A 44,728-nucleotide genomic window follows, 5' to 3' on the forward strand; every position below is an offset into this window, starting at 1 on the left:
ACGGATTTTGATTCCGTCATGCGTTGGTTCGAATCCAGCTAGCCCAGCCATAGAGAGCCATTAGCTCAGTTGGTAGAGCATCTGACTTTTAATCAGAGGGTCGAAGGTTCGAGTCCTTCATGGCTCATTTTAATAAGCGGAAGTAGTTCAGTGGTAGAACACCACCTTGCCAAGGTGGGGGTCGCGAGTTCGAACCTCGTCTTCCGCTCCATTTCTATATAAAAAAAACATATTGGGGCCTTAGCTCAGCTGGGAGAGCGCCTGCCTTGCACGCAGGAGGTCAGCGGTTCGATCCCGCTAGGCTCCACCATACATCTAAACGTACAACCTTTAAGCAATTTGTTTAAAGGTTTTTTTGTGCTGTTTCTACAAAAATAGAATTGTATATATATTCAAAAAAGTGTCGAGTTGAGCCATCGCTCATTTAGCCGTTACAATAAGAGGGTAGCAACATTTGTGATGGGGGGACATATTATGAATAAGCTTTCAATTATTGGAGTACCAATGGATTTAGGTCAAACTCGCCGAGGGGTCGATATGGGACCAAGTGCGATACGATATGCAGGTGTTATTGAACGCATTGAGAATATTGGATATAGTGTAGAAGATAAAGGGAATATTGAAATTGCCTTAGCTGAACGAGTACATAGTGATGAAAATACAAATTTAAAGAATTTAAAAGCTGTAGCGGATGCTAGCGAGAGACTTGCTCAGACCGTAAGTGATGTTATTACAAATAAAAGATTTCCTTTAGTGCTAGGGGGAGATCACAGCATCGCTATCGGAACACTAGCAGGAGTAAGTCGTCATTATAAAAATTTGGGCGTGATTTGGTATGATGCACACGGAGATTTAAATACAGCAGATACGTCTCCTTCAGGAAATATTCACGGTATGCCATTGGCAGCAAGTATAGGTATAGGAGACGAAGCATTGACTCGAATTGGTGGTTATACCCCTAAAGTCAAGCCTGAAAATATTGTGATTATTGGAGCACGTTCTTTAGATGAAGGGGAAAAAGAGCTAATAAAGGAAAAAGGGATTAAAGTGTATACGATGCATGAGATAGATCGAATGGGTATGACAAAAGTAATGGAAGAAATAATTTTATATTTGCGTGATAAAACAGATGGCGTTCATCTATCACTCGATTTAGATGGACTGGATCCACATGATGCACCTGGAGTAGGAACGCCAGTTATCGGTGGAATAAGCTACAGAGAAAGTCATTTAGCTATGGAGATGTTGGCAGAATCTCAGCTAATCACTTCTGCCGAGTTTGTGGAAGTTAATCCTATTTTAGATGAACGGAATAAAACAGCTACCGTAGCTGTTGCATTAATGGGCTCACTTTTAGGAGAAAAATTAGTATAAAACATTAGTACCTACAAAAAGGTACATGAAATATATGTAAAGATAAAAAAAGAAGCTCTTAGTTCGGATTCGAGAGCTTCTTTATATGGAGAAAAACTTTTCATATTCATTTAATAAACCATCTAGCTCTGAGCTTACTCTCACCACTGTTAGTGATGATAAAGGATTTTCTGCTGCGAGAGTGACCATGTTATTTCTACATTCTTCAATTTGATTCAAAAGGTTTTCTTTTGTATGAGTCAAGCTTTCCACTCCTCTTCTTTTCATCTATACTAATTACATAACCTACGTACGATCTTTTTAAACGTATTTGACAAATTTTTGTTAAAATAATTAAGCATAAGTGAAACTTTATGATAAAGTACACGTATATATACTATCCCGCAATGGGCGGAGGTAACCGTTACATGGATTTATTATTAAAAAGAAAAATAAAAAAAGTAAAAAAAGGTGACCAAGATGCGTTTGCTGACATAGTAGAATATCACAAGGATAAACTTTTTCATCTATGTTATCGAATGCTGGGAAACCGGGAAGAAGCGCAAGACGCTGCACAAGAAGCGTTTATTCGAGCCTATGTAAATATTCATAGTTATGACACAAGTAAAAAGTTTTCCACCTGGTTATATCGAATTGCTACAAATCTTTGTATTGATCGAATTCGTAAAAAAAAGCCAGACTATTATTTAGATGCAGAAGTAGCCGGGACCGACGGGTTAAATATGTACTCTCAAATAGCTGCCGATCAGGCCTTACCAGAGGAAGAGCTAGAGCAAGTAGAATTGCAAGAATTCATTCAGTCGGAAATATTAAAGCTACCTGAGAAATATCGAACTGTCATTGTCCTAAAATATATAGATGAGCTGTCGTTAAAAGAAATCAGCGATATTTTAGACCTGCCTCTTGGTACGGTAAAGACTAGAATTCACAGAGGACGTGAAGCTTTAAGAAATCGACTTCGCCACTTGTAAGGAGTGAACTAAGAATGAAATGTCCAAAAATGTATGTAAACCTCATTCATGAGCATTTAGATGGAGATATTACAAAAGAAAATGAACTGTTATTAAAAGAGCATTTGCATCAATGCAAAGGTTGTCAGCAGCATATGCATCAGTTAAAGAGAACCATTGCATTTGTGCAAAGCACTTCTCATATAGAATTACCTATGAACTTTACTGCAGGTGTTATGGCCGGTTTACCACGTGAGAAGAATCGAATTCGAATGAATAGATGGTTTACAAACCATCCGATTCTTAGTGCAGCTGCTGTATTTGTGCTGTTAATGTCCGGCACGGTGTTTTCAGCTTGGGAAACGGATGAAGACTTTTCTGTTTCAAAGCAGCCGAACCTGGTCATTCACGATAAAACAGTCGTTGTACCAAAAGGTGAGACCGTCAAAGGTGATATTACTGTGAGAAATGGCGATATTAAAATTGAAGGAAAAGTAGATGGAAACGTTACTGTTATACATGGTGATAAGTACCTAGCTTCTGCAGGAGAAGTGACAGGCAATATTGAAGAGTTAGACAAGATTTTTGACTGGGTATGGTATAACGTCAAAACTCATGCCAAACAAGCTGTTGACTTTTAATAGTTGAAACATAAAACCGTCCGCTTATCTTGTTAGAGAGGAGCAGTGGGCGGTTTTATTTATAAAAAGAAGGCTACATTGTATATAGGAACAAGGATTTAAAAATAAGATGTAATTTACAGTGTAATTTTGTTTTATGGTATAATAAAACGGTTATGTTATCTTTATTACATATATAGAGGAAGTGAGAAGATGCCTATTGGAGACCTGCCAATCCTCTCATATTTAGGAAAAATTGTTGATGTTCTCCTGGTATGGTTCGTCATATATAAATTAATTATGGTCATAAGAGGTACAAAAGCAGTACAGCTTTTAAAAGGAATCACGGTGATTTTAGTTGTCCGCTTTATAAGTAACTTCCTTGGACTAAATACGCTGCAATGGTTAATGGACCAAGCGTTAACGTATGGGTTTTTAGCTATCATTATTATCTTCCAGCCAGAGCTGCGCCGAGCGCTTGAACAGCTTGGGAGAGGACGTTTGTTTTCACGCAGTAATTTGCCTGAAGAAGATGAACGTACCGTTACGATTGAGGCTATTATAAAAGCAACGCATTATATGGCTAAAAGACGCATAGGTGCATTGATCTCAATCGAAAGAGAGACGGGTATGGGTGATTATATTGAAACCGGTATACCGCTCAACTCTAATGTTTCTTCTGAATTATTAATCAACTTATTTATACCGAATACACCCCTTCATGATGGAGCGGTTATTTTACAGCGGAATCAAGTAGCCGCTGCAGCATGTTACTTACCTTTATCTGAAAGTCCTTTTATTTCAAAAGAATTAGGTACTCGCCATCGTGCTGCTGTAGGAATAAGTGAAGTAACAGATAGTGTGACTGTCATTGTATCTGAAGAAACTGGAGGCATTTCCGTTACCAAAAATGGTGAATTGTATCGTGAATTGACAATTGATACATTGAGAGAAATGCTAGAAAAAGAATTAGTCACAACTTCTAAAGCAACTTCTTCCACTCGTTGGCAATGGAGGTCGAAGAAGAATGGATAAATTGATGAATCGATCGTGGGTTATGAAAATTATCGCGTTGCTGTTAGCTTTCATGTTATATTTATCTGTTAATTTAGATGATGGTGCCAGTTCATCAAATAAGATTCTGAACCGAAGCAGTTCTGCCAACACTGGAGTAGAAACATTAACAGATGTTCCGGTTCAAGTATCCTACAATGAGAAGAACAGAATTGTAAGAGGTGTTCCGGATACGGTTATTATGACACTGGAAGGTCCTAAAAATATTTTGGCTCAAACAAAGCTACAAAAAGATTATCAAGCTTATATTGACCTTGATAATTTAAGCTTAGGCCAGCATAGAGTCAAGGTTCAGTATCGAAATATCTCTGATAATTTAAACGTAGTGGTTAAGCCTGATATTGTAAACGTAACAATTGAAGAACGCGATTCAAAACAGTTTTCAGTAGAGGCAAGTTATGATAAAAACAAAGTCAAGAATGGATATGAAGCAGGGGAAGCAACCGTTAGTCCAAGAGCTGTCACGGTAACGGGCGCATCAAGTCAATTAGATCAAGTTGCTTATGTGAAAGCCATTATTGATCTAGATAATGCTTCAAAAACAGTGACGAAACAAGCAACTGTTGTCGCACTAGATAAGAATTTAAATAAATTGAATGTAACAGTTCAACCAGAAACGGTCAATGTAACGATCCCAGTGAAAAATATTAGTAAAAAAGTGCCGATCGATGTGATTCAAGAAGGCACGCCAGGTGACGGTGTCAACATTACGAAGCTAGAGCCTAAAACAGATGCAGTGAAAATTATCGGTCCATCTGATTCTTTAGAAAAAATCAATAAAATTGATAATATTCCAGTCGATGTTACCGGTATTACAAAATCTAAAGATATTAAGGTGAACGTCCCTGTCCCAGACGGAATAGATAGTGTAAGTCCTAAACAAATTACCGTTCATGTGGAAGTAGACGAACAAGGTGATGAGAAAGACGCAGAAGAAGCGGACGCAAGTGCAGCTGAGACTAAGTCATTTAAGAATTTACCGGTTTCTTTAACTGGTCAATCCTCAAAGTACACGTATGAACTGCTTTCTCCTACTTCAGTAGATGCAGATGTAAAAGGACCAAAACCTGATTTAGATAAGTTGACGAAAGGCGGCATTAGCTTGTCAGCGAATGTAGGGAATTTATCTGCAGGGGAGCACACGGTTCCTATTATAATAAATAGTCCCGACTCTGTTACATCAACCCTATCGACTAAACAGGCAAAAGTTCGTGTAACAGCGAAAAAACAATCAGGGACAAATGATGAGCAAACAGATAAAGAAACAAGTGGAAGCACGAGCGATAAAGAAACAAAGCCAGACACGGGAACTGGATCAGGAACAAATCCTGAGACGGGAAATTCAGGTGATTCAACTGATAAACCAAACGAAGAGACTGACACACCTGAAGACAATACAGATACACCAACAGATAGTACAGAAACTGGTGACGACAGTAGTAATCAAAGTGATGAAAATTCTACACCCGTAGATGGACAGACAGATAATACATCAGGAAACTAAATGTTTTGACATGAAGGAGAGAAAATTAATGGGTAAGTATTTTGGAACAGACGGAGTACGAGGAGTTGCCAATAGTGAATTAACTCCTGAGCTTGCTTTTAAAATTGGACGCTTAGGTGGTTACGTTCTAACAAAAGATGCAGAGCGACCAAAAGTATTAATCGGACGCGATACACGCGTTTCTGGTCATATGTTAGAAGGAGCGCTTGTTGCAGGCTTGCTTTCAATTGGTGCAGAAGTTATGCGATTAGGCGTTATTTCAACTCCAGGGGTAGCGTATTTAACAAAAGCACTTGGCGCACAAGCAGGAGTCATGATCTCTGCTTCACATAACCCGGTTCAGGATAACGGAATTAAATTCTTTGGTCCAGATGGATTTAAACTGTCAGATGCACAAGAGAATGAAATTGAAGCGTTAATGGATAGTGAAACAGATCAATTACCAAGACCTGTTGGAGGAGATTTAGGTCAGGTAAATGACTACTTCGAAGGTGGACAAAAATATCTTCAATACTTAAAACAAACGGTTGATGAAGACTTCTCAGGTATTCATGTTGCATTAGACTGTGCGCACGGGGCAACGTCATCTTTAGCAGCACATTTATTTGCAGATTTAGATGCGGATATCTCTACAATGGGGGCATCACCAAACGGATTAAACATCAATGACGGTGTAGGATCTACACATCCGGAAGCATTAAGTGCCTTCTTAAAAGAAAAAGGAGCGGATGTTGGGTTAGCATTTGATGGAGACGGAGATCGTTTAATCGCAATCGATGAAAAAGGCGAGATTGTAGACGGTGATCAAATCATGTTCATTTGTGCAAAATACTTGTATGAACAAGGACGTTTAAAGAAAAACACGCTTGTTTCTACCGTTATGAGTAACTTAGGCTTCTATAAAGCACTAGAAGCTAGCGGGATTGAAAGTGCACAAACTGGTGTAGGCGACCGTTATGTAGTAGAAGAAATGAAAGCTAATCAATATAACCTAGGTGGAGAACAGTCAGGTCATATTATTTTCTTAGATTACAACACAACAGGTGACGGTATGCTTTCAGCTATTCAGCTTGTAAACATTATGCAAGCAACGAAAAAGCCTTTATCAGAATTAGCAGCTGAAATGAAGAAATATCCTCAGCTTCTTGTAAATGTAAAAGTAACGGATAAGCATCATGTTACAGATAATGAGAAGGTAAAAGTGGTTATTGAAGAAGTGGAAAAAGAAATGAACGGTAATGGTCGAGTACTTGTACGTCCTTCAGGAACAGAGCCGTTAGTACGTGTTATGGTTGAAGCACAAACACAAGAAGAATGTGAGACTTATGTAACGCGTATCGTAGAAGTAGTAAAAGAAGAAATGGGCTTAGAGTAATTCATTAATTATATGCATAAGCGGTGACGTTTCAAGCTGCTTATGCATATTTTTATATTGTTGAGAAAAATTCTTGGAAATTATCTGATGCCAAAGGCTGTTTTTACAGATAATAAAGAAGATAATTGACGTTTTCTCACTTCTTATTGTAATATTAAATCTGTTCGTCTCTTAATTTATGTAAAGGAGTGAACAATCTATTTTAAAAGTGAATACAAAGCGCCTGAACTAAGTAAAGGGACGGAAACGACTTAGTTGACGAGGAGGAGGTTTATCGAAGTATCGGCGGATGCCTCCCGGTTGTTGATTATCACGGCCGAAAACTTGATGTGAAAAACAATGAGGTGACTTATTGGACAAAAACATTGAGATGATAATCATTGATGATGAAAAGAGTCTCTCTTTTCATACATGAAGGAGGATTTTATCTATGTGCGGAATTGTAGGATATATTGGAACAGAAGATTCGAAAGAAATTTTATTACGTGGTCTTGAAAAGTTAGAATATCGTGGCTATGACTCAGCAGGTATTGCAGTTGTTAACAATGAAGGCGTACACGTATTCAAAGAAAAAGGCCGTATTGCAGAATTGCGTCAAGCAGTAGATAACAGTATTGTAGCACCAGCAGGTATCGGTCATACGCGTTGGGCAACTCATGGTGTACCAAGCCAAGAAAATGCTCACCCGCATCAAAGTACATCTGGACGCTTCACACTTGTGCATAACGGTGTAATTGAAAACTACGCTATTTTGAAACGTGAATATTTACAAGATGTAACGTTCAAAAGCGAAACAGATACAGAAGTAATCGTTCAGTTAATTGAAAAAATCGCAGCAGAAGGCTTAGATGTAGAAGAAGCGTTCCGTAAGACAGTAAGCTTGCTTCACGGTTCTTATGCACTAGCTCTTGTTGATAACGAAGATAAAAACACAATCTACGTAGCTAAAAATAAAAGCCCGCTTCTTGTAGGTGTTGGCGAAGGATTTAACGTTGTAGCGAGCGATGCTATGGCAATGCTTCAAGTAACAGATCAATACGTAGAATTAATGGATAAAGAAACAGTAATTGTTACAAAAGCAGGCGTAACAATTAAAACGCTTGATGGTGAAGTGGTAGAAAGAGCACCTTATACAGCAGAGCTTGATGCAAGTGATATTGAAAAAGGTACGTACCCTCACTATATGTTAAAAGAAATTGACGAGCAGCCTTTAGTTGTTCGTAAAATCATTCAAGAATATCAAAATGAGAACAATGAACTGCACATTGATGCAGACATTTTAGGAGCAATGGATGAAGCAGACCGCATCTATATCGTAGCATGTGGAACAAGCTATCATGCAGGCTTAGTAGGTAAACAATTCATTGAAACGTGGGCGAAGGTTCCAGTAGAAGTGCACGTAGCAAGTGAATTCTCTTACAACATGCCGCTTTTATCTGAAAAGCCATTGTTTATCTTTATCTCTCAAAGTGGAGAAACAGCTGACAGCCGTGCAGTATTAGTTCAGATCAAAGAACTAGGTTACAAAGCGTTAACAATCACAAACGTTCCGGGGTCAACATTATCTCGTGAATCTGATTATACGTTATTACTTCATGCAGGTCCGGAAATTGCTGTAGCATCAACAAAAGCTTATACAGCTCAATTAGCAGTACTATCAATTCTAGCGGCTGTAACAGCAAAGGCGCGCGGAATTGAATTAGAATTTGATTTAGTTCAAGAGTTAGCAATCGTAGCAAACACCATGGAAGTACTTTGCGACGACAAAGAGGAAATGGAAAGCATTGCTCTTCAATTCTTAGCAACAACTCGCAACGCATTCTTTATTGGACGTTCTGTAGATTATTATGTAGGTTTAGAAGGTGCGTTAAAACTAAAAGAAATCTCTTACATCCAAGCAGAAGGATTTGCTGGAGGAGAGCTTAAGCACGGAACAATTGCTTTAATTGAAAACAATACGCCAATTATTGCATTAGCAACACAAGAGCATGTAAACTTAAGCATCCGTGGTAACGTAAAAGAAGTAGTAGCACGTGGAGCTAATCCTTGTATCATCTCAATGAAAGGATTAGAAACGGAAGAAGATCGCTATGTGATTCCGAAAGTTCACGAAACACTTTCACCACTAGCAGCGGTTATTCCTTTACAATTAATCTCTTACTACGCTGCATTGCACCGCGATTGCGATGTAGATAAACCACGTAACTTAGCAAAATCGGTTACTGTAGAATAATAAGGTTCTAGACACCCTTCTATTACAGAAGGGTGTTTTTGTATGTCCAAGAAAAAGAATAAATCGCTGTTTTTGTACATACGTCTTATTGAGCTAAAAATGTGTTTGCTTGTTCCATTTATTTTATATAATAGAATAGGTGAATGAACGAACTTTGGCTAGTTTAAAAAGGATGTGAAAAACATTAGTGGAGTGGCTCAAAGTATAAAGTACGCGTTGCGAGGCATCTTTTTTGTCTTGTATTTTCCCTTTTATTTTGTATTTCAAGTTTTGTGTAAAATATGGATATATTTAATCGCTAAGCCCCTCATATGGATAGGAAAAAGAATCATTCAACCTGTCATTTATTTCATTTGGATATACATTATACGTTTTCTGTTCGTTTATCCTATTTCTTGGCTATGGAATACCATAATACCTTTTATTCTCTTCGTTTGGAAACGATTCTTTTTGCCTATAACTAGATTTATATGGAGGTATGTTGTATACCCTATTTTGTATCTAGTTTGTTACCCTTGTTATCTGTTTTGGAAATACCTTGTGCTGCCTTCTTACAATGAAATTGTTCTCCCTGTGATTTTATTCTGTCAGCGTATCTTTCTCTGGTTCTGGAAGGGAGTTAAGTGGATCGCAATTCATATGATCTACTATCCTTTACGCTGGTTTTGGATGACATTTATATATAAACCGCTTAAAAAAGTGTATACAAAAATAATTCGGCCTGTTATCAAATGGTTTTCTCATTTATTTAGTTAATGAAATATACCAAAAGATTGCTTTTCTTTTTTAGGTATTAAACTCGAAAGATAAGAGGGAATTGATGTATAATAAAAACGGATATATCATTGCCTATTTATTTTATTAGATTCAATTTTGAAAGAGAGTGAAACAATATGGGCCGTAAGTGGAACAATATTAAAGAAAAGAAAGCGTCAAAAGATGCTAATACAAGTCGTATATATGCCAAGTTTGGCCGTGAGATTTATGTGGCTGCGAAACAAGGCGAGCCAGATCCAGAATCAAACCAAGCGTTAAAAGTTGTATTAGAACGCGCGAAAACATACAATGTGCCAAAAGCAATTATTGACCGTGCGATTGAAAAAGCAAAAGGCGGATCAGAAGAAAATTACGATAATCTTCGTTACGAAGGTTTTGGACCAAACGGATCAATGGTTATCGTGGATGCTCTTACGAATAACGTAAACAGAACGGCTTCAGACGTGCGTGCTGCTTTTGGTAAAAACGGCGGTAATATGGGAGTAAGCGGATCAGTAGCGTACATGTTTGATCCAACAGCTGTTATTGGTGTAGAAGGTAAGAATGAAGAAGAAGCACTTGAATTGTTAATGGAAGCAGATGTAGACGTGCGTGACATTTTAGAAGAAGAAGATTCTGTTATTGTTTATGCTGATCCAGATCAATTCCATGCGGTACAAAAAGCGTTCAACGATGCTGGTATCACGGAATTTACAGTAGCTGAACAAACGATGCTTGCTCAAAATGATGTAACTCTTCCTGAAGATGCACAAACTCAGTTTGAAAAAATGATTGATGCATTAGAGGACTTAGAAGATGTGCAGCAAGTATATCACAACGTTGATTTAGGATAATAGTGAACGAGGCAGGCCTATCAAAAGGGTCTGTCTTTTTTTATAGGACCTGCGAAAAGCATCTATTGACCCTTTCCCTTCGATTGGAATATGGTAAGATAATGAATTAAGTATAGAAAATATTAGAATTTTATAAGAAATAAATGGAGGGAAAGCAGTTGAAAAAATTAATGGTGGGGATGGCATTAACAGCTACTCTTGCAACGGCTATAACGCCTGGCTTTAGCTCAATTGGGGAAAATCAAGGTAAGGCATATGCAGCGACAGTTACATATAAAGTAACGGCAAGCAAGCTAAATGTGAGAAGCGGAGCGGGAACGACTTACGGGATTATCGGCAGCGTAGTGAAAGATCAAACGCTATCTGTGGTGAGCAAAAACGGAAGCTGGTACAAAATTAACTACAACGGCCGCACAGGCTACGTAAGCAGCGATTATGTACAAGCATCAGGAGCAACTCCACCAGCAGAAAGCACAACCTACATAGTAACGGCAAGCAAGCTGAACGTAAGAAGCGGAGCAGGTACCAACTATGCAGCTATTGGAAGTGTGACCAAAGGCCAGAAGCTGTCCGTGGTGAGCAAAAGCGGAAGCTGGTACAAAATTAACTACAACGGCCGCACAGGCTATGTAAGCAGTGACTATGTACAGGCTTCAGCTACAGCATCTCCAAAGCTCGTAGTCGATTCTTTTAAAACGTTAGGTAACGCTCAGCAAGTTATCTTGGTTACAGCAGATAACTACGATACGAAGTCTGCTAAAATTCAAACGTTTGAAAAAGTTGATGGAAACTGGAAGCAAGTTTTAACCGCGAACGGTGTACTTGGACAAAAAGGATTCGCTTTATCGAAAAAAGAAGGCGACATGGAGTCTCCGACTGGTAAATACACAATTGGCACAGCATTCGGACGCTATGAAAATCCTGGAACTAAGCTTCCATATCGAAAGATTACATCAAATGATGTGTGGGTAGACGATTCAAAAAGCTCTCTATATAATACGTGGCAGCAAAAGCCAGCTAATGGTCGCTGGACGAGCGCTGAGAATATGGACATTCCCGCTTACGATTATGGGTTTGTCATTAATTATAATGAATCTAGAACTCCAGGAAAGGGAAGTGCAATCTTCTTCCATGTAGGAACAAATTATACAGCAGGATGTACGGCTACTTCTAAAGAACAAGTTGTCTCTATATTAAAATGGTTAAATCCAGAGAAAAATCCAGTTATTATTCAATCTCCTGTAAGTGAATTAGATAAATATTAAGTTAGAAAGCAGCTGAACTCATACCATTCAGCTGCTTTTTTATGTAATTAAAAGCTTTGTCTGTCTTTGGTACGACAAAGTTAGTTTTCCTAATCATTGAATGAAAGCGTTTAATCTCTTACGATTAAAGTATCATCTTGTAGAGAAAGGAAGAGAGCAAATGGCTCAATCTAATATAAAAGTAGCTGTACAAAAGTTTGGGAACTTTCTAAGTTCAATGGTTATGCCAAATATCGGAGCATTTATTGCATGGGGACTTATTACTGCTTTATTTATTCCAACAGGCTTTTTCCCAAATGAAAGCCTTGCCAAACTAGTTGATCCAATGGTCAAGTATTTGCTGCCACTGCTAATCGGTTACACAGGAGGAAAGCTTGTACACGATCAGCGCGGAGGCGTTGTAGGCGCTATCGCGACCATGGGAGTCATCGTTGGATCTGGTATTCCGATGTTTCTTGGCGCTATGATTATGGGACCGCTTGGCGGTTATATCATCAAGAAGTTTGATCAGTTTATTGAAGGTAAAGTCAAAACAGGATTCGAGATGTTAATTAATAATTTCTCAGCAGGTATTCTTGGAGGAATTCTAGCAATTCTAGCCTTTTTAGGGGTTAGTCCAGCTGTGGACGGATTTACAGGTGCACTTGTAGTGGGTGTAGATTGGATGGTCGCACATGGTCTTCTTCCTCTTACAAGTATTCTAATTGAGCCGGCTAAAATTTTATTCTTAAACAATGCTATTAATCACGGTATCTTATCTCCGATTGGAGCAGAACAAATTCGAACAAATGGACAATCTATTCTATTGTTATTAGAAACAAATCCTGGCCCGGGATTAGGAATTCTGTTAGCGTATTGCTTCTTTGGGAAAGGAACAGCAAAACAGTCAGCGCCGGGAGCAGCCATCATTCATTTTATTGGTGGAATTCATGAAATTTACTTCCCTTACGTTTTAATGCGTCCACTTCTAATCATTGCGGCTATTTTAGGAGGAATGAGCGGCGTATTTACATTTGTTCTTTTAGGTGGAGGCTTACAAGCGGTTGCATCACCCGGAAGTATTTTGGCCATTTTAGCTGCTACACCAGGTAATGCAGGCAGCTATGTTGCAAATATCTCCGGTGTCCTTGTTGCAGCTGTCGTATCGTTTATTGTAGGGTCACTAATTTTAAAAACAGGTAAGCAAACAGAAGATTTAGACGAAGCAGCTCGCAAAATGCAAGAGATGAAAGGCAAGAAGAGTTCTGTAGCAGGAAGCTTTACAAAACAGCAAGGAGAAGTACCAGTAAACGTTCAAAAAATTGTTTTTGCCTGTGACGCAGGCATGGGATCGAGTGCAATGGGCGCCTCTCTTCTTCGCAAGAAAGTTAAACAAGCAGATTTAAATATTTCGGTGACGAATACAGCCATTAGTAATATTCCAAATGATGCTCAAATCGTTATTACACAGGAAGAGCTAACGCCAAGAGCCCAAAACAAGGTTCCAGATGCGTATCATATCTCTGTTGATAATTTTCTATCTAGTCCGGAATATGACAAACTAATTGATCAACTAAAAAATGATCATACTACTTCTAACGCGGAAGAAGAAAAGAAAGTATCTGCAGAAAATAATACAGATAGTAATGATGGTTTACTACTAGAAGAAAACGTTTTCTTGAATCAGCACTTTTCTTCTAAGGAAGAAGCCATTCGATTTGCAGGGAGTGTGTTAGTAAAAGGCGGATATGTAGAAGAAAACTACGTTGAAGCGATGATTGAGCGCGATAATATGACTTCTACTTATATGGGAAATGACGTAGCGATTCCGCACGGTACGGAAGAAGCGAAAAAGAACGTTTTAAGATCGGGTTTTACAGTGATTCAAGTGCCAGAAGGCGTTGATTTTGATGGCGAGAAAGTTCGTTTGATCTTTGGAATTGCTGGAAAAGACGGCACTCATTTAGAAATTTTATCTGGTATCGCGATTACATGTTCCGATATGGGCAATATTGAAAAGATGGTTCATGCCAAATCAGCTAAAGAATTAATGGCTATTATTCAAAGTAACTAACGGGATAGAAAGGCATGAAGATGCCTTTTTATCCTTTGTTTATAAATAAGAAAAGAGTTGATGTTCTTGTTTATTACTTCAAGAGAAAAATCAATCATTGAGTTAATTATTAAAACGGCAGGAAAGCATACAGCACTTTCGATTGCTACTTTTTTGAATGTAAGTGTAAGAACCGTTCACCGAGATTTGAAGGCAATTGAATCAATACTTGAAAAATTTGATTTGAGGCTGATTCGTACACAAGATGAAGGACTAATGATTGAAGGTAAAAATGAACAAATTTTTCGTCTTATCCAAGAGCTGATGAAGATTAAAACGACGGATCAGTCTCCACAGGAGAGAAAATTAATTCTTTTAATTCTTCTTCTAGAAGAAGGAGATTCCTTTAAATTACAAACACTGGCTAAAGACTTAGGAGTAAGTATTACTACACTAACTGCTTATTTAGATGAATTAACAGAGTGGTTAAAAACATTTGACGTTTTCCTTCATCGAAAGAGAGGGGTGGGAGTAGAGGTTCAAGCCACTGAAGCCAATAAACGAAACGCATTAGCTAATTATTTTCTTGTTCACTTTAACGAAGAGTTAATTGAGTGCTTGTTTCTAGTAGAAAATCAGCAGCATACAAATGAAACGATTTTGCATTATTTTTATCCAGATTATTTAACAGAAGTAGACCGAATTGTACATCAAGCGATTAATCAGCATCATTCTAAGCTGGCTGACAGCGATTATATAGGGCTCATTGTTCATATTTGCATTATGATGCAGCGAACGAAAAAGCAAATGTTTCTAGAAGACGACGGCGGCCAAACGGAAGAGCTGGCGAGTGAAATGTTCTTAATGAAGGATATTTGCCGCGAAATTGAACGGGTATTTTCTCTTTCTTTTACAGAAAAAGATATTCATTTCTTAGCAGTACGGCTGCGTGCAGCGAAGTTCCAAACTACAAGAGACGTATATTACGACAGCGTAGTGGTTGGGCAGATTATCAAAAATATGATTGCTCATGTTTCTGTTCAGCTCAACATCGACTTAACCGGTGATTTTTCCCTTTACCAAGGGCTGCTTGCTCATATGGAACCAGCAATCTTTCGTCTCAAGCAGAAAATGGAGCTTTTTAATCCATTAACAGAAGAGATTAAGAAAAAGTACCCTGTTTTATTTATGGCTGTAAGAAACAGTATCGATCAAGAGTTGCCGGATTTAGTTTTTCCAGATGATGAAGTGGCATATCTTGTTTTGCATTTTGGTTCAACGCTAGTACTAAAAGAAGAAATCATGGAAATTCAGGCACTGATTGTCTGTCCAACTGGAATCGGCACCTCAAAAATGTTAGCTAGCCGTATTCGTAAAGAGATTCCGGAGATTAATTCAGTTGTTATTAAATCGGTAAAAGAAATCAAAGCAGCTGCGCTTGAAGGGTATGACGTAGTGATTTCAACAGTAAGACTTCCTTTTTTTAATGTAGATTACATTTTAGTCAATCCACTCTTAACCGAAGAGGACATTCAATCCGTTCAGAATTTTTTACAGAAAAATATTCAAAAGTTAACCAAAGATAAAGACTATCGTTCTTTTCAATATACAAATAAGACCACTTCTATAGAAAAACCGTCTTTTGAGGAAACGATGAAGCAAATTAAAGATGTGCATGGAAGTATCGAATCAATTCTTCAAAACCTTAGAATGTATCGATTTTCGGATAGAGTGAGTCACGATCAGGTGATTTTGCACGTAGTAAACGCCGTTGAAAAAGAACGTTTGATAACCAATGCCAGCTGCGTTATTCATCAGCTTAAGGAACGGGAAAACAAAGGTGGTTTAGGAATTCCACAGACGAGTATGGCACTGTTCCATTGCCGTGAACATCACGTGAAAGAGCTGATTTTTCAAGTTTCACATTTAGAACAGCCTTGCACAGTTAAAGGTATGGACGGAACAAACATGCAGGCGCGTAACCTTCTATTAATGCTCGCACCTGAGGAGTTAAGTGAAGCACAGCAAGAAATCTTAAGTTTAATTAGTACCAGTTTAATTGAGGACCATGAAGCAATGATGATTTTTTCGTCTTCGAACGAAGAGGTAATTCGCAAAAAGTTAGAAGATACGTTTCATGAGTACCTTCGAAATAATTTGATAAAGGAATGATTTTTGTGAAACAAGCAGTTCATTTTGGAGCAGGCAATATTGGTCGAGGATTCATTGGGGCATTGTTTTCTCAAAGTAATTATCACGTCACATTTGTAGATATTGCTGAAAATATTATCAATCAGTTAAACACGGATAAAAGGTATAACGTAGTAACAGCTGCAGAGCACCCGGAGACATTAGCTATTCAAAACGTATCTGGTTTAAATAATCTTACACAAGAACAAGAAGTCATTGAAGCGATTAAAGAAGCAACGTACATTACAACGGCCATCGGACCCAACATCCTGCCACGCATTGCTCCTTTAATTGCTAAAGGTTTGGATGAGCGCGTGAAAACAAGTGACGAAAATGTATATGTTATTGCATGTGAAAATCAAATCTCTGCGACAGATTTATTAAAAGGCTATATTTTTGACGTGCTTGATGAAGAGACAAAAGCGCGTATGATAAATAAGGTCTTTTTCTTCAATTCAGCTGTAGATCGTATCGTACCTATTCAACACAACCAAGGTTCGCTAGATGTTTTAGTAGAATCCTATTATGAATGGGTAGTAGAAGCAACTGAAGACATTCCTTTTGTAGAAGGAATGTCGATTGTGTCTGACCTTGCTCCTTTTATTGAAAGAAAGTTATTTACAGTGAATACGGGACATGCGGTTATTGCATATTTTGGTTATTTAAAAGGAAAAGAAACGATTGATCAAACGTTAAGAGATTCAAATATTTACGAACAAGTGCAGCAAACGCTTCAAGAAACAGGAAACTATCTAATCAAGAGATATGCCTTGGACAGAGAGGAACACGAAGCCTATATTGTTAAAATTATTGAACGCTTTAAGAATCCTCATTTAAATGATTCAGTTAAAAGGGTAGGAAGAGCGCCAATTCGCAAGCTTGGGCCTCAAGATCGTTTGATTCGTCCAGCGTTAGAAGCAAAAAAAGCGGACCTTTCTTATACCTACTTAGCGAAGGCTATTGCCGCTGCGCTTCTGTTTGACGCGCAAGAAGATGAAGAAGCTATGAAGATTCAAGCCAATATTAATGAGTATGGTATTGAGTATGTATTAAAAGAAGTTAGTGGATTAGAAGCAAGTGATGACTTAACAAAAGAAATCATTACTCAATACAATACTTTAAAGTTGTGAAAGAATTTGGTGCGTGTAAACAGTCCATTTTAGGTGGACTGTTTTTCTTTTTGTAGAAAGGGAATGTTTGTGTATAGGAGGGTGATAAAATGGTAGCTATTACGCACGTTGGGTTAGCTGTACCTGATGTAGAAGAAGCCGTGCAGTGGTATGAACAAGTTTTAGGCTTTAAGCTGATTGCTGGCCCCTATAGGTTTAATGCTGAGGAAGAAAAAGCTGAAAATATGACTCAAGATTTACTGGGGTCTCATATCAAAAAAATGAAAAATGCTCACATGACAGCTGACAACCAGGTAGGCATTGAACTGTTTGAATTTAATAAGCCGCAAATGCCTCTTGTATTAAAAGGCAATGATGAGCGGTATCAAAGTTATTTTCACATGTGTTTAATAGCCGATGACGTGGAAAAATTAGCGGATGAAATTGAACAATCAGGCGGTAAAAAGCGTAGCCAAGTATGGAATACAAGACCAGGCAAACCTTATTACTTAATTTACTGCGAAGATCCGTTTGGGAATATTATTGAGCTATATTCACATAGTACGGAGCTCATGTATGGGAATAGAGAAGAATAAAAGCTTATCCAAATTCTTTGGATAAGCTTTTATTTTTTCACGGCTGCCCGTAGCCGTATACCTTTGCCAGCTCCTCGAAGGTTTTTGATGAATAAGTAATATTTACAGGTGTTCCTACTTCCACTTTATCGAATAATTCCGCAACATCTGCATTATGCATTCGTACGCAGCCGTGGCTCACATATTTGCCAATGCTAGATTCTGAGTTATTGCCGTGAATACCGTATGTGTCCCCGGTTGTTCCGTTTGCATTAAGCCCTAGCCAGTGGGAGCCAAGAGGATTATTAGAGGCACCTCCTGCAATATGCCCTGTATAGTAAGGGCGATTTTTAATTTTGTTAACAATTTTAAAAAAACCTACCGGCGTATCGCTCCATGTTTTTCCCGTAGCTACTGAATACACCTTCTCTAACTTTCCATTATGAAAATAAGCAAGCTGATTTGTTTTTTTATTAATAATAATTAAATCTTCACTTGCTGCGTTTTCACTTGCATTCACCGTGCTTGTTGTATAAGAAATGCTGATAATAGCTGCGAGGCATAAAGCAACTGCTCGCAGTAGAATTTTTCTCACGTTCTAGCCATCTCCTCTATTGTTAGATTACATATTTGATGAATTACATGCTATTAGTGTATAAAAGGAAAATGGACTGAACATGAACCTTTCCTGAATGAAAACTGAAAGTGCATTTTATTTACACGCGAATATAAAGTAAAAATCTGGGCAGAAATACAACTAAAGGTCTGGTACATATCTCATAAAAAAGAGAAAAATGAAAATGCACCTTGTATGTTTAATTTAGGATGTATTATCATGAAAGTTTGAAATAAAGGGCAGGAGGTGGAAGAAACAGATGCTTAAAGAATTTAAAGAGTTTGCTTTGCGAGGAAACGTATTAGATTTAGCGGTTGGTGTTATTATTGGAGCGGCATTTGGAAAAATTGTGACATCTCTTGTAAATGATATTATTATGCCGCTGATTGGTTTGTTGTTAGCAGGGATAGACTTTAAAGATTTATCCTTTACAGTTGGAGATGCTACGGTATTATATGGATCTTTTATTCAAACGATTGTTGATTTCTTAATTGTCGCATTCTCGATTTTCTTATTTATTCGTTTCTTTAATCGTTTTAAGAGAAAAGAAGAAGAGAAAGTAGAGGAAGAAGTGGCTGTTCTGACAAAAGAAGAAGAGATTTTAACAGAAATTCGTGATTTACTAAAAGCAGAAGCAGTGAAAGAGCGTTCATAACAGCGATCTTTACATACGTATAGAACGGCTAAAAGTCCCGTCTTTTCATAAGAAAAGCGGGCTTTTTTCGTGTGAAATTTCTCGGGAAATGTTATTGGTATGAGCATGGGAAAATTAGGCGTGAAAGCGAGAGAGATAGGAATTTTAAAAATGTTAAGATTTTGTAGATAAGAAGCTTAAAGATGTGTGCAAATATTTCTCTAGCAAAATGCGGGATGTTTAGCGTTTTTATACAGTGTCGTTACGTCTAAAAGGAGTTTTGTTTTGTTTTTTTAGTTTTAAGGTTGTACTAAAAAATAATTCATGTATAATATTTTAAGGTTAAAAGTAAACTTTAAGTTAAGTAAAACAAAACTTGAGTTTGGAACAGCATGAACAATCATTCATGCTGTTTGCTAATTTTAAATACAGTTGAGGATCGAGAGTATGGAAATAGGAAAGAAAATTAAAAATTTACGATTAAAAAAAGGTTTAACACAAGAAGAGCTAGGAGAACGTACTGATTTAAGCAAAGGCTATATTTCGCAGCTAGAGCGTGATTTAAGTTCACCTTCTTTAGAAACATTTTTTAGTATTTTGGAAGTGCTAGGTTGCGAACCGAAAGAATTCTTCGAAATTGATACGCATGTTCAAAAGGTTGTGTACAGAGAGGAAGACTACACGAGTTATTGCGAAGATGAAAAAGGTTATCATATTCAGTGGCTTGTGCATGAATCAAACGAAAAAGAAATGGAGCCAATTCGTCTTATTCTTCATGAAAAAGGTGCATTTAAGAGGTTTGAGCCTTCTCTTTCAGAAACATTTGGCTACATTTTGCGCGGGTGTGTGAGGGTGAAGCTTGGAGGAAGAATATATGAAGCCAAACAGGGAGAGACCATCTATTTTCAAGCTTCTGAAGAACATCAGATTTTAAATGCTCATGATGGGATAACAGAGTTAATTATTGTGGCGACAGAGTCTTATTTATAGAACAAAAGAGGTGAAGTGAAATGGCATCTACGAATACAATTATTCAATTTAAAAATGTGACCAAGCAATATGATAATGATTCAGTTGTATTGGATCATGTAAGCTTTGAAATTGAAAAAGGGAAGTTTTATACTCTCTTAGGTCCATCGGGATGTGGAAAGACAACTATTTTACGATTAATTGCAGGCTTTACGGAAGCTTCGAGCGGAACGATTTATTTTAATGGGAAAAGAATTAATGATGTCCCGGCTAACAAACGTCAGGTTAATACGGTTTTTCAAGACTACGCGCTTTTCCCGCATTTGAATGTATTTGAAAATGTAGCATTTGGTCTTCGAATCAAGAAGATGAAAAATGCTGATATTGCGATAAAAGTTAAAGAAGCCCTTCGTTTTGTTAACCTAGAAGGATATGAAAATAGAGAAATAAAGGAAATGTCAGGCGGTCAAAGACAGCGTGTAGCAATTGCACGAGCAATTGTAAATCAGCCTGAAGTCATATTACTGGACGAGCCGCTTTCAGCTCTTGATCTAAAATTGCGTACGGAGATGCAATACGAGTTAAGAGAATTACAGCGCCGTCTAGGTATTACGTTCATTTTTGTTACGCACGATCAAGAAGAAGCGCTTGCGATGTCCGATGAAATCTTTGTTTTGAATAAAGGAAGAATTCAGCAAAGCGGGGAACCTACAGATATTTATGATGAGCCAATCAATCGTTTTGTTGCCGATTTTATTGGTGAATCAAATATTGTGCCAGGTAAAATGATTGCGGACTTCTTAGTGGAGTTTGGCGGCCAACAATTTGAATGTGTCGATCAAGGATTAAACCAAAATGAGCAGGTTGAAATTGTGATTCGACCTGAAGATTTAGCAATTACAAGCTCCGATCAAGGAAAGCTGCAGGTTCGTGTAGATTCACAGCTGTTTAGGGGAGTCCATTATGAAATTTTAGGCTATGACCATGCAGGGAATGAGTGGCTCGTTCACTCTACGAAAAAGGCAACGGTTGGCGAAGAAATTGGTTTATATTTTGAACCTGAAGCTATTCATGTTATGCGATTTAATGAAACGGAAGAAGAATTTGATAAGCGACTCGAAGGTTATGAAGAGGATCACCATGCAAACTAAATCAAGAAATATTTACTTAGTCCCGTATGTGTTATGGATTTTGCTTTTTGTAGTTGCTCCCATTGTATTAGTTGTCTATTATTCTTTTTTCAGCATCGATAATGAGCTGACGCTTGAAAACTATAAGAAATTTTTTACCCCTGTTTATTTACAGATGACTGTGAGCTCATTTTGGTATGCCTTTTTAATTACGTTATTTTCCTTGGTTTTTTCTTATCCTACAGCTTATTTACTAACGAAGCTTAAGCATAAGCAGCTTTGGCTTCTACTAATTATTTTACCCACGTGGATTAACCTATTATTAAAAGCCTATGCTTTTTTAGGTATATTTGGCACGTACGGTACGGTTAATAAATTTACTGAATTTCTGGGACTTGGTACTCATCAAATTTTATTTACTGACTTTAGTTTTGTATTTGTATCGGTGTATATTTTTATCCCCTTTATGATTTTGCCGATCTTTAACTCTTTAGAAGAACTTAATCCCTCGCTTATCTACGCTTCGCGAGACTTAGGGGCATCTTCATGGGTGACATTTAAGCGTGTGGTATTTCCGCTAACGCTAGAAGGGGTAAAATCAGGTTGTCAGGCTGTTTTTATTCCAGCACTGTCCCTCTTTATGATTACGCGTTTAATTGCTGGAAACCGCGTCATTACATTGGGGACAGCCATTGAACAGCATTTTTTAGTGACGCAGGATTGGGGCATGGGAGCCACAATTGCCGTCTTTTTAATTATTGCGATGGCCGTTATGATGCTCATAACAGGCACTGGAAAGAGAGGTGTGTAAAATGAAGAGAAAGTGGAAGTTCAGCCACCTTTATTTATTTTTTGTATTTTTCATTTTATACGCTCCCATTTTTTATTTAATGTATTACTCTTTTAACAGCGGAGGAAACATGCGTGAATTTGAAGGATTCACGTTAGATTGGTACAAAGAAGTGTTTCAAGACACACGTTTGCTCATTATTGTATTGAATACCTTAATTATTGCACTATTGTCTTCGGTTATTTCAACTATTATTGGCGTGATAGGAGCACTTGCTATCGTATACGTGAAGCGCAGACGTATTCAAAATACGCTGTTAACATTTAATAATGTGTTAATTGTTAGTCCAGATGTTATTATTGGCGCATCTTTTTTAATTCTATTTACCATTATCGGTGTAAAGCTTGGGTTTATATCGGTATTATTAGCGCATATTGCATTCAGTGTACCGATTGTGGTCATCATGGTTCTGCCTAAGCTGCAGGAAATGAGTCCGACACTGCTCGATGCAGCCCGCGATTTGGGCGCAAGCCGCTTCGAAGTACTTTCGAAAGTGGTATTGCCGTTTATTCGTCCGGGTATCTTTGCAGGCTTTTTTATGGCTTTAACTTACTCTTTGGATGACTTTGCGGTTACGTTCTTTGTGACCGGGAATGGTTTTTCTACGCTTTCAGTAGAAATTTATTCGTTAGCAAGAAGAGGGGTATCGCTGAAAATCAATGCTCTTTCTACTCTTATTTTCATGTTTACCGTGCTGATTGTGATTGGTTATTACTTTATTAGTCAGCGAAATAGCAATAAAGTGAAAGGGGTGGCGACTGGAAAATGAAGCAATTAGCAAAGCCGTTTATCTTCATCGTCATCCTTTCTTTAGTTCTTATGTATGTGGTTCATCATTTGAACAATGCCGAAGGATACTCTGGAGGAGATACGCTGACTGTCTATAATTGGGGAGATTATATTGATCCTGACTTAGTGAATCAGTTTGAAAAAGAAACCGGGATTAAAGTCATTTATCAGACCTTTGATTCGAATGAAGCAATGATGACCAAAATTGAACAAGGCGGTACTACATTTGATATTGCTGTGCCGTCTGAGTACGCGATTAGCAAGATGCGTGAAGAAAATTTACTATTGCCAATCGACCATTCGAAGCTGTCTAATTTAAAATACATTAATCCGCGTTTTTTAGACCTATCTTTTGATCCTGGCAACAAGTACTCCATCCCTTATTTTTGGGGAACTGTAGGTATTGTTTATAACTCTGATATGATTCATGGTAAGAAGATAAAGAGTTGGAATGATTTATGGGATCCTAAGCTAAAAAATCAAATTTTACTTGCAGACGGTGCTAGAGAAGTGATGGGAATGGGACTAAATAGCTTAAACTATTCATTAAATGATACGAATAAAGCCCATCTTCAAGAAGCAAAAAGAAAGCTTGATACACTAACACCAAATGTCAAAGCCATTGTAGGAGACGAGATTAAGATGCTCCTCGCAAATGAAGAAGCGGCAATTGGCGTTGTTTGGTCAGGTGATGCTTCTGAAATTATGAGTGAGAATGATAAGCTGAATTACGTTGTTCCAGAAGAAGGCTCGAATTTATGGTTTGATAACATGGTTATTCCAAAAACGGCTAAAAACGTAGAAGGTGCGCATAAATTCATGAATTTTATGCTAGATCCTAAACACGCTGCTCAAAATGCGGAATATGTAGGGTACTCTACGCCTAATAAAAAAGCGTTAGATTATTTGCCGAAAGAAGTAGCGGAGGATGAACGTTTTTATCCGGATGAAGAACTAACCAATAAGCTTGAAGTATATAAAAACTTAGGCAAACGAATGCTTGCTTATTACAATGAATTATTTTTAGAATTTAAAATGCACCGTAAATAAAAGGAACTTAATTAGGTCTTTATACGTGAGTTCTTTATTGTTTTTGTAAATTCAGTTGCGTGATAGCAAGAGGAAAGATAAAATACAAACGAGTAAAGCTAATAACATTTATTTTATGTTATTAGCTTTTTTATTTGTAAAACGGGAAAGATAAGAAAAAATTGAATGTTCTATTATTCATCTAGAGTTTATATTTCACATTATATAGGAGAGAAAAAGTGAAGCAAAAACAAAAGCAGCATATTCAATCCATTTATTTTTTACGATTATTCGCCATGATGATGGTTGTGCTCGTACATGTAACAGCAGCGTATGCAACCGTACTGCCATTTGCAAGCGAAGCTTATCAAAAATATCATTTTCTTAACCGAATTGTTCGAATTGAAGCAGGGATCTTCATTGTTATCACAGGTTTGGTTTTCTTTTATAGTTATATTAACAAGCCATTAACAAAGACTTTATGGAAAACGTATTATGCTCGAAGAGTGACGTATATTTTGGTTCCCTATGTTATTTGGGCACTTATTTATGAATTTTATTCGTACTATGTGGGAGCAACAGAATTAAATGCAGCTGACATTGTGAAACGTATTTTACGCGGAGAGTCTTACTATCAGCTTCATTTTATCTTTTTAATTGTACAAGTGTATCTCGTGCTGCCGATTTTTGTATGGCTAGCACAGAAAGTAACCATTTTTAAAAAATACATGTGGCTGTTTGGCATTATCATTCAGCTTGGTTATTTAATGTTTAACAATACGTATCATATCACCTCGTTTAATTTATTTTTAAATACAATGGCTACATTTTTACTTGGCGGTTGGATTGGCATTTATTATCGCGAACAAGTGGATAAAAAGTATAGTCGTTCAAATATTGTATTATTTCTGGTGACGCTCGGATCGGGAATAGCTATTTCACTGTTAAATTATCATCTATACACAATGAAGACAATTCAAATTTCAGGCTTTACGTATGAGGCTGTCAATACGCTTTATTTGGTCGTGGGAAGTTATTTCTTCTTCCGAATTGCAGAGATATTAGCTGAAAAGCTTTCTGTGAAGTCCGTGACGATTGTTAAAAATATTGCCATGTACTCTTTTGGATTTTACTTGATTCACCCAATGGTTTTAAACTTTGTGGCAAAAGCAGTACCAATACAAGGCAACTATATGTTTCACTTTGAAATCTTGGCACGCTATATTTTAACGCTAGCGGGCTGTTACCTAATCATTTGGGTATGTCATCGTCTTTTACCGTTCGCTAGCTTTTTGTTTGGTAAACTGCCAAAAGAAGCGGTATTCATTTACCGACGTCCTGATCATAAATAGAGTTTAGTTAAAAGTTATGTCTGCTTGCAGGCATAACTTTTTTTATAAAATATAAGAGATGATCGCACGGTAGTTTTAAAATATTTTTAAAAGTGACATGGTAAGATAATGATTATTTAGGTAATCACAAAAAGGGGAATTTGATATGCGTGTACTTGGGGTAGAAGATGATGCTTCATTATTAAACGGTATCGTAGAAGGATGAAGTTGACTGTAAGTCTGAAGGGGCTGATGGTTATCTTTAGCATAAATAAACTTTTAAAAAAGATTTAAAATCAAGAAAGTTTTTTCAAAAACAAATGAGCCAAAGGAAAAGGTGATTCTAAATAATAAAGGTAGGCGATGGAATTTCTTTCACAAGCCTAGCTATTTTGACATACGTAATAATAGTTAATATTTCTGTTTACTATCTAAACGTGCATGATAAAATAGAAAAGATGAATATGTGTTAGGAGGAACATCAGTGAAAATTAAGCTTGGCCTTTTATACGGAGGAAAATCCGCTGAACATAAAGTATCTTTACAAACAGCTCTAGCAGTTTCAAAAGCAATTAATCACGATAAATATGAAGTGCATCCAATTTATATTACAGAAACAGGAAAGTGGATTCGCGGCACACAGCTGACTGGTCCGCTTGAAACAGTTGCTCAATTAGAAATTCAAGATAACGGAACTGCTATTTCACCAGTTTCATTGAATACGGAAATGTTTGCATTAACAGATTCAAAAACAGATGATCAGCTAGATGTTATTTTCCCACTTCTTCATGGTCCAAATGGAGAAGATGGTACTGTACAAGGATTATTAGAATTATTGAATATTCCTTATGTTGGAAACGGTGTATTAGCTTCAGCAGCTGGTATGGATAAAGTTGTAATGAAGCAGCTGTTTGCTCAGGCAGGTCTGCCTCAAGTAGAGTACGTATCATTTATCCGCCGCGAATGGGAAGCAGATCGAACGGCTGCTTATGAAAAAGTAGAAACACTTGGATACCCTTGCTTTGTTAAACCAGCAAACTTAGGTTCAAGCGTTGGGATTAGCAAATGTGATAACCGCGAAGAGTTAGAAGCGGCATTTGTTGAAGCCTTCTTATTCGATCGAAAAATTATTGTGGAAGCAGCAGCAGTTGGTCGTGAAGTTGAAATTGGTGTGTTAGGGAATGATGAAGCAGCTTGTTCAGTAGTTGGAGAAATCTTACCTAAAAAAGCGTTTTACGATTACAAAGCAAAATATGAAGACGGTGATACAGGTCTTATTATTCCAGCTGAAATTACAGAAGAACAGCATCAAGAAATGTCAGCACTAGCAATCAAAGCATTTAAAGCAATTGATGGATCTGGTCTTGTACGTGCAGATTTCTTCTTAACATCAGAAGGTAAATTCATTATTAATGAAGTTAATACGATGCCTGGTTTTACACCTTTCAGTATGTTCCCGTTATTGTGGAAACACGCAGGTGTTGAATATCCAGATTTAATCGAAAAACTTGTGTCATTAGCAATTGAACGTCATACCGAAAAGCAGCAAATTAAACACACAATGTAACTAACACAACACTATTCATCATGAATAGTGTTTCTGTGTTTAGTTTCAATTAATATTATCCATAGTTTACTTTAGGTCGAGAGGAGCAAACCAACAATGATTAAACGTACGCTTACACAGCTAGCTACAATGGTTCCAGGAAGTGTATTTCATAGCGGGAACGAAGCAGCTGTAATTGAGGGAGTCTCAATTGATACGAGAACAATTCAGCAAGGTAATTTATATATCCCAATTAAAGGGGAACGTTTTAACGGGCATACATTTGTCGATAAAGCAATTGAAAACGGAGCGGTCGCTACTCTATGGAACAAAGACGAAGAAAACCCACCGACAGACATTAGTGTTATTTTAGTCGATGATACACTAGAGGCCCTTCAGCAATTAGCAAAGTCCTATCGTCACGAGTTAGATATTAAAGTAGTGGGCATTACAGGAAGTAACGGAAAAACAACGGCAAAAGACATGGTGAAAGCTGTGCTCGATACAACTTACCGTGTTCTGAAAACAGATGGAAACTTTAATAATCATATTGGCATGCCGCTTACTATTTTGCGTTTAGATGAAACTCATGATATTGCAGTTTTAGAAATGGGCATGAGCAGCCGAGGAGAGATTGAGTTTCTTTCTAATTTAGCGGAGCCTGATGTAGCCATTATTACAAATATCGGAGAATCGCATCTTCAAGACTTAGGAAGTCGTGATGGAATTGCGGAGGCAAAATTAGAAATTACAAGCGGCTTAGCGCCAACAGGTCAGCTTGTCTATAATGGTGATGAGCCACTTTTAACGTCGCGCGTAGTTAATCCAGTATTTGAAACGGTGACATTTGGTAGCTCAGAACAAAACGATTTGTATCCAAGTGCTATTTCAGCTGAAGAGTTAGGAACAACATTCACTGTTTCACGTGAAACAACATATTCATTCTTTATCCCGGTATTAGGTAAACATAATGTTCACAATGCGCTTTCTGCTATTGCGGTAGGTCATTATTTTGGACTAGACAATGAAACAATCGCTAAGGGATTAAAAGAATTAAAGCTAACAAATATGCGTATGGAACTAGTGAAACGAACAGATGGACTGACATTCATTAATGACGCATACAACGCAAGTCCAACGTCCGTTAAGGCTGCTATCACGTTGATGCATGATTTAGAAGGCTATAAGCAAAAAATTCTTGTTCTCGGGGATATGCTTGAATTAGGCGATCAGGAAAAAGAGTTCCACAAAGAAGTGGGAGAGTTTATTCAAGCAGAAAAAATTGATTATGTTCTAACATACGGCCCCTTATCTGTTGAAATTGAGCACGGAGCAAAAAATAATTTTGTAGAAGATAAGGTAATGCACTTTGAGGAGAAAGATGAGCTTGTTAAAAAATTAACAGCGATTACAACAAGAGAAGATGTGGTTTTAGTGAAAGCATCTCGAGGAATGAAGCTTGAGGAAGTTATCTCAAAAATGATGCATAAATTACCGTGATATTAAAAAGAGTATAAGTAAGCTCTATTGCAAACGGAAAGCCATAGTGTTATGATGTAGTCTGAGTGTCTTGAGGCGCTTATACTCTAAACGTTGAATTTATTGAAGTAGTCGTTTAGAGCATTTTCCGTTTCCTCGGAGAATGCTTTTTTTTGTAAAATATAGATAGTCTAAATATAAAAGGAGTTTGAAAAACTTGGCATTATTTCAAGATTTAGGATTAAGTCAACAGCTTAATAACGCTGTGAGTAAAATGGGTTTTGAAGAAGCAACACCAATTCAAGCAGAAACTATCCCATTAGCACTAGAAGGTCACGATTTGATCGGACAAGCACAAACAGGAACAGGGAAAACAGCTGCATTTGGTATTCCTCTTATTGAAAAAGTTGATGTAAACGTAGATGCAATTCAAGGGTTAATTATTGCTCCTACTCGTGAACTTGCTGTACAGGTATCTGAAGAACTTTACAAAATTGGTCAAACAAAGCGCGTACGCGTGCTATCAATTTACGGTGGTCAAGATATCAGTCGTCAAATTCGTGCATTGAAAAAGCACCCTCATATCATCGTAGGGACACCAGGACGTATGCTAGATCATATTAATCGTCGTACACTTCGTCTACAAGACGTTCATACAGTTATATTAGATGAAGCAGATGAAATGTTAAACATGGGATTCATCGAAGACATTGAAAAAATCTTATCAAACGTACCTGAGAACCACCAAACACTTTTATTCTCAGCAACAATGCCTACTCCAATCCGTCGCATTGCTGAAAAATTCATGAACGAACCAAAAGTGGTAAAAGTAAAAGCAAAAGAAGTAACGATGCCAAACATTACGCAGTATTATTTAGAAGTACAAGAAAAGCGTAAATTTGATATCCTTACTCGTCTTTTAGATATGCAATCACCTGAATTAGCTATCATCTTTGGTCGTACAAAGCGCCGTGTTGATGAGTTATCAGAAGCATTAAATATGCGTGGTTATTCTGCACAAGGTATCCATGGTGACTTGACGCAATCGAAACGTCTATCTGTACTACGTCAATTTAAAGAAGGTTCTATTGACGTATTAGTTGCGACGGACGTAGCTGCACGCGGACTTGATATTTCTGGTGTTACTCATGTATACAACTTTGATATCCCTCAAGATCCGGAAAGCTATGTACACCGTATCGGACGTACAGGACGTGCTGGTAAAATGGGCGCTGCTATGACATTTGTAACGCCAAGAGAAACTGGACAGTTACACAATATTGAGCGTACAACAAAACGTAAAATGGAGCGTATGACTCCTCCAACGCTTGATGAAGCAATGGAAGGTCAACAGCGTATTGCAGCTGACAAATTAACAGAGTCTGTGACACAAGGCAACTTATCTTACTACAAACAGTTGGCAGAAGAGTTACTTGAAGAGCACGATTCAGTTTCATTAGTGGCAGCGGCAATCAAATTATTTACAAAAGAACCAAACGAATCACCAATTCAATTAACTGCTGAACCACCGGTAATTGCAAAAGGTGATAAAAACAAACGTGGAAATGGCGGAGGTCGTTCACGTTCTAACTCTAAAAACTACTCGCAGCAAAATCGTCGTGGAAACTCAAAGCGTTTTGGTGACAAGCGTCGCGGTGGAAGCAACGGTAGTGATAATAGAAATCGCAATAGCAGCAGCAATCGTAAAGATTCTCGCAGCAAAGCGTAAAACAAAAACGAGCCTTAACAGGCTCGTTTTTTTATGTGTTAATTGCTATTTTATTGGTGCACACTATGAGTAAAATAAAATGGGGTGTTCACTGATGTCGACCATTGTTCGGTTAGGTTATGTGGCGATGAGCGTTCATTTGGAAAATAGTTCTCCTTCTCAAACAATGACTTTTGCACAATTTCAGCGTGTGAAAGACCATGAAGCGGCCATTCGCAAGCTCGAACGTATCGCAATATCCAACTTAGAAAACTGCTTACGGTTATTAAAACATAATGCGTGGAGTGAAATTGAGTTTTTTCGATTCAGTTCTAAGTTAATTCCATTAGCTAATCATGACGTGCTAAAAGAGTGGAACTACATAGCTCCTTTAAAAGATGCTCTTCAGCGTATTTCTGTATTTTTGAAGAAACATCCAATGCGAGTAGATTTTCACCCGGATTATTTTGTTGTTTTAAACTCAACGGATAAAGAGGTTTTTAAGCATTCTATTCAAACTCTTCGCATGCATCAAAAGTTGCTAAAAGGAATGGAGATTCCGCTTCGGAATCGCTGTGTTTTACATGTTGGAGGAGCCTATAATGACAAAGAAAAAGCACTGGAGCAGTTTATTCATAATTGGGGGCTTGTACCTCAATCTATTCAGCAAATGATTATGTTAGAAAACGACGATACAACCTTTCATATAAAGGACGTCTTGTATTTATGTGAAAAACTAAATGTCCCAATCATTTTTGATCTTCATCATCATCAGGCAAACAGCGATGAAACTTCGTGGCAAGAGCATTGGGACCGTATCATTAGAACATGGGAATATGAAACACTTCCTCTAAAAATGCATATATCTAGTCCTAAAAGTGATAAAGAATTTAGAGCCCATGCAGATTATATCGATGTTAATGGGTTTTACAGCTTTTTAAAAGAAGTAAATGGAACGATACCGCAAATTGATTGCATGATTGAAGCTAAGAAAAAAGATGAAGCGCTCTTTCAGTTAGTAAAAGATTTGAAGTCTTATGAAGATGTGGAATTTATTAACTCATCCACTTTTTATATTAAATCCTAAAGCAGGCCTCATATCTGTGTCTTGTTTTTCTGTTTGAACGCAAGAAAAGCGAGAAGAAATCCAGCAATACCTCCACCAAAATGAGCTGTATTGTTGGTTCCTGGCGTTAGCAGACCTGAAAGTAATCCAATAATTAAAAAGACTACAATGATTTGCTGGTTACTTTTAGAAAGCATATGCTTTTGTTTTATTACAAGATAGAGGTAAAACCCAAGCAGCCCGAAAATGGCACCTGATGCACCCACATGGCTGTAAAAAGAAGATTGGATTAGAAATGTAACGATATTTCCAAGCAATCCACACGTAAGGTAGAATAGAAGAAACTTATAAGAAGAAAGAATACGCTCAGCACCTGGTCCTAACAAGAACAATGAAAATGAGTTAAAAAGAAGGTGTGAAAAGCTTAGATGCAAAAAGATAGGTGTGAAAAGTCGCCAGTAGTCTCCTTGAGAAATTAAGCTATTCACACCAATAAGCTGATGTATAAAAGATTCTGCAAGGTGTGAGGGAAGAGCGGCAAGTAACCATAGCGCAATGTGGATGCAGATAAGCGTGAAGGTAACAGGATAAAAACGTTTAAATTCAGCTGCATTTTCTGTGCGTACGAACATATTTGTCACTCCTTTTTATAAAGGCATTTTTATATACTATTCTGTAAGAGAGGATTAAATGAAAATGATTATAGGAACTGGAATTGATATTACAGAGTTAGAGCGGATTGAAAAAATGGTGCAGCGTCAAAGCGCTTTTATTACTCGGATTTTAACAAAAAATGAAAGAGAACGCTATGAAAAGCTATCAAGCCGACGCAAGGTCGAATTTTTAGCAGGAAGATTTGCTGTGAAAGAAGCATATTCGAAAGCTCTTGGAACAGGAATAGGAAAAGATTTCAGCTTCCAAGATATCGAAATCGTGAATGATGAAAGAGGAAAGCCCTACATTGTTACAAAACAACCACTTGATGCGTCTGTACACGTATCTATTTCGCACAGTGCGCACTATGCAATTGCTCAAGTAATTATTGAACGCTTGTCAAGCTAGTCTGCATATTCACTATTTCTTGTTCATATATTCATAGTGTGGATAGGGGAGACAAGATATGTTCTTGCTTCTCCGTTTAGCTGTGAATATACGAAATAAAGGAGTTGGGGAAATGCATAAAAAATGGATTGGCTTATTTGTTTGCGCCTTTTTTCTCTTAGCCTTATCAGCATGCGGTGAAAAAAGTCAGCAGGATGTAACAGATGCATTGGATGCCAAGGTACAAGAAATGGCGGGGTATAAATCAGATGCTAAGATGACATTGAATACAGGGAAAGATGCTCAAGTATACGATGTAGAGATTTGGCATAGTAAGCCTATGTATTATCGAGTGAATTTGAAAAATACAAAGAAAGATCAAAGCCAAATGATTTTGCGTAATGATGAAGGGGTTTTTGTCTTAACACCTGCCTTAAATAAAAGCTTTCGTTTTCAGAGCGACTGGCCGCAAAATAGCAGTCAAGCTTATTTGTATGAATCCCTTGTCCAAGACATTGTGAAGGATGAAAAAGCAAGTTTTAAATCAACGGATAAGCATTATATTTTTGAAACAAAAACCAACTATCAAAATAGCACAATGCTTCCTAAACAAGAAATTACGCTGAACAAAAGTGACTTAGCGCCTGTTTCGGTTAAAATTATGGATACGGATAATAAAGTGTTAATAAAAGTTGATTTCTCTAAGGTGAAATTCGATTCTAAGTTTGATAAAGGAGCTTTTGACACAAAAAGAAATATGACAAGTGCAAAGATTGACGTTCCGACACTAGCTCAGCAAAAATCATTTAGCGTCCTTTATCCTAAGGATGTTCCAAAAGGTACAAAGCTGTCCAAAGAAAAGAAAATTGAGACGGAAAATGGCGAGAGAGTCGTTTTAATGTACAAAGGAGAAAAGCCGTTTACTCTTGTACAAGAAAAAGCTCAAGTAGCTAAAACAGCAACATCTACAGTTACTGCCGGAGAGCCATTTGATTTAGGTTTTACTGTGGGAGCTTTAACGGATAAAAGTCTATCTTGGACATATAATGGAGTAGACTTTATGCTGGCTTCTGATCAGCTAACACCAGATGAATTGAGTACAGTTGCTAGGTCTGTGCAAAGTCAGATGGGAAAATAAGAGAAGCTTACAAGCCTGCATATATGTAGGCTTGTTCTTGCTTAATTTGAATAAAGATCGAGATGAAGTTTGGTTATAAATGTATTATACTAACAGAGGAAAGTACGTTTAGAATGGTTCTGAAAAAAGGAAGTGTCGTAGTAATGGATGCATTTTATAGAGAAACATGGGCAGAAATTGATGTAGAAGCCATTTTTCAAAATGTGAATCATGTAAGAGAACTGATACCGGGGCATAAAACGCTAATGGCCGTAGTAAAGGCGAATGCTTACGGGCATGGAGATAAAGAAGTAGCAGAGATTGCGCTTCAAGCTGGTGCTGATATGCTAGCTGTAGCTTTTTTGGATGAAGCTATTGCTCTTCGAAAAAAAGGAATAAAGGAAGCCATTTTAGTATTAGGAGCCGTGCCTACCCCATACATTCAAACAGCATTGAAGTGGGATGTAACGGTCACTGCTTATAGCAAAGCTTGGATTGAAGAAGCAGCGTCCATTCTAGGTGCAAACAGTCAGTTGCATATGCATTTAAAAATAGATACAGGCATGGGTCGCTTGGGAATTAGAACGAAAGAAGAATTACACGAAACGATGAATATCATCACTTCTCATTCAGGATTCGTGCTGGATGGAGTGTTTACACACTTTGCAACAGCAGACGAGCTAAACTCGCCTTATTTTGAAGAACAATACACATTCTTTGAAGAAATGGTTCGAATTGTGAAAGAACATAATTTTACACCTCCGATGATTCACTGTGCAAATAGCGCAGCCTTGCTTCGTCGTCCGAAAGATATCTTTAATGGCGTACGCTTAGGTATCTCTATGTATGGCTTGAGTCCTTCTGAGGAATTAAAAGAAGTCTTGCCAATTCCGTTAAAACAAGCGTTTTCGCTGCACAGCCGTATTGTGCATGTTAAAAAAGTCAAAAAAGGGAGTCATATCAGTTACGGAGCTACTTATGAAGCCGAAGAAGATGAATGGATTGCTACTATTCCAGTAGGATACGCAGACGGCTGGATTCGTAAATTAAGTAATTTTGAAGTATTAGTAGACGGAGTTAAAGTGCCAATTGTTGGTAGAATATGCATGGATCAATTGATGATTAAATTACCTAAAATGTATAAAATGGGTACAAAAGTCACATTTATTGGAAAACAAAAAGGTGCTGAAATTACAATTGATGAAGTAGCGAAGCATCTTGAAACAATTAATTATGAAATCCCTTGCATGATTGCAGCAAGGGTTCCGAGGGTTTATACAAGAGATTCGCAGCATATTGATGTTAATAATTATATCTTGCGCTGAATATACATCTTCCTGAGTCAACATAAAAAGTCTGCGAACAAAAGACAATAAAATAATAACTTCCATGCATAAAAGAGGGTATCAATTGACGATAATAGTGTAGAAATTGACAGAATTAACTTTCCATTAAAGCTAATCAATGTTATGATAAGGAAAGATGAGACTATTGGTGTGTGTATTGATGTTGGAGGTGTATGTTTGTGTCTGAAGCGAGCGCAACTACAGAAATCCTAGTAAGATTACCGAAAAATTTAGTATCGGAGCTCGATCTTATGGTTAAACAAGAAAATGGCAACCGAAGTGATTTTATTCACCAAGCAACAAAATTGTACCTTCGTGAGCGAAAAAAACGCCATATTCGCGAATCAATGAGACGTGGATATATGGAGATGGCAAAGATAAACTTAAATATTGCTTCCGAGGCTTTTCTAGCAGAGTATGAAGCTGATCATACTGTGGATCGTTTAGTAAGCGGGGGGTAATGACTTGGTAGTCAAACGTGGCGACGTTTATTTTGCTGACCTATCTCCTGTTGTTGGCTCAGAACAAGGAGGCGTTCGCCCTGTACTTGTCATTCAAAATGATATAGGCAATCGTTTTAGCCCAACTGTTATTGTAGCTGCGATCACTGCTCAAATTCAAAAGGCAAAGTTACCTACGCATGTTGAAATTGATGCAAAGCGCTATGGATTTGAGCGAGATTCAGTTATTTTACTAGAACAAATTCGTACTATTGATAAACAGAGGCTAACAGACAAGATTACCCATTTAGATGATGAAATGATGGACAGAGTGGATGAAGCCTTGCAAATCAGTGTAGGACTTATCGACTTTTAGAATTATACTTCCATTTATGCTAAGTTGCTCCTTTATGAGCAACTTTTTTAATTTGACTAGGAATAATTAGTAAACGTATATTGTAACAAGAAACGTTTTAAAAATGATAATATATATATAGATATAAATGAGTGTATTGACTCACAAGGAGGCCCTCATGAATCAAGATTTATTCAATTATATACAAAATCATAAATCAGAAATTTTTGATCGATGGCTAGTGTTAATGAATGATGTGGAAACAGAGCGGATTAAAAACATTGTGTCCGAGCAAGTGTACGTAAATGTGAGCTCTGATTTTGTAAATTTACTTTTGGCAAAAGCATTCCGTGATCAGGAAAATTTTGCAGAGGAACTAGAGGAAGTAGTAGGACGAGTTGTGAGTTTAGGGTGGCCCCTTGCTTATTTGACACAGGGTGTACGTAACTTGGGTCATGTAGTTGTTGAAGGGTATGTAAACAGTGAACATGTAAAAGCTGACCAAACTCATCCTGAATTATTCTATCGGTTTGACAAGTGGTTAAGCCCTATTTATAACAAAATAGTAGAACAATACTCCAACTCGTGGGAAAATACAGTTATGTTGCAAAAAGTTGCACTTCAAGAATTGTCTGCTCCATTAATACCGGTATTTGATAAAATTACAGTAATGCCGCTTGTGGGAACAATTGACACCGATCGCGCAAAGAAAATTATGGAAAACTTACTGCAAGGTGTCGTAAAGCACCGATCAGAGGTCGTATTAATAGATATTACCGGAGTACCAGTAGTGGATACGATGGTTGCCCATCATATCATTCAAGCTGCTGAAGCCGTACGTTTGGTTGGAGCCAAGTGTTTGTTAGTAGGAATTCGTCCGGAAATTGCTCAGACTATTGTGAACTTAGGTATTAACTTAAACGAAATTATTACGAAAAACTCATTAAAAAAAGGTGTAGAGTTTGCGTTAGAAATGACTGAGCGGAAAATAGTTGATATAGAATCGGAGGAATAAACGTGAGAATACCCATTTTGAAATTGTACGACTATTTATTGGTATCCATTCAATGGGAGCTGGATGATCAAACGGCTATTCAATTCCAAGAAGATTTGCTAAGTAAAATTCACCAAACTGGAGCAAAAGGAGTGGTAATCGATTTAACTTCAATTGATATGATCGATTCATTCATCGCAAAAGTGTTAGGTGACGTGGTTAGCATGTCTAATTTGATGGGGGCCAGAGTAGTATTAACAGGTATCCAGCCTGCAGTAGCTATTACACTTGTTGAGTTAGGGATTGGCCTAAACGATGTTCTTACTGCACTCGATTTAGAAAAAGGTCTTGAGAAACTCCAATCGGAATTGGGGGATTAGTATATGGAATTCCAATCCAGCGTAAAAATCGTAACAGAATGGGACATCGTAGCGGCACGCCAATTAGGTAGAAATGTGTCGAAAGAGCTAGGGTTTGGAACAGTTGACCAAGCTCGTATTACAACCGCCATTTCTGAATTAGCTCGTAATATTTACCTATATGCGGGTAAGGGTCAAATCTATATTGAAAAATTAAATCGTGGAGGAAAAAACGGTCTTCTTGTCGTAGCAACAGATGAAGGGCCAGGTATCCCCGACGTTCGCAAAGTAATGGAAGATGGATATTCAACATCGGGTGGACTAGGAGCTGGGCTTCCTGGGGTAAAGCGATTGATGGATGAGTTTGACATCGAAACAAATGTCGGAGAAGGTACTGAGATTAAAGCAGTTAAGTGGCTCCGGTAGGAGGAAATAGATAATGTCTTTTGATAAAGAGATGAGAGATTTATACAAAGATATTTTGGGGAACTATATCCAAACACAAAATGAACAAATTTTGTATCAAGGACAAAAACTAAGTAGAAAATCTTTAGAGAATGAAATATCGCCAGAAGATATTGTGAGCATTCATAAAGAAGTGATTGAAGAAATTTATTCTGATATTCCAGAAAAAGTGCTGCATTCTCTGGACTTTTTACTTGAGGTAATGATTAGCTACGGTCTTGCTCTTCGTGAGCATCAAACATTAAAAAATAAGCAGCGGGAGCTTCGTTCTGAAATCGAAGTTGCCGCTAACGTCCAGCAGACGCTGTTAGGGACAAAGGTTCCGGCTAGTTCAACTTTAGAAATTGGCGCAATTAGCGTACCGGCTAAACAGATGAACGGAGATTATTTTCACTTTGTAGAAGAAGAGCACGGTGGATTAAGTATTGCCATTGCCGATGTGATCGGAAAAGGAATTCCAGCTGCAATGTGTATGTCTATGATCAAGTATGCAATGGATAGCTTACCGGACTCAAGAAAAAATCCAAGTTACGTATTAGAGAATTTGAATAATATTGTAGAGCGAAACGTAGATCCAAGTATGTTTATTACGATGTTCTACGGAAGCTATAATCCCGAGACGAACTTATTTGATTATGCATCTGCAGGGCATGAGCCAGGTTTTTATTATGATGCCAAAGCTGATTCATTTGAAGATTTGGAAGCAAAAGGACTCGTACTAGGAGTCGATCGCCATGTGAAATATCTTCAGTACGAGCAGCAACTTTCAAAAGGCGATATGATTGTTCTGTTAACAGATGGTGTAACAGAATGCAGAACTGAAGAAGGATTTATTGAAAGATTGGACATCATAAAATTAATTCGAAAATACATGCATTTGTCTCCTCAAGAAATTGTAGAATCTGTATACAAAGAGCTGGAAAAATTACAGCATTTTCAATTGAGGGATGATTTTACATTGATTATTTTGAAGAGTTTAGTTTAAGTATTCTAAATAAGGGTACAGAAAAGATAGCACAAAATTAGAGGGGGTCTACTAATACGATGAATTTAAAAATAGATATACAAAAGGACGGTCAAGCATATCGTGTTAAGCTGGCTGGAGAGATTGACGCATATACAGCACCTAAGCTAAAAGAAAAGTTCATGGAAATTACTGAACATACTGAACCGGAAATTATAGTCGATTTAACCGATGTATCATATATGGATAGTACAGGACTAGGTGTATTTATTGCATTGTTAAAAGCCAATAAGAAAAATAACGGCTCTTTGAAATTTGTTGGTGTATCAGAGCGCATCAAGCGCTTATTTGACATTACGGGCCTCACAGACATTTTAAACGTGAATTCACAAGTAGAAGGTGGCGTAAAATGAAACAGCCTTATGACTTTGTTGAGATGAAGATTCCTGCTAAGCCAGACTACGTAGCGATTATTCGACTGACGCTATCTGGTGTAGCGAACCGGATGGGTTTTTCTTATGATGAAATTGAAGATATGAAAATTGCTGTCAGTGAGGCATGTACAAATGCCGTGCAGCATGCTTATAAGAGTGAAGAAAATGGTGAAGTGAGAGTAGGTTTTGGTTTATTTGATGACCGTTTAGAAATCATGGTGGTCGATAAAGGTGAAAGCTTTAATTTTGAAGAGCTTAAGGAACATATAGGACCTTATGAAACATCAAAAGAAGTTGAATTTCTTCCTGAAGGTGGACTTGGTTTATATTTAATTGAAACGCTAATGGACGAAGTGAAAATGGTCAATTCAAAAGGTGTAACGCTAATGATGACTAAGTATGTGCAAAGAGAGCAGGTGGAGAGTGATGAAAACACAGTCTCAACCTATGAAATTAACTAAAGAACAGGTTCAGGAACGAATTGAGCGCTTTCAAAAAACGCAGGATGAAGAAGCACAAAGTGATCTAGTAGTACATTACAAGAACCTTGTTGAATCTATTGCACGTCGTTATTCAAAAGGCAGAAGCTTACATGAAGATATTGTGCAGGTAGGGATGCTAGGACTGTTAGGAGCTATTAGAAGGTATGATGCTTCATTTGGAAGAAGCTTTGAATCGTTTGCTGTTCCTACAATCATTGGAGAGATTAAGCGATTTTTACGCGATAAAACGTGGAGTGTTCACGTACCGCGCCGCATCAAAGAATTAGGTCCTAAAATTAAAGCAGCTGTCGAAGAGCTAACAACCCGTTTACAGCGATCTCCTCAAGTGAAAGAAATTGCTGATCATATCGGAGTGACAGAAGAAGAAATTTTAGAAACGATGGAGATGGGGCAAAGTTATCAAGCGTTGTCTGTTGATCATTCCATTGAAGCAGACTCTGATGGAAGTACTGTTACAATCCTTGATTTAGTAGGTGAACAAGAGTCGGGTTATGAGAAAACTGATCAACGCTTAGTGTTAGAAAAAATTCTTCATGTATTAAGCGATAGAGAAAAAGAAGTGATTCGCTATACATTTATTGAAAATCTGAGTCAAAAAGATGCCGGTGAGAAGTTAGGGATTTCTCAAATGCATGTATCTCGACTGCAAAGAAGAGCTCTTGATAAGCTAAGGACTGCAGCTCGCTCAGATTCTAACGATTCGGAGTATATGTCGTGATGACAGTAGACCCTAATACAAAGTCGATTCAAACTCATATATACCAAGAGCCAAAGCAAGGGAACGTTTGTTGTGGAGATAGTTACTATGTCAAAGAAACAGATGACTATTTTCTATGTGCAGTGGCAGATGGATTAGGAAGCGGTGAACAAGCCAGAACCGCTTCTGTGGCTGTTACTGATGTAGCAAAAGCTCATCACCATCTAGATGTGGATGAGATCATTTCTAAGTGCAACAAAGCTACTCGACATACAAGAGGTGCGGCAGTAGCTATTTTGAAAATTGATAAAAAAAATAACGAATTTCATTATACAAATGTAGGTAATATCCGCTTTTATCTATATTCTCCGGCGGGAAAATTAACGTACCCTCTGCCAATTCAAGGTTTTTTATCAGGGAAAATTCAAAAGTTCCGCACACAAACCTTCCCATATGACTCGGGTTCTAAATTTTTGATTCATACAGATGGCTTAGAATTAAAAGAGATTAAATCTGTTTTTGCTAACTCGATGAATGTCGATCAATTGTCGACTCGGCTACAGGCAGCAATTCGATCTCATAATGATGATATTACGTATATCGCTGGTCACCTTCCAACTGCATAGCCTTTCTTTTTAGCTCACATGTGTTATTGCATGTGAGTTTTGTTACAATAGAGACAAAGTTTCATTTAGGTAGGAGGATATGCTGTGTCTGTTGCAACGAAATTAGATAATCAAATTGTTCAACGTGTAAGTAAAGAGGTAGAGATTTCACAAAAGCAAGTACAAAACGTAATTGCTTTAGTAGAAGATGGTAATACAGTTCCCTTTATTGCTCGATATAGAAAAGAACAAACTGGTGCTTTGGATGAAGTCCAAATCCGGAATATTTTAGATTCTTGGAACTACTTAATGAATTTAGAGGAGCGTAAAGAGGAAGTTCTTCGATTAATTGAAGAGCAAGGGAAATTAACTGAGGAACTGGCTGCTCAAATTCATCAAGCGAAGAAGTTGCAGCAAGTAGAAGATTTATACCGCCCTTTTAAGCAAAAACGACGTACAAAAGCAACTGTAGCAAAAGAAAAAGGTCTTGAACCATTAGCACAGTGGCTACTAAGTTTCCCACGTTCTGACGTGAAGAAGGAAGCGCAAATATACATAAATGAAGAAGCGGGAGTTCAATCTTCTGACGAAGCTATTCAAGGAGCCCTAGACATTGTAGCGGAACAAATTTCTGACGAAGCATCTTACCGTCAATGGATTCGTACGACCACTGTAAAAGATGGCATAATTGTTACTTCAGTCAAGGATCCGGAAAAAGATGAAAAAAACATCTATGAAATGTACTATGAATATACAGAAGCGGTAAAGCGCATCGTGCCTCATCGTATTTTAGCTATGAATAGAGGAGAAAAAGACGGTATTTTAAAAGTGAGTATTGATGCGCCTACAGATCGGATTCTTTCATATTTACATAAACAAGTAATCAAGAAAAGGGATTCTTCAGCTGAAGGTTATATCATCTCAGCCATAGAAGATGCCTATAAACGATTAATAGAACCATCTATTGAACGCGAAATCCGTAAAGAGCTATCAGAAAAAGCGGAAGAAAGAGCCATTCACATCTTTTCTGAAAACTTACGAAAACTTCTTCTTCAACCTCCATTGAAAGGAAAAGTGGTATTAGGAGTAGATCCAGCTTTTCGAACAGGCTGCAAATTAGCTGTAGTAGATGAAACAGGTAAGGTCTTGAAAATTGATGTTATTTATCCACATCCTCCTGTGAGAAAAGCAGCTGAAGCGCAAAGTAAATTAAAGAAAATGTTCGCTGAATACCCTATTGAAGTAGTGGCAATTGGAAACGGAACGGCATCTCGCGAAACGGAACAATTTGTGGCGGATGTTCTTAAAGAAATTGAAAATCCAGTTTATTATTTGATTGTGAATGAAGCGGGAGCAAGCGTATATTCGGCTTCTGATGTTGCTAGAGAGGAATTTCCTGATTTTCAAGTAGAAGAGCGAAGCGCTGTATCGATTGCTAGAAGGCTGCAAGATCCGCTGGCTGAACTTGTGAAAATTGATCCCAAGTCGGTAGGAGTAGGGCAGTATCAGCATGATGTGTCTCAAAAGCAATTAAATGATTCACTGACTTTTATTGTAGAGACAGTAGTAAACCAGGTGGGAGTAAATGCAAACACGGCTTCTGCTTCGCTTCTACAATACGTTGCGGGTCTAAATAAGACAGTTGCTCAAAACATTGTAAAGTATCGGGATGAAAACGGAAAATTCTCTAACCGAAAACAGTTAAAGAAAATTCCACGTCTAGGTGCTAAAACGTATGAGCAGTGTATTGGATTTTTACGTATTATAGAAGGTGAGGAACCTTTAGACAGAACGGGTATCCATCCTGAAACATATGGGGACGTTAACAAGCTTTTAAAGAAGGCGGAAGTGAAAGAGACTGAGCTGGGAACGGAGAAAGTAAAAGAAGCATTAAAACATATTTCTTTATCCGAAATATCAGAAGAATTAAGTATAGGGGAGCTTACTTTAAAAGACATTATAGAAGCGCTCGTAAGACCGGAAAGAGATCCGCGTGATGAACTGCCAAAACCTTTGCTCCGTCAGGATATTTTGAGGCTAGAAGATTTAGCAAAAGGTATTCAGCTTGAAGGTACGGTGCGAAATGTAGTAGACTTCGGAGCGTTTATCGATATCGGAGTCAAGCAAGACGGTCTAGTCCATATTTCTAAATTAACGAATCAGTATGTTAAGCATCCTCTCGATGTTGTTTCAGTAGGGGATTTGGTTCATGTGTGGGTAGAAGATGTAGACATGAAAAAAGGAAGAGTCGCACTCACGATGATTCCGCCTCATCAATAATAAAATTGCCTTTTCAGATTTTCTGAAAAGGCAATTTTATTTGTGAAAAGAAGTGATTTAAGAAGCGGAATTATTTTTTTGATAAAAAAACCAACATTGATTGAGCAATTTTATTTGTGCACGGTCTTTTTCAGAATAAGCGCGCCTCATTTGTTTTTGTAGCCACATTGGCATAAGGACAATCACTCCTTTTCATTTATGATAAGGTGAATAGTGAGTATGTAATGAAGTGTATGCCCAAAGAGCTAGTCAGGTGATTTTCATACAGTAGAGGAGTATATAAGATGAATGATAAGGATTTACAACTACTTGTAGAAGAAATTTCGTTGAAGCTGTTTCACAAACCATTTCGTCATGAAGCAACTTTTAATTCTCGTTTACGTACGACAGGTGGAAGGTATTTATTACGTACATCTAATATAGAAGTAAACTATAAATACTTTGAACAATATGGCAGACAAGAAATAGTAGAAATTATTAAACATGAGCTCTGTCACTATCATTTGCATATTGAGGGGAAAGGGTATAAGCATGGAGATCAAGACTTTAAACAGCTAATGAAAGAAGTAGGCGCCCCCCGGTTTTGTCAGGCATTGAAAAAAGAAAGTGATGGAAAGAAAAAAGAGCACATATATGTATGTATGCAGTGTGATCAAAAATATGTGCGAAAAAGAAAAGTGAACACGGTTAAATATGTTTGTGGAAAGTGTAGAGGTAAATTAAAAAAAATTTAGAAGAGGCTTGACTAAAATAGATTGATTATGATAAATTTATAAAGCCGTCTCAAATAAACGGTAAATAAATTGCAAAAACTTATTGACATTATATATAATGTCGATTACAATGTAAGAAGTCTGATGAATATTATTCCACAGTAGCTCAGTGGTAGAGCTATCGGCTGTTAACCGATCGGTCGTAGGTTCGAGTCCTACCTGTGGAGCCATATGGAGAAGTACTCAAGTGGCTGAAGAGGCGCCCCTGCTAAGGGTGTAGGTCGTGTAAGCGGCGCGAGGGTTCAAATCCCTCCTTCTCCGCCATTTTATAATGGCCCGTTGGTCAAGCGGTTAAGACACCGCCCTTTCACGGCGGTAACACGGGTTCGAATCCCGTACGGGTCACCATTGATTTTCATTTACATATTCTGTGGAGGATTAGCTCAGCTGGGAGAGCACCTGCCTTACAAGCAGGGGGTCGGCGGTTCGATCCCGTCATCCTCCACCATTTGACTGTTTTATATATAATTTTGGATGGTCCCGTGGTGTAGCGGTTAACATGCCTGCCTGTCACGCAGGAGATCGCGGGTTCGATTCCCGTCGGGACCGCCATTTTAAATTATTGGGCTATCGCCAAGCGGTAAGGCAACGGATTTTGATTCCGTCATGCGTTGGTTCGAATCCAGCTAGCCCAGCCATAAAGAGCCATTAGCTCAGTTGGTAGAGCATCTGACTTTTAATCAGAGGGTCGAAGGTTCGAGTCCTTCATGGCTCATTTTCATTTCTTGCGGGTGTGGCGGAATTGGCAGACGCGCTAGACTTAGGATCTAGTGTCTTTACGACGTGGGGGTTCAAGTCCCTTCACCCGCATCTTATTCATTTTATGTATTTAGCGGTCGTGGCGGAATGGCAGACGCGCTAGGTTGAGGGCCTAGTGGGGGCGACCCCGTGGAGGTTCAAGTCCTCTCGGCCGCACCAAAAAAACTTTTTAAAAAAAGTGTTGACATAGGAAATTAGAAATGATATTATAATAAAGTCGCCAAAACAACAGCGGTGAAAATCATAAGAAGCGCCCGTAGCTCAATTGGATAGAGCGTTTGACTACGGATCAAAAGGTTAGGGGTTCGACTCCTCTCGGGCGCGCCATATTGCGGGTGTAGTTTAGTGGTAAAACCTCAGCCTTCCAAGCTGATGTCGTGAGTTCGATTCTCATCACCCGCTCCAAATATATTGAACTTTGAAAACTGAACAAAGCGACAAACGTCAACGTTAAATTTTATTTTTTAATTGAGCAAGTCAAACATTTCTTCGGAGAGTTTGATCCTGGCTCAGGATGAACGCTGGCGGCGTGCCTAAT

General features: G+C 37.8%; 43 protein-coding genes and 14 tRNA genes. 53 read left to right on the forward strand and 4 right to left on the reverse strand.

Going from position 1 to position 44,728, the window contains the following annotated elements; genetic code table 11:
* Nucleotides 1-54 precede the first annotated feature (54 nt).
* The 4 genes from M3225_RS27480 to rocF all read left to right on the forward strand — a co-directional run bounded on the left by M3225_RS27480 (nt 55) and on the right by rocF (nt 1,374).
* Nucleotides 55-127: transfer RNA gene (locus M3225_RS27480), tRNA-Lys, on the forward strand.
* 9 nt (nt 128-136) lie between these two features.
* Nucleotides 137-211 (forward strand) — tRNA-Gly (locus tag M3225_RS27485).
* Nucleotides 212-234: 23 nt separating this feature from the next.
* Nucleotides 235-310, forward strand: a tRNA-Ala gene (locus M3225_RS27490).
* Nucleotides 311-474: 164 nt separating this feature from the next.
* The gene (rocF, locus tag M3225_RS27495) at nt 475-1,374 is read left to right on the forward strand and encodes an arginase (RefSeq protein ID WP_251400400.1); all 900 of its coding nucleotides are present in this window, start codon (nt 475-477) and stop codon (nt 1,372-1,374) included.
* An 81-nt stretch (nt 1,375-1,455) separates the two neighbouring features.
* Here the strand turns inward: rocF and M3225_RS27500 are convergent, their stop codons facing one another.
* Nucleotides 1,456-1,617, reverse strand: a complete 162-nt coding sequence (locus M3225_RS27500) for an aspartyl-phosphate phosphatase Spo0E family protein (protein WP_013054968.1) — start codon at nt 1,615-1,617, stop codon at nt 1,456-1,458.
* Nucleotides 1,618-1,781: 164 nt separating this feature from the next.
* Here M3225_RS27500 and sigW point away from each other — a divergent pair, with 164 nt between their 5' ends.
* From sigW to M3225_RS27560, 12 genes are all read left to right on the forward strand, one after another.
* On the forward strand, nt 1,782-2,345 hold the full coding sequence (gene sigW / locus M3225_RS27505; RefSeq protein WP_013054969.1) for an RNA polymerase sigma factor SigW: 564 nt from the start codon (nt 1,782-1,784) through the stop codon (nt 2,343-2,345).
* 14 nt (nt 2,346-2,359) lie between these two features.
* Complete coding sequence (locus M3225_RS27510; protein WP_013081391.1) at nt 2,360-2,965, forward strand: anti-sigma factor family protein; 606 nt, start codon at nt 2,360-2,362, stop codon at nt 2,963-2,965.
* A 192-nt stretch (nt 2,966-3,157) separates the two neighbouring features.
* Complete coding sequence (cdaA, locus tag M3225_RS27515; RefSeq protein ID WP_251400402.1) at nt 3,158-3,979, forward strand: diadenylate cyclase CdaA; 822 nt, start codon at nt 3,158-3,160, stop codon at nt 3,977-3,979.
* Entirely contained in the window at nt 3,972-5,522 is a 1,551-nt protein-coding gene (locus M3225_RS27520; RefSeq protein WP_251400411.1) for a CdaR family protein, read from the forward strand. The genes cdaA and M3225_RS27520 overlap by 8 nt, the downstream gene beginning before the upstream one ends.
* A gap of 28 nt (nt 5,523-5,550) precedes the next feature.
* Complete coding sequence (glmM, locus tag M3225_RS27525) at nt 5,551-6,897, forward strand: phosphoglucosamine mutase (RefSeq protein ID WP_028411905.1); 1,347 nt, start codon at nt 5,551-5,553, stop codon at nt 6,895-6,897.
* Nucleotides 6,898-7,327: 430 nt separating this feature from the next.
* The gene (gene glmS, locus M3225_RS27530; protein WP_251400413.1) at nt 7,328-9,130 is read left to right on the forward strand and encodes a glutamine--fructose-6-phosphate transaminase (isomerizing); all 1,803 of its coding nucleotides are present in this window, start codon (nt 7,328-7,330) and stop codon (nt 9,128-9,130) included.
* A gap of 893 nt (nt 9,131-10,023) precedes the next feature.
* Complete coding sequence (locus M3225_RS27535) at nt 10,024-10,740, forward strand: YebC/PmpR family DNA-binding transcriptional regulator (RefSeq protein WP_251400415.1); 717 nt, start codon at nt 10,024-10,026, stop codon at nt 10,738-10,740.
* Nucleotides 10,741-10,898: 158 nt separating this feature from the next.
* Nucleotides 10,899-12,005, forward strand: coding sequence for an SH3 domain-containing protein (locus M3225_RS27540; protein ID WP_251400417.1), 1,107 nt, complete (start codon nt 10,899-10,901; stop codon nt 12,003-12,005).
* A 160-nt stretch (nt 12,006-12,165) separates the two neighbouring features.
* Nucleotides 12,166-14,058, forward strand: coding sequence for a PTS mannitol transporter subunit IICBA (locus M3225_RS27545; RefSeq protein WP_251400419.1), 1,893 nt, complete (start codon nt 12,166-12,168; stop codon nt 14,056-14,058).
* A gap of 60 nt (nt 14,059-14,118) precedes the next feature.
* Nucleotides 14,119-16,209, forward strand: a complete 2,091-nt coding sequence (locus M3225_RS27550; RefSeq protein ID WP_251400421.1) for a BglG family transcription antiterminator — start codon at nt 14,119-14,121, stop codon at nt 16,207-16,209.
* Nucleotides 16,210-16,214: 5 nt separating this feature from the next.
* Entirely contained in the window at nt 16,215-17,357 is a 1,143-nt protein-coding gene (locus M3225_RS27555; RefSeq protein WP_251400422.1) for a mannitol-1-phosphate 5-dehydrogenase, read from the forward strand.
* Nucleotides 17,358-17,446: 89 nt separating this feature from the next.
* Nucleotides 17,447-17,932 (forward strand): VOC family protein, encoded by a 486-nt coding sequence (locus tag M3225_RS27560; RefSeq protein ID WP_251400424.1) that lies wholly within the window; start codon nt 17,447-17,449, stop codon nt 17,930-17,932.
* A gap of 37 nt (nt 17,933-17,969) precedes the next feature.
* Here the strand turns inward: M3225_RS27560 and M3225_RS27565 are convergent, their stop codons facing one another.
* Nucleotides 17,970-18,506 (reverse strand): L,D-transpeptidase, encoded by a 537-nt coding sequence (locus M3225_RS27565; RefSeq protein ID WP_251400426.1) that lies wholly within the window; start codon nt 18,504-18,506, stop codon nt 17,970-17,972.
* 280 nt (nt 18,507-18,786) lie between these two features.
* On the opposite strand from M3225_RS27565, the gene mscL reads away from it, so the two are divergent.
* From mscL to uvsE, 11 genes are all read left to right on the forward strand, one after another.
* Nucleotides 18,787-19,182 carry a large conductance mechanosensitive channel protein MscL gene (mscL, locus tag M3225_RS27570; RefSeq protein WP_251400428.1) on the forward strand — a complete coding sequence of 132 codons (396 nt, stop codon included), beginning with the start codon at nt 18,787-18,789 and terminating at the stop codon, nt 19,180-19,182.
* 426 nt (nt 19,183-19,608) lie between these two features.
* The gene (locus tag M3225_RS27575; RefSeq protein ID WP_251400429.1) at nt 19,609-20,151 is read left to right on the forward strand and encodes a helix-turn-helix domain-containing protein; all 543 of its coding nucleotides are present in this window, start codon (nt 19,609-19,611) and stop codon (nt 20,149-20,151) included.
* 20 nt (nt 20,152-20,171) lie between these two features.
* Nucleotides 20,172-21,281, forward strand: a complete 1,110-nt coding sequence (locus M3225_RS27580) for an ABC transporter ATP-binding protein (RefSeq protein ID WP_251400430.1) — start codon at nt 20,172-20,174, stop codon at nt 21,279-21,281.
* The gene (locus M3225_RS27585) at nt 21,271-22,071 is read left to right on the forward strand and encodes an ABC transporter permease (protein ID WP_251400432.1); all 801 of its coding nucleotides are present in this window, start codon (nt 21,271-21,273) and stop codon (nt 22,069-22,071) included. Before M3225_RS27580 ends, M3225_RS27585 begins: the two co-directional genes overlap by 11 nt.
* Before the next feature lies 1 nt (nt 22,072).
* Nucleotides 22,073-22,879, forward strand: a complete 807-nt coding sequence (locus M3225_RS27590) for an ABC transporter permease (protein ID WP_251400433.1) — start codon at nt 22,073-22,075, stop codon at nt 22,877-22,879.
* The gene (locus tag M3225_RS27595) at nt 22,876-23,949 is read left to right on the forward strand and encodes an ABC transporter substrate-binding protein (protein WP_251400435.1); all 1,074 of its coding nucleotides are present in this window, start codon (nt 22,876-22,878) and stop codon (nt 23,947-23,949) included. The genes M3225_RS27590 and M3225_RS27595 overlap by 4 nt, the downstream gene beginning before the upstream one ends.
* Nucleotides 23,950-24,167: 218 nt before the next feature.
* Complete coding sequence (locus tag M3225_RS27600) at nt 24,168-25,280, forward strand: acyltransferase (protein WP_251400437.1); 1,113 nt, start codon at nt 24,168-24,170, stop codon at nt 25,278-25,280.
* Between the two features lie 463 nt (nt 25,281-25,743).
* Nucleotides 25,744-26,826: a D-alanine--D-alanine ligase gene (locus tag M3225_RS27605; RefSeq protein WP_013054995.1), complete on the forward strand. Its 1,083-nt coding sequence runs from the start codon at nt 25,744-25,746 to the stop codon at nt 26,824-26,826.
* Nucleotides 26,827-26,922: 96 nt separating this feature from the next.
* Nucleotides 26,923-28,305 carry a UDP-N-acetylmuramoyl-tripeptide--D-alanyl-D-alanine ligase gene (locus M3225_RS27610; RefSeq protein ID WP_251400440.1) on the forward strand — a complete coding sequence of 461 codons (1,383 nt, stop codon included), beginning with the start codon at nt 26,923-26,925 and terminating at the stop codon, nt 28,303-28,305.
* 196 nt (nt 28,306-28,501) lie between these two features.
* On the forward strand, nt 28,502-30,013 hold the full coding sequence (locus tag M3225_RS27615) for a DEAD/DEAH box helicase (RefSeq protein WP_251400441.1): 1,512 nt from the start codon (nt 28,502-28,504) through the stop codon (nt 30,011-30,013).
* Between the two features lie 94 nt (nt 30,014-30,107).
* Entirely contained in the window at nt 30,108-31,079 is a 972-nt protein-coding gene (gene uvsE, locus M3225_RS27620; protein ID WP_251400450.1) for a UV DNA damage repair endonuclease UvsE, read from the forward strand.
* Between the two features lie 8 nt (nt 31,080-31,087).
* On the opposite strand, the gene M3225_RS27625 is transcribed toward uvsE, so the two are convergent.
* Nucleotides 31,088-31,690, reverse strand: coding sequence for a rhomboid family intramembrane serine protease (locus M3225_RS27625; protein WP_251400452.1), 603 nt, complete (start codon nt 31,688-31,690; stop codon nt 31,088-31,090).
* A 64-nt stretch (nt 31,691-31,754) separates the two neighbouring features.
* On the opposite strand from M3225_RS27625, the gene acpS reads away from it, so the two are divergent.
* From acpS to M3225_RS27695, 14 genes are all read left to right on the forward strand, one after another.
* Nucleotides 31,755-32,120, forward strand: a complete 366-nt coding sequence (gene acpS, locus M3225_RS27630) for a holo-ACP synthase (RefSeq protein ID WP_251400464.1) — start codon at nt 31,755-31,757, stop codon at nt 32,118-32,120.
* 58 nt (nt 32,121-32,178) lie between these two features.
* Nucleotides 32,179-33,237, forward strand: a complete 1,059-nt coding sequence (locus M3225_RS27635) for a LolA family protein (protein ID WP_013055001.1) — start codon at nt 32,179-32,181, stop codon at nt 33,235-33,237.
* A gap of 143 nt (nt 33,238-33,380) precedes the next feature.
* Nucleotides 33,381-34,541 carry an alanine racemase gene (gene alr, locus M3225_RS27640; protein ID WP_374109853.1) on the forward strand — a complete coding sequence of 387 codons (1,161 nt, stop codon included), beginning with the start codon at nt 33,381-33,383 and terminating at the stop codon, nt 34,539-34,541.
* A gap of 200 nt (nt 34,542-34,741) precedes the next feature.
* Nucleotides 34,742-35,023 carry a CopG family ribbon-helix-helix protein gene (locus tag M3225_RS27645; protein WP_013055003.1) on the forward strand — a complete coding sequence of 94 codons (282 nt, stop codon included), beginning with the start codon at nt 34,742-34,744 and terminating at the stop codon, nt 35,021-35,023.
* 4 nt (nt 35,024-35,027) lie between these two features.
* Entirely contained in the window at nt 35,028-35,378 is a 351-nt protein-coding gene (ndoA, locus tag M3225_RS27650; protein ID WP_013055004.1) for a type II toxin-antitoxin system endoribonuclease NdoA, read from the forward strand.
* Nucleotides 35,379-35,535: 157 nt separating this feature from the next.
* Entirely contained in the window at nt 35,536-36,372 is an 837-nt protein-coding gene (locus tag M3225_RS27655) for an RsbT co-antagonist protein RsbRA (RefSeq protein WP_251400456.1), read from the forward strand.
* A gap of 2 nt (nt 36,373-36,374) precedes the next feature.
* Entirely contained in the window at nt 36,375-36,731 is a 357-nt protein-coding gene (locus tag M3225_RS27660) for an STAS domain-containing protein (protein WP_013055006.1), read from the forward strand.
* 3 nt (nt 36,732-36,734) lie between these two features.
* A complete protein-coding gene (locus tag M3225_RS27665; RefSeq protein ID WP_013055007.1) occupies nt 36,735-37,136 on the forward strand; it encodes an anti-sigma regulatory factor in 402 nt (133 codons plus the stop codon).
* Nucleotides 37,137-37,149: 13 nt separating this feature from the next.
* The gene (locus M3225_RS27670; RefSeq protein WP_013055008.1) at nt 37,150-38,160 is read left to right on the forward strand and encodes a PP2C family protein-serine/threonine phosphatase; all 1,011 of its coding nucleotides are present in this window, start codon (nt 37,150-37,152) and stop codon (nt 38,158-38,160) included.
* A 59-nt stretch (nt 38,161-38,219) separates the two neighbouring features.
* On the forward strand, nt 38,220-38,552 hold the full coding sequence (locus M3225_RS27675; RefSeq protein ID WP_251400458.1) for an anti-sigma factor antagonist: 333 nt from the start codon (nt 38,220-38,222) through the stop codon (nt 38,550-38,552).
* Nucleotides 38,549-39,034: an anti-sigma B factor RsbW gene (rsbW, locus tag M3225_RS27680; RefSeq protein WP_025753516.1), complete on the forward strand. Its 486-nt coding sequence runs from the start codon at nt 38,549-38,551 to the stop codon at nt 39,032-39,034. The genes M3225_RS27675 and rsbW overlap by 4 nt, the downstream gene beginning before the upstream one ends.
* Nucleotides 39,000-39,794 carry an RNA polymerase sigma factor SigB gene (gene sigB, locus M3225_RS27685; RefSeq protein WP_013055011.1) on the forward strand — a complete coding sequence of 265 codons (795 nt, stop codon included), beginning with the start codon at nt 39,000-39,002 and terminating at the stop codon, nt 39,792-39,794. The genes rsbW and sigB overlap by 35 nt, the downstream gene beginning before the upstream one ends.
* Complete coding sequence (locus tag M3225_RS27690; RefSeq protein ID WP_251400465.1) at nt 39,794-40,399, forward strand: PP2C family serine/threonine-protein phosphatase; 606 nt, start codon at nt 39,794-39,796, stop codon at nt 40,397-40,399. Before sigB ends, M3225_RS27690 begins: the two co-directional genes overlap by 1 nt.
* Nucleotides 40,400-40,483: 84 nt before the next feature.
* Nucleotides 40,484-42,658: a Tex family protein gene (locus M3225_RS27695; protein ID WP_251400460.1), complete on the forward strand. Its 2,175-nt coding sequence runs from the start codon at nt 40,484-40,486 to the stop codon at nt 42,656-42,658.
* Nucleotides 42,659-42,715: 57 nt separating this feature from the next.
* Here the strand turns inward: M3225_RS27695 and cmpA are convergent, their stop codons facing one another.
* Complete coding sequence (gene cmpA, locus M3225_RS27700) at nt 42,716-42,832, reverse strand: cortex morphogenetic protein CmpA (protein ID WP_013055014.1); 117 nt, start codon at nt 42,830-42,832, stop codon at nt 42,716-42,718.
* Nucleotides 42,833-42,942: 110 nt separating this feature from the next.
* Here cmpA and M3225_RS27705 point away from each other — a divergent pair, with 110 nt between their 5' ends.
* The 12 genes from M3225_RS27705 (at nt 42,943) to M3225_RS27760 (ending at nt 44,595) form a co-directional block, all read left to right on the forward strand.
* Nucleotides 42,943-43,392: a SprT family protein gene (locus M3225_RS27705; protein ID WP_251400462.1), complete on the forward strand. Its 450-nt coding sequence runs from the start codon at nt 42,943-42,945 to the stop codon at nt 43,390-43,392.
* A gap of 134 nt (nt 43,393-43,526) precedes the next feature.
* Nucleotides 43,527-43,601, forward strand: a tRNA-Asn gene (locus tag M3225_RS27710).
* A gap of 3 nt (nt 43,602-43,604) precedes the next feature.
* Nucleotides 43,605-43,695, forward strand: a tRNA-Ser gene (locus M3225_RS27715).
* Between the two features lie 9 nt (nt 43,696-43,704).
* Nucleotides 43,705-43,779: transfer RNA gene (locus tag M3225_RS27720), tRNA-Glu, on the forward strand.
* Nucleotides 43,780-43,803: 24 nt separating this feature from the next.
* Nucleotides 43,804-43,879 (forward strand) — tRNA-Val (locus M3225_RS27725).
* Nucleotides 43,880-43,907: 28 nt separating this feature from the next.
* A tRNA-Asp gene (locus tag M3225_RS27730) sits at nt 43,908-43,983 on the forward strand.
* 11 nt (nt 43,984-43,994) lie between these two features.
* Nucleotides 43,995-44,069 (forward strand) — tRNA-Gln (locus M3225_RS27735).
* Nucleotides 44,070-44,073: 4 nt separating this feature from the next.
* Nucleotides 44,074-44,146, forward strand: a tRNA-Lys gene (locus M3225_RS27740).
* Between the two features lie 12 nt (nt 44,147-44,158).
* A tRNA-Leu gene (locus tag M3225_RS27745) sits at nt 44,159-44,241 on the forward strand.
* Between the two features lie 22 nt (nt 44,242-44,263).
* A tRNA-Leu gene (locus M3225_RS27750) sits at nt 44,264-44,349 on the forward strand.
* A 91-nt stretch (nt 44,350-44,440) separates the two neighbouring features.
* Nucleotides 44,441-44,517, forward strand: a tRNA-Arg gene (locus M3225_RS27755).
* 4 nt (nt 44,518-44,521) lie between these two features.
* A tRNA-Gly gene (locus M3225_RS27760) sits at nt 44,522-44,595 on the forward strand.
* The last annotated feature ends 133 nt before the right edge of the window (nt 44,596-44,728 follow it).

It is taken from the genome of Priestia aryabhattai (assembly GCF_023715685.1).
Taxonomy (GTDB): domain Bacteria; phylum Bacillota; class Bacilli; order Bacillales; family Bacillaceae_H; genus Priestia; species Priestia aryabhattai_B.

Bases quoted from the DNA above. Each gene is read 5' to 3' on its own strand.
- rocF (WP_251400400.1), top strand. From the start codon at position 475: ATGAATAAGCTTTCAATTATTGGAGTACCAATGGATTTAGGTCAAACT.
- sigW (WP_013054969.1), top strand. From the start codon at position 1,782: ATGGATTTATTATTAAAAAGAAAAATAAAAAAAGTAAAAAAAGGTGAC.
- M3225_RS27510 (WP_013081391.1), top strand. From the start codon at position 2,360: ATGAAATGTCCAAAAATGTATGTAAACCTCATTCATGAGCATTTAGAT.
- cdaA (WP_251400402.1), top strand. From the start codon at position 3,158: ATGCCTATTGGAGACCTGCCAATCCTCTCATATTTAGGAAAAATTGTT.
- M3225_RS27520 (WP_251400411.1), top strand. From the start codon at position 3,972: ATGGATAAATTGATGAATCGATCGTGGGTTATGAAAATTATCGCGTTG.
- glmM (WP_028411905.1), top strand. From the start codon at position 5,551: ATGGGTAAGTATTTTGGAACAGACGGAGTACGAGGAGTTGCCAATAGT.
- glmS (WP_251400413.1), top strand. From the start codon at position 7,328: ATGTGCGGAATTGTAGGATATATTGGAACAGAAGATTCGAAAGAAATT.
- M3225_RS27535 (WP_251400415.1), top strand. From the start codon at position 10,024: ATGGGCCGTAAGTGGAACAATATTAAAGAAAAGAAAGCGTCAAAAGAT.
- M3225_RS27545 (WP_251400419.1), top strand. From the start codon at position 12,166: ATGGCTCAATCTAATATAAAAGTAGCTGTACAAAAGTTTGGGAACTTT.
- M3225_RS27550 (WP_251400421.1), top strand. From the start codon at position 14,119: ATGTTCTTGTTTATTACTTCAAGAGAAAAATCAATCATTGAGTTAATT.
- M3225_RS27560 (WP_251400424.1), top strand. From the start codon at position 17,447: ATGGTAGCTATTACGCACGTTGGGTTAGCTGTACCTGATGTAGAAGAA.
- mscL (WP_251400428.1), top strand. From the start codon at position 18,787: ATGCTTAAAGAATTTAAAGAGTTTGCTTTGCGAGGAAACGTATTAGAT.
- M3225_RS27575 (WP_251400429.1), top strand. From the start codon at position 19,609: ATGGAAATAGGAAAGAAAATTAAAAATTTACGATTAAAAAAAGGTTTA.
- M3225_RS27580 (WP_251400430.1), top strand. From the start codon at position 20,172: ATGGCATCTACGAATACAATTATTCAATTTAAAAATGTGACCAAGCAA.
- M3225_RS27585 (WP_251400432.1), top strand. From the start codon at position 21,271: ATGCAAACTAAATCAAGAAATATTTACTTAGTCCCGTATGTGTTATGG.
- M3225_RS27590 (WP_251400433.1), top strand. From the start codon at position 22,073: ATGAAGAGAAAGTGGAAGTTCAGCCACCTTTATTTATTTTTTGTATTT.
- M3225_RS27595 (WP_251400435.1), top strand. From the start codon at position 22,876: ATGAAGCAATTAGCAAAGCCGTTTATCTTCATCGTCATCCTTTCTTTA.
- M3225_RS27610 (WP_251400440.1), top strand. From the start codon at position 26,923: ATGATTAAACGTACGCTTACACAGCTAGCTACAATGGTTCCAGGAAGT.
- uvsE (WP_251400450.1), top strand. From the start codon at position 30,108: ATGTCGACCATTGTTCGGTTAGGTTATGTGGCGATGAGCGTTCATTTG.
- M3225_RS27625 (WP_251400452.1), bottom strand. From the start codon at position 31,690: ATGTTCGTACGCACAGAAAATGCAGCTGAATTTAAACGTTTTTATCCT.
- acpS (WP_251400464.1), top strand. From the start codon at position 31,755: ATGATTATAGGAACTGGAATTGATATTACAGAGTTAGAGCGGATTGAA.
- M3225_RS27635 (WP_013055001.1), top strand. From the start codon at position 32,179: ATGTTCTTGCTTCTCCGTTTAGCTGTGAATATACGAAATAAAGGAGTT.
- alr (WP_374109853.1), top strand. From the start codon at position 33,381: ATGGATGCATTTTATAGAGAAACATGGGCAGAAATTGATGTAGAAGCC.
- M3225_RS27655 (WP_251400456.1), top strand. From the start codon at position 35,536: ATGAATCAAGATTTATTCAATTATATACAAAATCATAAATCAGAAATT.
- M3225_RS27665 (WP_013055007.1), top strand. From the start codon at position 36,735: ATGGAATTCCAATCCAGCGTAAAAATCGTAACAGAATGGGACATCGTA.
- M3225_RS27670 (WP_013055008.1), top strand. From the start codon at position 37,150: ATGTCTTTTGATAAAGAGATGAGAGATTTATACAAAGATATTTTGGGG.
- M3225_RS27675 (WP_251400458.1), top strand. From the start codon at position 38,220: ATGAATTTAAAAATAGATATACAAAAGGACGGTCAAGCATATCGTGTT.
- rsbW (WP_025753516.1), top strand. From the start codon at position 38,549: ATGAAACAGCCTTATGACTTTGTTGAGATGAAGATTCCTGCTAAGCCA.
- sigB (WP_013055011.1), top strand. From the start codon at position 39,000: ATGAAAACACAGTCTCAACCTATGAAATTAACTAAAGAACAGGTTCAG.
- M3225_RS27690 (WP_251400465.1), top strand. From the start codon at position 39,794: ATGACAGTAGACCCTAATACAAAGTCGATTCAAACTCATATATACCAA.
- cmpA (WP_013055014.1), bottom strand. From the start codon at position 42,832: ATGCCAATGTGGCTACAAAAACAAATGAGGCGCGCTTATTCTGAAAAA.
- M3225_RS27705 (WP_251400462.1), top strand. From the start codon at position 42,943: ATGAATGATAAGGATTTACAACTACTTGTAGAAGAAATTTCGTTGAAG.